Genomic DNA, 57,671 nt, shown 5'->3' with positions numbered 1-57,671 from the left:
GGAGCAGAAGCAGAAGAGGGGTTCCGAGGGTGGAGTATCTCATCGCTTTCCTCATTCCCGTTTGGTCGGGGTTGGCTTATATGTCCCTGGCCATGGGACAGGGATCCTTTCTCGTACAAGGGCAACTCGTTTATTTCGCCCGTTATCTGGACTGGGTCGTGACGACACCCTTATTGCTTACTGCTCTTGCGTTAACCGGCATGCATCAGGTAAAGAAGAAGGATCCCATCATCATTGCTAGTTTGGTGGTGGCAGACGTCATCATGATCACAACCGGATTTATTGCTGACCTGTCTTCCGGTGTCTCGGTGTATACCTGGTATCTAACAGGTGTCACTGCATTCCTCGTCATTCTTTGGGTCATTTGGGTACCGTTGAGAAAGATCGCTGAGAAACAGGACCAGAAACTTTATAAGGTGTACCTGATCATGTGCGGATATCTGACCTTCTTCTGGGTTAGCTATCCCATTGCCTGGCTCCTCGGACCTTCAGGGCTACAGATCACGGGACAGGCAGGGGCTACCTTATTATTCGTCATCCTGCCCATTTTTTCGAAAGTTGGATTCAGCTTATTGGATTTGTATCAATTGCGTCATTTGAAGCATGGATGAAAATGGGGAAACGTGGAAAGAGGTTGGGATCAGGAACCGTGATTATACGATTGAGCCTATTCCACATCAAACCCGGTCCCGCTCTGAAGTACACATTTGTTGACTCCTCCCAGCTTACAAAAGGTACATAAAGATAAACAGCAGCTAAGAGTAAGCACGCAAAGAACAAAGGTACCACTTCACCTCTTTATCCCAACGTAGGGCAGTAATGCCACAGTACAGTTATCGGCCTATGGATGAACTGAAAAAAGTAGAGCGGGGAACGGCCCCACTCTACCCCAAAATCATATCAATATGCGGAATCCCATCTTCCAGATAAGTCTCCGTTATCGCCCTGAATCCGAATGACCCGTAGAACTCCCGCAAATATTCCTGAGCCTGAATCTTCACCGTTTGTTCACCCCACTCAGCGTGGATAAAAGCCAATCCTCTTTTAACCAATTCGCCTGCGAATCCTTTCCTGCGATATTCTTCCTTCACAAGAACTCTCCCAATGGACGGTTCCTCGTATGAAACTCCTGCAGGTAAGAGCCTTGCATAGGCAGCCACTTCACCGTTTACTTCCTTATAAAGGTGATAGGAGTGCAGATCCTTCCCATCGACTTCCAGGTAGGCACATTCCTGCTCCACGACGAAAACCCGGGTCCTTACTTGCAGTATTTCGTATAGCTCGTGGGTTGATAGTTCATTAAAGCTCTTTATCTTCCAACTCATGATATAGGACACCTCTACTGTATTGTTCTTTTTTGAAAGAGCCATAGGGACTGGTCCGTTGGCACCTTTCTCATAGTGGCCAAGAAAGCCAATGTACCTGTCCCCATGGCTGCAATAGCACTATTATAGCAGTTCTTTGGTGAACAATAAGCAAGGAGACGGTTCTCATGCTTCCTTTTGATGAAAGCGGAGCAACAGAACCGTCCCCTTGTTTCTACATCAGACCCGAAAACCATAATCCCAATGTCGTTCCAATATAATTCCCAATGATATACCCAAGCGTCCCCACCACAAGGATCGGACCAATCAAATCCTTCCATCCCTTTGCAATGGCCATGGCTGCTGCAGTTGTCGGCCCTCCGACGTTTGCATTACTGGCCAGAAGGATTTCTTCAAGATCATAGTTCAATAGCTTTCCTGCCGTCAATGACACGGCCATGTTCACCAGGACAATAATGAACACAAACACAAGCAGCAGCGGAGCATTTTCAACGATCATCGGGATCGATGCCGGAATGCCGATCACCACAAAGAACAAGTAAATGAGGAACGTCCCGATTTCCTGGCTTCCATTGATCGATTCAAAGTACTTCGGAAACAGAGCAAGTGCCAGGAATGTCAATGTCGTCAACATTAAGTACTGGTCGCCGAACAAACCATTCAACAGATTGAGGAAGAAAGACGTCTCCTCACCGGAAGGAATCACCCCGTCCAGGAAGCCGGCGATTTTAAACGAAACCATCACGAGCAGGAAAGCCGTCCCGACTGACAGCGCAATATCCTTTAAAGAGATATCCTTTCTCTCCCAGAAGCTCTCCGCAAGGGTCTTCCCCTCTTCTTTCATTCTGCCGCTCTCCACTTTCTCCACATGAGGGGCGTGAAACCGTTTTCTGAAAAAACCGATTCCAGGTATCGTCATGAGTACAATGAAATAAATGGCCATCATTAAATTGTCCGCGACCACTGCAGAAGAAACCATTTCCCCGGGCGCTTCGAATTTCCCAGCCATGGCGGCAAAATTGACGCCTCCCCCAATATAGGACGCACTCAGCATCGCTCCTATCTTATCGAGGACCGGTATGTGATCCCTCAATAAGAAGAAACTGATGATCACCCCTGCAACGGTACCAATCGAGCTGATCAAGAAAAGCATGAGCAGCCTTCCACTTTCCTGCCAGACTCTCTTAACGTTCACATGGAACAGGAGCAGCGGGATGGCAAGGGGAATGATAAACGTCCAAACGGCATCATACACCGCCGACGCTGTAGGGATGATACCGGTATTTGATAGAATAATAGCCCCGACAAGGGCAATGATGGCACCTGAAATCTTCGCCGCCCAGTCGTAACGCTGTTCTAAATAGATGCTGGCAGAAGCCCATACGACAATGATTCCCCATAATGTGATGTAATCGTCTGCCTTAATGAGTGTCTCTTCCAAAATGAATCCTCCTTTTCATTAGTTTTCTCACTATTAAAATAGTACCTGTATTTGGTGGAAAATTCAAAATATTACTACTGAAGGAAAGCATGGGGACGGTTCTCGTGCTTCCTTTTAAGCCAAGGCAAAGCAGTTGAGTGTTGAGTTTCCCACTTTCACACTTCAAGATAATTCCTACAAAAAAGCCCACTCCCAAACATTGAATGAAGCTCATCTGTAAAATCATTCAAAGTGCAGGAAAATATATACGAAGATATCTGGAATAATGTTCCTTTCCCCTCTGCATGAGAGTTCACACACGATGATTCATTCCACTATAATTATGGGAAGGAGGTGAGAAAAACGGACAACCAAATCGTGAACATATTATCTGATATTCAACGGAACATTAAAGAATTAGACAGTAATATGAAGGAGTTCGATGGTAAACTGAAGGAATTCGGAAATGATTTGAAAGAGATAAAGAACACGGTCAATAGAATTGAAACATTACAAACAGAAGATGTCATTGCTTTGTTAAAAGTAGGCAACCAACGTTCTGAAACAGACTTTCATTATCTGAACACCAGAATCACTGATATTGATAAACGGGTGTTCACCCTTGAGAATCGAGCTGAAAGGTAATGGTCAAGACTCTAGACAACGTTATGACGATTATCTTATACCTACTCTTCGTTCCCTCTCACCATGATCCACACTTCATTTCTTCGATTTCTCTTTTATGAGATCATTCCATCGTAAATCCAAAAAGGGTGCCTGACCTATGTGGTCAGGCACCCTTCTCATTCAACCATCTCTCAAACCACTCCTGAAAAGCCATGGGAACAGACCTCGGTCTACCCTCAAAACTCTGGAAAAGTGGCCCTTCACACATCTATCTTCCGCCCCTTCCACTTCACAGAATGAAAAACATTCACCCGAACGAAAGAATAAGCGAATATCACGGCGAAGAATGCAAACCACAACGGATAAAAAGGGAAATACACCCATCTGAAGTCCCCGACCCTGCGGGCAAACCAGGCTGTTTGAGCCGCATAGAGGAGATACAATGCCCCACTGACAATTATAGCCGCGGCTCTTCCCTCCATAATCGAAGAGATCAAAGCAGACGCGGTGGTTAAACTGCCGGTGATCCAGAGGATGACCATCGACATGACGGCGGGATGAGTGGACTTGGACCCTACGGCAAAGCTTTTGCACCAGCCTTCCACAAGGCTTCCCAAGCCTTCCGGATACATGCGGAACGAAATGATCCCCCTGCCGCCCAGGCAGCGAACGGGAAGGTTCTGATCAAGAAAGGCCTCTCCCAGTGCGAGATCATCCATGATGGCCCCCTCGATTTTCTCATGTCCTCCGGTTAAGAAGTAATCGTCTCGATTACATAGGATACATGGACCGAACGAGCCGGCGGCTTTGAAACGTGATCCCCAGGCGGTGAACAGATTCATGCCCACCACAACGATGATGTTAAAGACAATGGAGAGATGCTCATACACTCGCTCCACTGTGTGATAGGGCTGCAGGGCGAGGATGCCCCTGGCTCCTTTTCCCTGGTAGTAATGAAGGAGATTACGTAATCCATCCACACTGGTGAATCGGGTATCGGCATCCAGGAATAGTAACCAGATCCCTTTTGCCTCCTTGGCACCTCGCCAGCAGGCAGACGATTTTCCCGCCCCATTATTCTGCAGGACCGTTGCACCGTAGCTTTCTGCCACAGCCACGGTCCGATCCGATGAATCGTCATCCACCAACAGAATTTCAAATGATTTGAATCGCTGCTCCTCTAAGGACTGCAATAGCGGGGTGATCCTGCCCTCTTCATTCCTGGCAGGGATAATGATGGACACAAACGGCAGCCCCGCTGTATGTTTGGAGGTGAATCTTGGGACCGGCAAGGACCAAAAGACGATGATGCCAACGATAATCCCCAGGGCACCCAGGATGAGATTGATCACTTCTGAAGCTGTCATGTAACCTGCCTCCTTCCTCTACGGGTGTCGTCATTAATGCGACAATCCCCGTTCAGACTTGATATTCGCTGAATAATCGTACAGATTTCCTGTATCATCCTGGATGAGTTCCTGTGCGGTGATCCTGGCTGATAACAGTACGATCGGAACACCGGCGCCGGGATGTGTACTGCTTCCGGTAAAGTACAGATTCTCACAATGGCTTGCCTTGCTTTGGGGACGTTTGTGGTTGCTTTGGTCCAGTGTTGGCTGCAAGCCGAATGTGGCCCCGCGATAGGCATTGAATTTCGATTCGAAATCCAGTGGTGTCGTATACGTTTCGGTGACAATCTCATCCTCGACATTTTCAAAGCCGCGAATTTTCTTTAATTCATTTAAAATGTAGTTTCGATAATAAGAAATGGTTTTCTCGTCCCACTTATAGTCGGCTGTTTCGATATTGGAAACGGGCATCAGAATGTACAGACCGTCCTTCCCCTCGGGTGCAAGGGATGGATCTTTCTTTGAAGCGATGTACACATAAAAGGAGGCATTCGTTAATCTCTTCCCGTCAAAAATATCCTCCAGGTTCTGATTGAGCTTTTCGTTAAAAATAAATGTATGTACATGATCGACTTCTTCATATTTCCTGTTCATCCCGAGATACATCAGGAAACATGAACAAGAGTAGTTCATGCTGTCGATCTTTTTATCGGTAAATTTCCCTTTAGAAGCCTTGTCCTTTACCAGGTGCTTCATGGCATAAGGGAAGTCTGCATTACAGACCACGTAATCCGCAGGGATTTTCTTGCCGTCTACGATAATTCCGTCCGCCTTGCGGTTTTGAATGGAAATTTCCTCTACAGCCGTGCCATAGTGAACGGTTCCTCCCAGTTCCTTGAAGAGCCTCTCCATGGCTAATGCCATCGTATACATACCGCCTTTGATGAACCATACTCCGTATAAAAATTGAATCATCGGGATCATCGTATAAAAAGATGGACTTTTAAGCGGGGAAATGCCTATGTACAATGTTTGAAAACTGATTAACTGCTTCAGCCTTTCATTCTTAATGAATTTCCCCATGAAAGAGTCCGCCGTGTCGTATGGCTTCAGTTTCAACACTTCTTTCAGCAGGCCGAAATTATAAAAATCGGATCTCTTCCGGAATGGTCTTTGAAGAATATGTTGTTTCGCGATGACAAAACGTTTGTAAATTTCATGCAGATAGAGGAAGAACCCTTCCGTATCCGATTCGCTGAGGGATTCAATCGTCTTTGTCATTTGGATCAGGTCTGTCGAGATATCAAAAGGCTTGTCGGGAATATCACTGAAATAAGCCCGGTAAATCGGATCCAGTTTTTCCATCGGAATATAATCATCCGGATCACGGCCGCATAATTCGAACAGTTCCCGATACAGTTCCGGCATCATGACGATACTCGGCCCCAAGTCAAACGTGTAGCCGTCCAGTTCAATTCGATTCATTTTGCCTCCGGGGGTGGGTCCTTTTTCATATAACTCCACCTGGTACCCCGCGTGCTGAAGTCTGATGGCACTGGCAAGTCCCGCAACACCTGCCCCAACGACAATCACCTTCTTACTCATGTACATACCCTCATTTCCTTACAATAGTCTGCTTGATTTCCTGCCAAGTCCTGACGTAATGGCCGATATGCGCCCCCGATTGTACCGTTGAACGACGATAATCGGAAGGTTGAAGACAGCGGCATAGGCAATCATCACCCATCCTGCCCATACTGGATTCCATATGAAGAACAGAGGAGCAGGGAGAATGGAGAGCCAATGGGTTAACTCCGCGCGTTTCGTTTCTGCCGCAAAGACCATCAGGTCCCTCGACTTCATGCCATGCAACCCTTTTTTGCTGTATCCCTTTTTGAAGAAGATCGTGCCATCCAGAATAAGTCCCTTCCACGTTTTCACCCGGAACAAACGCTGCCACAATTCTCCGGATCGTTCAAAAGAGAAAATCCGAAACCAGAAACGGTCTTCCAGAAACCAGGTCAAAGGCAATTTCAAGCAAATGGCTGAAATAGCGAGATGAAAGAACGTCCAGGCAAATATATCAATGATAATGATCCAATGGACAGGCAGTGATACGATCATGACATAACTCCTTATTTTAAAAGGTACAATGGTGTTCCGATAAGAATAGCCAATTCCTTAACGTGTTCATAGTCCGACCGGCATACGGCATGAGGGTCGTGATACGCTCTGTAATCGGGTTTCCCGGAACGGAAAATAAGAAAACCAGCCTCCCCGGTCATGCCTCCGGAAAGGCTCGATCATCTTCAGGCAGGGGATGAATCCCTCTCCACGATTTGTTCGCCTACAAGCTGGCCGCTTAAGGTAACCATCGGCATTCCGCCTCCAGGGTTCACTGTCCCCCCGACAAAATAGAGATTGTCATAGCGTTCACTCTGCTTCGGATGCTTAAACCCTTTATTCTTCTTTTTGTCCGAGACGGTCCCATAAATCGCACCACGGTCGGATCCATACGTGCGCCTGATATCTTCCGGTGTCCACATATCACGAGTGACAATGTTGTCACGCAAGCCGTCAAGGCCCATTTTCTCCAATTTGATCAGGACCCGCTCAGCGAATTGTTCATAATCGGCTTGTGTATACGGATTTTCATCCCGGATAAAAGGAATATGAGGAAGCACTTTGATATTTTCATGTCCTTCAGGGGCCTGTGTCGGATCGGTCTTATTGACGTTTACGAGATAAATGACCGGATCTTCAGGCAATTCACGGCGATGGAAGATCGATTCCATTTGTTGCTTCATATTTTCGGCGAAAAAGAAATTATGATGGCGCAGCTGCGGATAGCTCTTCTTCACGCCCAGATGCATGACGAGACCGGAACTTGCCGGTTCGAATTTCTTTTTTAATTTTTTAATATAATGGCTGTCTTCCTCAAGTAAGCGCTCGTAAACCGGTATCACTTCCATATTGGAAACAAAGTAATCTGCCGTAAGGCGTGTCCCGTCTGCCAAAACGGCTCCGGTAATTTCGCCATCCTTCTTTTCAAGCTTGACGATCGGCTTTCCAAGGTGGAAGGTAACCCCCACTTCTTCCGCCAGCTTCACGAGGCCGTCCGCCAGCTTGTGCAACCCGCCGGGAACATACCATACCCCCTGGTCATGCTGCATGTAGATCATCATATTCATTACGGCCGGCGCATCGTAAGGGGAAGAACCGACGTATTTGATAAAATAGGAGAGCATATCGCGAAACTGCTCATTGCTGATCCGCTTATCGAGGGATCTATGTACCGTAGATAACAGGTCAAAGTTCTTCAAGGCCGAGAACAGTCCCGTATGCTTCATCATCCCTCTCGTCGAATCGACACCATGTTTAAATAACGTTTTATCCGTCATATCATAGAGGGTTTTCGAATAATCCAGCAGCTTCTGATATTCACGAATGTCCTTCTCAGTGAGAGAGGCATTCTTCTCCCTCATGTCATTCACATCTTCATATAAGTCTATGATATTTCCATCAGGGAAAAAGGAACGCCATTGGTGATCCAGCTTCTCAATCGGGACATAATCCTTCATGGACTTTCCGCTGGCCGCAAACAATTTCTCGAAAATCTGCGGCATCGTCAAAATGGACGGGCCAAGATCAAAACCAAAGCCATCTTGATCCAGCCGGTTCAACTTTCCTCCAATGTGATCGTTTTTTTCATATAAGGAAACATCGTATCCCGCCTGTGCTAGTGAAATGGCAGCCGACACCCCGCCGAGTCCGCCTCCAATGATAAGTACCGTTTTATTTTTCAATGGTTACCGTTCCTCCTGTTCGAAATCTTGGTTTGAGCATGTAGGTTTTTAGTCACGTTCAACATCTGACTGCCCTCCATCTGATCTATTTCCGGATCAGTGAACGATCGTCGGTTTGTCTGACTTTTTTCAACATCAAGTCTGTACACTCCTTACTTATCTTATACCTCTCTCCCTCTAAAGGAAAACGTTGGATGTGTTTCGGCATTCCGAGAGTCTTCAGCCACAGCCTTGATGTTCCCTGCGATCAATTGCCAGGCCTCTTCCGCTCTTTCCTTTGGCCCCAGATGGGTAAACGCATGGGAACATCCCCTGAATAACGCCGCTTGAACGTTCACCCCTGCTGCTTTTAATTTCTCCGCGTAACATTCGGCTTCCGGCCTGAACGCATCGGACTCTGCTATGAGAATCAAGGCTGAAGCTAAGCGGCCGCTAACCTCGGCACGGACAGGGGAAGCGAGAAGATGCCCCGCTTGTCCTTTCTCCGGGACGTAACACAGGTGGATAAAATGGGCTGCTTTAGGAAAGAGGGAACGCCACATACCTGGTTCCGGCTTCTCCGCATGAGGGGTGACAAAATCCAGCATAGGGCACGAGAGCACTTGAAGCAGTGGCTGCTCCTCCCCTTTCTCTTCAATGTAGAGACAAAGGGCTGCGGCGATATTGGCACCTGAGCTTTGGCCGCCAACCAGGACCTTCCCTGCATCAATACCCAAGTCCTCCGCTTTTCCCTTCACCCACTGAAGGATGTCAAAACCCTGTTCAATGGCTTTCGGAAAAGGATACTCCGGTGCTTTGCCATATCCGACATTCAGAACCACACATTCAGCCTGATTCGAAAGATACCGGCAATAGGGATCGTCCAGCTCCTTATCATTCATGATGAACGCCCCGCCATGGAAGTTGATATAGACAGGGAGTTTTTTCTGTGTTGCTGCCAAAGGATAATAGAAGGAAATGGAAGTGGGCCCGACAGATGTTTCAACGAACACATCTTTCTTCATGTTGACCTCCTGACGGGGAATCATAGGTGGCTTCTTGGAGTGATCAGAATAGAGGCGCAGTAACTTTGCCATAACGACAGGAAACATACACGATACCTCCCTTGGTGATTAGAGTAGCTGACATTCTGGGACACGTGCTATCCGTCTTTCTACGATTTCTCACACTCTTTCATTATTCCCCGTTTTCCGACATGGTAAAACCAGGAAGTATCGGTTATTTCAGACAATATGTAGAGAGTTTTGATAGATTAGACTGGGGTAGTTAAGCATTCTATTATCTAGTATTCCACAATAAAGGGACATAACCCTTTTTTGTGTGTGAACGGGGGACCGTTCTGATCGTATTTTCTGATAGATTCGGTGAACACGAATAGGAAGGGCAGTGTGGGTCCCCCCTCTCCCCTATCCGCCCAGTTCCGGATACACGACCGTCCCATCTTCTTCAATGATCGGCAAGGCTCCCCATTGGCTGAGTTCGTGACTGATCACTTCAGCCTTTCCGTCAGAATCATCGATGATGTGAGAGACATCCCAGCCATTTGCTTTCAGCACATTGCTGATCAACAGGCGGTGACACCTGGCAGGATGGCGTTCCGAGCACATATACGCCAATTTGATCTCAGCAGCCGCCTCCTTCAACTCTTCCAGCCCATCCTTGAATTCATCCGTCAACGTGTAATCTGCATAATTGTGGAACGATCGGTTGTTCCAGCCCGCATTCAGGTCTTCACCAACCACTCCCGACAAACGCCTCCTGCCTCCTAGCTTCGGAAAATGACGGTATTCTACTCCTGCTTCACCCAGCCACTCTCTCATGTTCTCCCTCTTGAATTGAGGATGTTTTCGACTGGCTGGGAAAGCGCGGATATCCGCTATGTATTGGATCTCTACGGCATTAAGCATGTTCAGGAATTGTTCTTTCGAGTGAGTCGAGTGCCCGATTGAGTAAATGTTCATTCAAACTCCGCCTTTCTGCAGAATATACTCTCAGTTTAGATAACCGTGAGATACGTAACCGTTCTTTCGTTTCCTATACCCCTTCGCTTACTTCACTAGTCTTTGTTTGCATACCTTTTGTCCTGCAGTGAAAGAGTTCTGTATTTCCCTGCATGATTTGTTCCTTTGATCTTTCTCTCTTTGTCTATTATGTTCCTCCATTGCAATCCCATTTATATTTCGTTTACCTGAATGTCAATCCATTCATCTACCGTAATCCAAGCAGGATAGTCCACAGGGGCAGGTCCTTTGGCTTCAGAAAGAAATAAGCCTGACCTTTGGAGGTAAAACTCTACCACAATTAGGTTCAGGCTCATTTCATTCTTATTCAATTCGAATATCAGCTTTTTTTTTCCAGCGCAAAAAGCTTGGGTGAAATGAGAACATATACCCGAAATTCCTTTCGCGCTTACACTACTTTCATTCCCTCTTGATCATTACGCATAACCTCTTTAATCACTTCTTCAACAAAAATGGGAGTCTTTACAAAAGCACTTTCACTATATAATCGCTCGGTTCGTTTATGTGCATCTTTTCCAAACGGTCCAACATTTAAGACAGGGCCATCCAACTTATGCATTTCGTTGAATGGAATGGTATAGGTTGTGTTCCAAACCGGAGTGTTTTCTTCGAATACCTCCCATCCATTGTTATCATCTTTGTAGTTCACATAGCTAAGATCAGAAATCCCATTAAAGTAGTGCGCTTGTTCAACAGGCAGGTTGAATAGATCCTTGGCTACTTTCGACACTCTTTTTATACATCTTGATACTAAAGGATGTTCAGATGTATTCACCGGAGGATAATATGGGGGGGTAAACATTATGACAATGGCTGGGGTCAGCTCCTGACAGTTGATCAAGAGTGTGTCGGCAATCCGAAAAGATTTCTCCCTATCATCCCCCTGGTTATGTCCGATATCATGCTTCAGGGCTTCTATATACTCTTTCCCAAGTTTTCTTTCGGCATAATCCATTAACTCAGAGTAGCGAAGAACGCTTACTTCTCCTACAGAAGGAATGTCCTCCCTTTCACATAACTGACGATACCATTCGTTACATTCTTCCGCTGCTGAGACAGCCACTTTTTCAAATAATTCCATTACATCGGCAGCGGTTCGTTTCATGGTAAATACATTATAGAGGGCGACTGTTCCATAAGGAGTCTGAGCTGAATAATTCAGTCTTAAATCTTCTTGCTGCAGCGTAATTGAAAGAGGGCTTTTCTCACCATATTCGGTTTCTCTAAAAAGTGGATTCCACTCCATTTTCCGTGTCAAAAAAGAAGCAATGAAAGAGGAGGTCATACCACTCAACGGTTCCCCCACATGAGTTTCTCTTCCATAGAAAAGTGCAGAAGGCATAATTTTCCCTATGGTCCCAGAGTAAACGTAATATGCTGTATCAGTCGGTTTCTGAGAAAATACAGGTTCTCCATTTAAGAATAGTGTATAGCTAAGATCGTGTACCGATTTGAGTTCGTTTAACGCTGCAACAGCTGCCCTCATCCCAGATGAATTGACTTCTTCATCCGGCACAGTCAACAAAACAAGGTTAACCGGCCATTGTTCACAGGCTGCCTTTTCTATTATCGCCATATGAATGGCTAACCCTGCCTTCATATCCATAATCCCGCGTCCCCACAGGTAATCTCCTGAACGCAAGTCGTTTTGGGCTTCAGGATGTAATTCACTGATGTAGTGTTCCAACTCCTTGGTTAACACTTCCGGGTTAAAAGCCAGTGCCTCCAGTTCCCCGTACTCCTCAGTACTCACCGTATCAAAATGACTGATTAACACAATGGTTTTCGTTGCTTCTTTATTCTTATAGAGAGCCGTTAAGAATTGTCTTCCAAAATCAGCTTTCCCTAACTGAAGCATCTCAGGGTTTTCCTTAAAATAAGGGATATTCTTCATCTTCTCCGAAAGTTTCACAGGGAAATCGATCTCCCCCTCCGTTAAAGTTCTGCTATCCCAGCTCACCAACTCACATAACAATGCTCGTAAAGACTCAGGTGTCCCCCATTGACTCATGAAATAACCTCCTTTATCTGATACTGATTGATCCAATTCTCTATGCGACAAAGTCCTTTTTCTAATACTTCCATACTGTAGGCGAAAGAAATTCGAATATACCCTTCTCCTAAATGTGTAAATGCGCTACCTGGCACGACCGCTACTCCACCTTCTTCTAATAAGCGAGTAGCAAATTCCATAGAGGATAAGTTTAAATGTTTAATAGACGGAAATATATAAAACGCCCCCTTTGGAACAACCACATCAAACCCCATCTCCACTAACCGTTTGTAAATAAAATCCCTCCGCTTTTTATAAGCTATATTCATTTCTGAAGGAACATGTCGATTGTTGGACAATGCTTCAATTGCAGCGTATTGTCCGGGTACCGAGGCACAAACGACGTTATAAATATGAATCTTCACAACGTGTTCCATAATCGATTCAGGTCCTAATACAAATCCAATTCTCCATCCTGTCATTGAATGTGATTTGGATAAACCATGTATGAGAAATAAGCGATCCTTCAAATACTCATATGAGGCAAAGGAATGATGACTCTCTTCAAAAGCATTTTCACTATAAATTTCATCTGAAATAATAAAGACATCATGCCTTTTCATTACCATTGCCAGCTCATCCATCTCTTCCCTGCTTAAGGTTACGCCTGTGGGGTTAGAGGGGTAGTTAAACAAGACGGCTTTCGTTTTGTCCGTGATTAAGGCCTCAAGCCTTTCAGGAGAAGGTCTAAATTGTGTGATAGAAGTATCTAAGTAAATTACTTTCGCACCACACATGGTAATAATGGGTTCGTATCCTGAGTAAAGTGGTGCTGGTAAGATGACTTCATCCCCTTCTTCCAAGATGGTCCTGAACACACAATCAATTGCTTCGCTTGCGCCATTCGTTACAATGATTTCGGTTTCCGGATTATAATCCAGCCCATACTGATCCGCAAAGAAATCCCTAATGGCCCTGCGCAATTCCGGTAAACCTGCGTTGTGTGAATAACCTGTTTGATTAGAAACAATGGCCCTGATTCCCGCTTCCTTTACAGATTCTGGTGTTGGAAAGTCAGGCTGCCCCACTGTTAAATTGACGGCATTGGGATAGAAAGCCAACTGATTGGAAAACTGACGTATCCCCGGAATCACTAACCCTCGGGCTCTAGCATTTATAGTAGTTGACATATGCTTCTACACCTCTCTCTTTACCACTACTTCGTAAACCCTGGTAACCAGAGAGAAAGTGGTGGAAAAAATGTGATAACAAGTAGACAAATGAACATAGAAACAAGAAAAGGAATGATTGCCCAAGCGATCTTTTCAAACCGAACCCCACCTACGCTTGATGCAACAAATAGATTGACTCCAAGTGGCGGTGTAATAAATCCAATAGCCAGATTTGCTACAAGAATGACCCCGAAGTGGACAGGATCAACACCGACTGCTACAACGATTGGCAATAGAATTGGAGTCAAGACCACTAAAGCAGATATCGTATCGATGAACATCCCGACAATCAAAAGGAGGATGTTGATGGCAATCAGGATGATGATAGGATTTGTAGACAGCTCTGTCAGAAATGTAGCAATATCATTCGGAATCTGCTCCAATGTCATAAAGTAAGCAAATGAGACGGAGAGACCTATAATAATCATAGTTGTCGCGTTAATGACGACTGCTTCCCGAAAGCTCTCAAACACCGATTTCCACGTCAGTTCTTTATAAACAAATAAACCAACGATCAGTGAATACACGACGGCAACAACAGCCGCTTCCGTTGGAGAGAACACCCCTCCATAAATCCCTCCTAAAATAATAACGGGGATTAAGAGGGCCCACTTTGCATCATTTAAAGCCTTTAACACATCTTTAAAATGAAAAGACGCTTGTACTTCAGGTGAATATCCCCGTTTTTTCGCAATGATATAAGCCGTCAACATTAGAGCTAACCCAATCATAAGCCCAGGCAAAATACCGGCTAAGAACATATTCCCAACGGAAACCCCTCCAATTACTCCATATAATACAAATGGAATACTTGGGGGGATGATGACTCCGATAGACCCTGCAGAAGCGGCTACAGCCGAGGCATACCCACCACTATAATTACGTGCAATCATTGCAGGAATCATAAACCCACCAATGGCTGCAACAGTCGCTGGCCCTGATCCAGAGATAGCTGCGAAGAACATACATGAGACGATGGTTACCATGGATAGACCACCTACCATCCAGCCTACCAAAGCTGTTGCAAGATTTAATAGTCTCTGAGAAACGCCTCCTTTCCCCATTAAGATCCCGGCAAGCATAAAGAATGGTATCGCTAATAAAGGAAAAGAGTCCAAAGAGGTAAACGCTTTTTGGGTGATAATATCCAAAGGCAAAGTTGAGCCAAAATAAATGGCGACGAGAGCAGATACTCCCAGGGATATGGCAATGGGCACACCGATTAAAAGACAAACAGCCAGGGTCCCAAATAATAAAGGGATGATCATACTTCCACCTTCCCATTCTCAGAACGCCATATCAAAACGAATTGTTGTACCAGTCGCATAGCCATACCTGCTCCACCTAGGGGAATAGCTAAGAACGGAAGCCACATTGGTATTTGCATGGCCGGCGTGATTTGACCATTTTGGAAACTGGCAAGAACAAGCTGTGTCCCAAAGATGGCGAGAAACACAGCCAGTCCAAACCAAACAAGCAATGAGAGTGATTCAAGTATTTTCCTAAATGTCCCCTTGAAAAGCTCGATAAATGCTTCAATCCGAATATGTTGTCGCTTCTTCACCGCATAGCTAGCACCAATCCACACCTGGAAGATATGTATGTAACGAGCCATTTCCTCTGTCCAACTGGGGGCAGAAGAAAAGACGTATCGTCCAACTACTTGAGCAAATATAAGGGCAACCATCAAGGCTAACGTAAGTACGAGAATGAATTCTTCGAGATACTCCAGATTCTTCTTCATCTATGCTGCTCCTTTCAAAAACGAGGAATCAAGGGGATGAGCCCTGATTCCCGATTTTCATTATTCGTTATTGGCTTCTAATGCCTTGTTAACCAAATCTTCACCGATTTTCGGTACATATTGATCGTAAACGGATGACGCCGCTTCACGGAATGCATCTCTTTGTTCCTTCGTTAACTCATTCACCTGCATACCGTTTTCCTTCAATTTATTCAAAAACTCAACATCTTGTTTCTGAGCAAGACCACGCTGCTCATCCCGGTATTCTTCTGAAGCTTCGTTAACTATTTTTTTCAAATCTTCTGGTAATTCATTGTAGAAGTCATTATTCATGATAAGAGCAGTTGCTGCATACACATGTCCGGTTAAAGATAGATAATCCTGAACTTCATAGAACTTATTCGTATAGTAAAGGGAAACTGGACATTCCATGGCATCGTAAGTACCTTGTTGCAGTGCAGTGTATAATTCACCAAATGCAAACGGAGAAGCATTGGCACCGAAAGCTTTGAATGTATCGGTATGTAGAGGGTTTTCAAGCGTTCTAAACTTCAATCCCTTCACATCTTCAGGGCTTTCAATCGGCCCTTTATTATTAGACATATGGCGAAATCCATTTTCGCCGAACACTAATCCCTTAAGATCATTCTTTTCAAGGTCGGCCATTAATTCTTGTCCAAGTTCTCCATCAAGTGCTTTATAGGCCGCTTCATTGCTATTAAATAGGAAGGGTAAATCAAATACTAAGAACTTTTCATTAAAAGAGGCAAGAGGTGCTACGGCAGGAATTGTCATTTCGATGTTACCTAACTGTACAGCTTCGATCGCTTCACGGTCTGAACCATATAGCTGACCATTTGGGTAAAGCTCTACTTTAATTCGTCCATCTGATTCCTTCTCCAACTTTTCCTTGAAGGTAACGGCTGCAACATGGGAGGATTGTTCCTCCGGTACTAAGTGAGCAATTCGAATGGTATACGTTTCCTCGGAACCTTCACTTGAAGAAGTACTGGGACGCCCACATGCCGACATGATCAATATAGCAATGAACAATAATGGAAAGATTTTTTTCAATTTAATTCCCCCTCTTGATAATATCCTTGAATTCGCCGTTCAATGTTTTTCATATGGTTGGACATTTCCTTTTTCGCTGTTTCAACTTGCTTTGATTGTAGAGCTTTAAAGATCCGGTTGTGTTCTTCAAATGCTTCCTTTGCACTCAAGCGGAGTGTATTGGATAATACCAGAAACGCCCGATTAACCCCGGTGTTTGAAGTATGTATCATTGCTCGCAGCTTTGGATTCGGATTTTCTTCTGCTAATAAGAGATGAAACTCACGGTCGAGCTCAATGAACTCTTCGTAGCAATCCTCTTTAATCGCCTGCCATTGATCTTTCAGATTTCCCTCTACTTTTTCTAGTAAGCTTCCTTGTAATGAATCTACGATCATTTCAAGATTGTACACTTCTAGTAACTCACGAATTTCGAGAAACTGTAACGCGTCTTCTTCTGTAAATGAAGCGACAGTGGCCATTTTTGCATCTGAGATTACAACAAGACCTTCTGCCGCAAGTCTCTTCAATGCTTCACGTATGGGTGTTCGACTGATCCCCAACTCCTCTGCCAGCTTTTTCTCAGGAAGTTCTTCATGGGGTGCTAATTTACCAGAAATGATGTCGGTTTTAATTAAATTGAAGGCTTGCTCAGCTAATGTCTCTTTCTTAATAATTCTTTGCAAGTCACTCCCTCCTATCTCTTCATTATTTATCTTCAAATCATGATGTCTCTGTTGTCATGTGGTATACCTCATACCTTATAAGGTGGTATACCGTATACATATATAGTAAATCATGGTAGGCTAGATGTAAATATAAAATTTAGAATATTTAAATTATTGAGAAGGAGGATGTAAATTGACTAGGAATTGGTTACATGAATTAATGGACGTTCTAGGTGAAAATAAGGTGGGGATAAGTGATGGGGATCGATTCCGCCATAGTAAAGATGAATCCTCCCACTCGCCTGTAGAGCCTGAAGTGGTTGTATTCCCAGAAGAGAAAGAGGATATTTTATTGGCGTTAAAGCTAGCCAATACATTCGATATTCCCATCACCCCTTTTGGATCAGGATCTGGTTTAGATGGACAAGCCATCCCGATTCGCAAAGGGATATCGATGAATTTCGAACGTATGGATCGTGTCATTTCGTTTGAACCCGAAGACTTGACCGTTACGGTTCAGCCTGGAATCACAAGACTAGATTTGAATAAGGTGATAAATCCCCATGGTCTATTTTTCCCCATTGACCCTGGAGCAAATGCAAGTATTGGCGGGATGGTCGCGACTAATGCCAGTGGCACGACTGCGGTCAGGTATGGCTCTATGAAAGATCAAGTGTTAAATTTAGAGGTTATTTTAGCAGATGGGAAAACGATCAAAACGGGAAGCAACGCTAAAAAGTCGTCTAGTGGATATCACTTGAATAGTTTATTCACAGGTTCAGAAGGTACACTGGGGATCATTTCAGAAATCACATTAAAATTGCATGGAATTCCTGAACACACCATTGCAGCCAGCTGCACATTTGATTCACCTAAAGCCTGCGTTGAGGCAGCCCATTCTGTCTTAATGAGCGGAGTGCCTGTCTTGAGAATGGAACTAGTTGATGCCAACAGCATGAAACAAGTCAATGAATATGGAGAGTATCATTTCCCTGTACAACATACCCTTTTCTTTGAATTTTCCGGTACTCATGTTTCAGCGAAAGACGACGCGAATATAGTCGGAAAGTTAATGGAAGAATGGGGATGTGAAAATTGGAAGCATGCAAGCGGGTCAATAGAGAGAGCCACTATTTGGCGTGCACGGCACGAATTAGCTTATGCCTTCAGACATATAAAGGGAATGGCCGTATCTGGCTCTGATGTGTGCGTCCCTATATCCAAACTTGCAGACCTGGTTGAATTCGCACGAGAAAGAATTGAAGCAAGTGGATTATTGGGAGGTATATTCGGTCACGTCGGGGACGGTAACTTTCATACGATTGTCGTATATGATCCAGAAAACTCCATGGAAAGGAAGCAGTCCGAGGCGATTAATAACGAACTAGTATTGAAAGCATTAGAACTAAAAGGGACTTGTACTGGTGAACATGGTGTAGGCATAGGGAAGATGAAGTATCAGGAAGCAGAACATGGCCATGCCGTCGATGTGATGAAATCGATCAAAGCATTACTAGACCCACACTCTCGATTTAACCCAGGGAAAATATTTGCCGGCAAAGGGGACTGAAGTCCTCTTTGCCGGTCTTAACCAGAGTATTATCTAGAGTGAACTCATGAAGCACATGGACGGTCCCCCTGCTTCTTTTAAGTAACAACAAAAATACCATTCTCAATAGTCCATGAGAATGGCATTATACTCTTTGTACGTGTTGTTCAATGATGAAAGTCATCTCTTCAAACGTATATTTATGATTCACAACATCCACAGTAAAATCTTGTTCTTCTTCGATTCCCATCGTCCATTTATAATGATTGATCTTCAGGAAAACAATGAGTGAAGCAAGCGCTGTTCGTTTATTGGCATTATGAAATGCATGGTTTTTTGCAATAGATTCAAATAGAGCCGCTGCCTTATCATAGATTTCAGGATAAGCATCACGACCAAAAGCTGATTGTTTTGGACGGTTAATGGCTGAATCAAGAAGGTGCGCATCTTTAACCCCCACTGGTTCATTTGGCGAATACAGACGAATTTGAATCGTGTTGATCGCAATCACCTGATTCGTTGTCAAATAAATAATTTGATTCATTATTTATCCACTAACCCTTTAAATGCCTGATCATGTTCCTTTATCACATCATTTAAAATGTCCATGAATTCAGCATCGACGCCTTTTGGAAGTGTTAGCTGCTCTTTTTTCCTCAACACAATTTTCCCTTCTACGACCTCAACCTGCACATCATCTCCCTGTGCTAAACCGACTTGCTTAAGTAAGTCAGTTGGAATCGTAATGCCAAAGCTATTACCTATCTTTGTAACTCTCCGTTCATATTGTTCCAATTACCTCACCTCTCATCATAACGTTATAACCATTATAACATACTAACGTTAGAAAGCCACGGGGACCGGGACAGTGATTCACGATAATGTCGTCCTTGTAGGGGGCAGGCACTATTTTACAGTAATTCATTCTTAAATACAGATGATTTATAATGAAGATAAATAAAATAAAGTTGGTGATGTAAATGGAACCTATAAGAATTGATCAAGATGATGTTAAAAAGGCAATTCAATCTGGGCATTCATACATCCAAGTCGGCAAACGAAAGTACTTATTAATGGAAGTAGAAGAAGTCAGTAAAGATGATCGTTACCAAGTGACAGATCCTGATGAGGAAAGACAGTTATTGAAGGCATTGGAGGAAGATAATCCGATTCTTTCAAAAGAAGAAATAAAGGAGATGTTGGAGTGAAGCTCATCTCTACCTAATCCGTAAAACACAACATGGAAAAAGAGACGTATCCCACTTTTGTCAAAGTGAGATACGTCCCTTTTTAGCTATTAAACAAGAAACTGTCGCATTTCTTCGTCTGTTAAATCTTTTGGCTGAACACCGCGTTCTTTGCAGTATTTGTCCAATGCCCTTATTTTCACTTTGGTGGATTCGGCGGGTCCTGGGAATGCAAATACCCCGTCAGGAAAAGCATGATCAAATTTCTCGATATCTTTATGCATTCTATCACTCCTGGTTATAGTATGCCCTCTCGACAGATCGTTTTCGTTTAATTGTCATTCTATTATACCATAACTCGTATTATCCACATGTTTCATTCCGTAAATCCCTCTAACACCTCACCCAACTCCCCCCACTAACCCTCTCCCTCCCAATCAATCCCCAATCCTCCACCACACCCACCATATCCATCATCACCGCGAACCCCTCATCCATCCCACTCAACAGCCCAGCCTCCTTACACCCCTCCCACAACTCCCGATAACTCACCAACACAAATCCATCCTCACGCATTTCCCGCTCCTCACGCAACAACCCCATCAACACCCCATATACCTTCAAGCTCTCCATCCGAACCTCCGCCTCATTCCCCTTCGCATACTCCGTCACCAACATCCCAATCCCTCCCCATTTATCATCACCTACCCAAGAGCCAACGGACCTGTCCCCCGCCTCACTCAAACCGAAGCAACAGAACCGTCCCCCTGCTTCATCCACCCACCACGAAACCGCCCAAACTCCTTCACAAACTCCAGCTTCACCGTCCCCACCGGCCCATTCCGGTTCTTCGCAATCTTCACTTCCACTTCCTGCCCGTTCTTCGAGTCCGGATAGTAGTAATCATCCCGGTACAGAAACAACACCACATCCGCATCCTGCTCGATATTCCCCGAGTCACGTAGATCCGACAGCCTCGGCCGCTTATCATCCCTGGACTCCACTCCCCTCGATAGCTGCGACAACAGGATAATCGGAATCCCAAACTCCTTCGCCATTCCCTTAAGCTGTTTCGTAATATGGCCAATCGCCAGATCATGCCGGTCAAACCGCTCCTTCACCGTGATCAGCTGCAGGTAATCAATCACCACGAGAAACGGCTCCGTCGGGTACTCCCGCTTCAGATTCATGATCCGCTGTCTGATCTCGGGCAACGTGATCATCCCGTTCTGCGACAGTTCGAGCTTCGCTTTATACACGGCGTTCATCGCCCCGTGCATCCTCGGCATCTCGTCCCTCGTCAAATACTTATAGGGATTCTGCCATTTCATCATGTTGATATCCGTGATACTTGAAAGAAGTCGCTGCATAATCTGCCTCGAACTCATCTCCAGGGAAAACACCATGCTCACGCCTTTCTCCCTCGTGCACTCCCAAGCAAGCTGGATGGCAAAAGCCGTCTTCCCCATGGATGGTCTCGCCGCCAAGATGATGAGCTCCCCTTCCTTCCACCCTCCCGTCAGCGCATTCAGGCTCTCGAATCCCGTCGAGACACCAGGAAGTCCGTCCCTCTCCACGTAAAGAGATTCATAGAGATCCATGATGATGTCGTCCTTCGTTTCTTCATCGATCGTCGCATTCGTGTGCATGTCGATGAGTGCTTTGTAGAGGCCCTGTGCGGATTCCGGGGTGTAGGCGTTCAGGAAGTGATGGGCCGAATTCTTGATGAGGCTCAGTTCGTAATACTTCAGGACAATCTGTTCATACTGCTCGATGTTCACTGTCGTCGGGCAGTAGTTGGCAAGAGCCAGGAGAAACTGAACCCCTCCGACATTCTCAATGTCATCGCCGAGCTCCTCCACCACCATGACCAGATTGATCTCAAGCCTCTTCTTCTGCAGCCCCTTCATCGCTTTAAAAATCAACCGGTTCTTCACCAGACTGAAATGCTTCTCCTCCAAGGTCAGTTCATCCAAGACACCAGGCTCCATAAGAACCGCTCCAATGATCATGCTTTCCGCTTCATGCAACTCCCGAAGCAGCTGCTCCTCAGCCCCATGGTGGTGCAGGTCGTGTCCACTCGTTTCGTCGTTCATCCTCAATTCGTATCGCTCCTTCTTTTTCCCACGCTTCCATGGTTTGTAGTATCGTCGATTCCTCCACCGGCTGTTCATACAGCTCAGAAATCGTAGGCATGTACGGGCTCACCTTGATATGGGCTTCGATCCGCCTCTTCACCCCGTCATACTCACAGTCCTTCAGGTGCCGGAACCAGATGATCGCCGTCTCACGACTGAGAAGCCGGTGAGGATACGCTCCTTTGATCATCTTCACCAGCTCCCTGAACTCACCCGACGTCATGCCTCCGTCACAATCTCCTCAAGCCCGTCCAAAAAGTCATCCATGTCCTGCATCGATTCCCGAGGAGTGATATACGCCTCAAGGGCCTTCTCCAAATACTTCGGACTGTTTATCGTCAGCTTCGGATTGATGCTCTCCTGCTTGTCAAACTGCTCATCCATAAACTTAATCAACTCATCCGTCGACAACTCGCTCAAGCTGATCCGCTCCATCGCCACGTGATCTATCGGCGTCAGCAGAAAGCCTTGTCCCCTCCTGCCAACGAAATGCCCGATCAGCGCCTGCAGCCTATTTACATCCATAGTGTCTCTAGTGGCAGTGGTGTTGATGTTGTTGTTCTCTAAGATCTCTTCTTTCTCTAAGTTCTTAAGTCTGTTTGCAGGTTCTCTCCGCACCTGTTTCACATCCTTTTCGCCGCACGAAGACCCTCCTGAACCAGCCCCATCATCAGGCTGGTCACCACCGGATTCCTCACGTTCCTCTTCCTTCTTAGACATCCCCATCCAACTCAAATACTCCCCACAGGCGAAATCCTTCGTCGGTCTCAGCGTAAACACATACCCATGCTCATACTTCTCCGCCTTCAGCCATCCATCTCTCTCCAACCGCTTAATCGAACGCTGAATCCGCGAATGCGAATACTCATCAATCTTCTTCCCATTATAGAACCACAGATCCTCCCGCAGCTTCCGGAGCGACCGCACATACTGCCTCTCCCCAAGCACCACACCCCCAACCTGAACCCCGTCTTTATGTGTCGCATTCAACAGAATCAACACATACAACCGAAGATCCTCCGGGTGATGAAACGTCTCCTTATCCAACATACCTGTCTCAAGCTTTCTCCATCCATTCATTCCAATCACTCCTCATTCATTTTGGTTTCACCCTTTATATAGGGAGATGGAAGTGAAAGGGACACCCTATGGAAAAATTTTTTATAAAAAAAACATTCGGGTGGGGTCCGAATGTTTTCTGGGAGATTAATAATATTATAATAATGGTACCTAGAGCATATTTAGGTATTTAACTATCCTAAGCTTGGTCAATCTTTAATTTATACTTCATAAAAAGCCCCTACGGATTATTGAATTGATTATCTGTAGGAAAAATGCGTCAATAAAGTAATCTGGTAGTGTGATTGATGTGATGTTGGTTTTGAATAAGTTTAATCCAAAATGGAAAATCGCTCTTTATTTTATATAAAAAAAGAATCCATTTTGAAAAAAATTGATCAAAATGAATTCCTTTTCGGGGGACTAAAGTTTAGTTATTATAAAATATTTTGATTATTGTCTACCTGTATCATATAACAAGAGACTCTGGATTAGGAAAATTAAATTCATCATAACGATAATTGTGTTCAATCATAAAACTGAATTTTCACATGATCATTCGACACTTCTCCATATCCAATATCTGCAAATACCTCTACTTTTCCATCAGAACCTACAAATGGTGAGACATCCCAAGTAATATTAGCATTACCATATCCATATTTAGGAGAAGCAGGTACGTATTTAACATAACCACTGTCAGTTATCGCATATAAAAAAAGTCGGTAATATTGATTCGAAGCTTCGGTAACTCTAATTTGTACGTTACCCCCACCTGATGTTATTGTTTGAGTTCTTTCAAAGTTATCAGTTTGAATATATATTGATTCTTTATAGCCGACAGGATCCCATGTCCCAGCACCGTAGTTTATATTTTCTGATGCCAACGAAGAAGAAGGGAGCATTAGGAATATAAAACTTGCTAAAATAAGACCTTTCATTACTCTAATTTTGGAATTAAAGACTTTATTCATATTTACAACCTCCATAAAATTCCTTAATATGTTATTAATAGGTAAATAATAAACACTCATACATGAGGGAAGTGGGAAATATAATGAAAAAAATATTTTGTATCTTACTTGTTGCTTGTGGTTTAGCAATATCAGGATGTAACAAAAGTGATATTGATATTGATGACACAAATGTTGTGACTGAAAGTCATGAATTTACTGGGAATATAAAGTTATTTGAAAAATTTTATTCTAATGTCAAAAACAGAAAAGAAGCTCATGTTGAAATCATTCATATTGGAAAAGATGGGACAGATATCAAATCTCAAGTAACTTATTCAAATAACATGATTAACATTTCTAGATCCGTTGTCGGAGGAGATTTCATTGAGAAGTACTCATGTAAGAATATAGATAAACGTACTAATTATAATCAAACAAATTATTATGTCAGTGATTGTAAGGGTGAAGCTGTTGAAGGACTGGATGAAATAGAGTTATTAGACGCCCATACAAATTAATAGGTAATTATCTTAAATAGCTGTCTTTATTCACGGGCAGCTTTTTGAAATTTGCCGACTATTTCTTTGTCAATTTTTTTTTCTTTAAGTTCCTTTACCTTTGTGTTTCCAGTCTCGGGAGCTACTATTCTATAAATGTTTTCTCTGTCATCATATGTGAGAGAAAATATATAGGTATTTCCGACTTCTAAATATTGGTCATTTTCTGTTAATTTTATATGTTTCTTTTCTTTATTGTCGTACCCTATGCGTTGAGATATTTGAATTTCTTGTCCAGGTTGTAATTTGCCTTTTACAATAGAATCTATCTCTACAGTATAGGGAGTGTAAACGCCTAGCCCATCTTCTTTTACAGAATTTTTCTCCAATACCTTCGCAACTGCTACATCCTCGGCAAAATCAACCACTTCATTTTCGTCGTATATATCCATTGCGAACTTAGCATGTGTTACCAATTCATCATTAGGTTTATAGAGATAAACATAAGATAAACCAGAGACTAAAAAAGAGGTTAAAGCTATGCCTATGACTTTTTTGTTTATTTTTTTCATACTATTTCCTCCTACCATCTGCTATTATAATCAGATTTGTCATGTGATTGGGGTGTAGCTACTTCCATTTTCTTTGCTGACATCAGAATCCCATTATATTTTGAATCACCATGATCTTTAATACCTAAAGCATGTCCAGCTTCGTGTGCAGCAACATGATTTTTGACAAAAGAACTTGCATTTTGCAATAAACGGTCATTAAATATTAATTTGTCAGCACCTGCAAGAGGAGTCCACCTTCCATAAATTCCTTCAGTTGTATATACATCATCATATGTTAAATCCTGTATAGTCGTAGCTGTATCCTTGGCAAAATCAATCCTTCCTACATTTTCCCAGACTGTATGAGAAGTACTCACATAACTAGAATACTTGGTAGTTCCCCCCCACCTAATTTCGCCTCCATCAACAGAATCAAATATTGATTGATGATCAGAACCTGTAGAGGCATTTGCTACCCCTAAACCTATCCAATATGAAGATCCTACAACTATTGCAAGTCCATAACTCAACAATTTCGATTTCTTAACCATATTATTTCCTCCCTATATTTTACTATTAAAAAATACCCAAACTACTCCTTTCTCTTTATATACTTTAATCTAATATATTTATAGTTATGAGTTCCTTTTTTGCTAAAAATGTTATGATTGCTCGATAATACTAAAAATATATTCTTTTAAGCATTATATATTTGGTTTTATTTAAAAATATATATTTGAATAAAGTATAAACAAGAAATCACCCCATTATATGAGAACATAATACATATTCAAGCTGTGAACGCTATATTAAAGTTGACAGTCCTTGCTTGATAGGATTTCACACTTTTGCTCTTTCAACCTATTATTTTTGTAAAGTAGTTAGAGAAACTACGAGGTTAGACACCCTTAAATTATACAGAAAAAGACTATCTTTGGTGTTGATGATGGTCCTTTTTTCCATTTAAAGATTATGCGATAATATTGCATATGTTATAACACGGTTCAATTGATTCACTCCAAATGATGACGGTAATAATCAGTGATCATCTTATTGATGAGTGGTCACCTCTTGCTTTCTTACTTGCATCATCAATGGTTACTCGATTTTTGATATGGCTTCTTTCCGCTATCTTATGCTCTTACTTTACATCATTGAAATAGTCGTCCATTACCACTTTAAGACTCATCTCACCTCTACTACATATCATATGTGTGGAAACCAGATGATCGCCGTATCACGACTGAGCAGCCGGTGAGGATAAGCCCCCCTTGATCATCTTCACCAGCTCCCTGAACTCCACGGACGTCATGCCTCCGTCACAATCTCCTCAAGCCCCTCCAAGAAGTCATCCATGTCCTGCATCGATTGCCGAGGAGTGATATACGCCTCAAGTGCCTTCTCCAAATACTTCGGACTGTTGATCGTCAGCTTGGGATTAATGCTCTCCTGCTTGTCAAACTGCTCATCCATGAATATAATCAGCTCATCCGTCGACAACTCGCTCAAACTGATCCGCTCCATCGCCACGTGATCCATCGGCGTCAACAGAAAGCCTTGCCCCCTCCTTCCGACGAAATGTCCGATCAGCGCCTGCAGCCTATTTACATCCTTAGCGTCTCTAGTGGCAGTGGTGTTGATGTTGTTGTTCTCTAAGATCTCTTCTTTCTCTAAGTTCTTAAGTCTGTTTGCAGGTTCTCTCCGCACCTGTTTCACAACCTTTTCACCGCACGAAGACCCTCCGGAACCAGCCCCATCATCAGGCTGGTCACCACCGGATTCCTCACGTCCCTCTTCCTTCTTAGACATCCCCATCCAACTCAAATACTCCCCACAGGCGAAATCCTTCGTCGGCCTTAGCGTAAACACATACCCATGCTCATACTTCTCCGCCTTCAACCACCCACACTTCTCCAACCGCTTAATCGAACGCTGAATCCGCGAATGTGAATACTCATCAATCTTCTTCCCATTATAGAACCACAGATCCTCCCGCAGCTTCCGGAGCGAACGCACATACTGCCTCTCCCCAAGCACCACACCGCCAACCTGAACCCCGCCTTGATACGTCGCATTCAACAAAACCAACACATACAACCGAAGATCCTCCGGGTGATGAAACGTCTCCTTATCCAACATACCTGTCTCAAGCTTTCTCCATCCATTCATTACAATCACTCCTATTTCGTTTTGGTTTCACCCTTTATATAGGGGGATGGGAGTGAAAGGGACACCCTATGGATCATTTTTTATAAAAAAAACATTCGGGTGGGGTCCGAATGTTTTAAAAAGGTATATGATTATAGACCAATTGAAGATTGGTCCTTCCTTCGTACTTTCATATGAATCCAGTTGTACATGTACATTAATGCTTAGAATCTTTCTAGAGTATACCGTTCCCATTAAGATCCATACAGGTCCATTGGAACCTAAGTAAAATCCACCTTTATTACATCTATTCCGTAATTAAGATATCCAATAGATAAATTCAAAATATAACTCTAAGAATAATTCATCCATACGCACCACAAATTTGGTATAATTTTACTAATAAACATTTATTTATTGTAAATAAGAGGGGGAGAAATAAATGAAGTTTATACATATTCTTAAAAATTTCATTTTGTCTATCGTGGGGATTCTACTCATTGGAGGTTTACCGGTTCTTGTATCGGGTGTAACTCAAGGAAAACTATTCTTCACTGAGTATTTAAATGAAATATATTCTATTATTTATGCTATCTTTCATCCTTCCGAACTGACTTACAAAGTGATTGGCGGACAGAAGGAACGGGATCTATTTCCTTACCTTTGGGACCCCATTCAATATTCACTTACTGTCTTATTCTCTTCTTTTTTCTTGTCATTACTGGTAGCAATCTCCATAACGATCATAACGATGCTATTTTCGGAGAATATAAGAAGGAGAATTAAGTTTACATTTTATCTCCTAGAAACATTACCTGATATTCTTATCATTTTATTCATTCAGATTTTAATCGTTTTATACTACAAACAGTCTGGATTAATCCTAGTAGGGATTGCTTCTACTTACGATGACAAAGTGTATTTACTACCTATTATTATTCTTGCATTGCTCCCGACAATTCAACTTTTTAGATTATCGATTATGACTTTTGAACAAGAAGAGTCGAAAGATTATGTACTACTTGCCAAATCAATTGGATTAAGCAAATTTTTTATTATGATTGTTCATATTTTTAGGAATGCTATAATCAGTGTTTTTTTTCAATCTAAGAAAACGATATGGTTTATGTTATCCAATTTATTTGTGATTGAATTATTGTTTAATATTCCCGGTATTACACGATTCCTAATGTCAACTTTACAGCCTAAACTATTTACATTAGCTCTATTGAGTATCTTTATTCCACTATTTTTCTTTTATAATTTAGGTGAAATCATATTATCTAAACAGTCCAACAAAGGGGAGGCTTTGTAATGAGACGTAACGTATGGAAAGATCCCCTATTTTTATCCGGATTTGTTTTTATTGCTTGTATCGTTTTAGCCAGTTTTGTTTACACCATGATATGGGGCAATGAGGTACGGAAACTCTACTTTATTTCAGAGAATGCCATGCCAATTGAATCTGCCCCTATTTCTCCAAAGTGGGCATATCCATTCGGTACAGACCCCCTCGGTCTGGACTTATTAGGGAAAATAATCATAGGTGGTAAGTACACGATTCTAACCGCAATCTTGATTGCCTTATTAAGGGTGATGATAGCTTTACCAATTGGGTTCATCATAGGTATCTATTTACAAAAATACAAGAAATCCATAAATGGATTAATTGATTCATTTCATTATATTCCGTTGTCCATTTTAGCGTATTTCTTACTTTTTCCAGTTCTATGGGAACCGTTTAATGGTTTTACCACAACGATTTTCCAAAGATTCTTAATCGAAATTCTAGTCCTCACTTTACTTATTGTGCCCATTATTTCTGCACTTCTTGGAAATGAAATCTCTTTAATTTATAAAGAAGAGTTCATACTTAGTGCTCAAATATTAGGAGCAAGCAAGTACAGGATTATTACCAAACATATATTCCCAATGATTAAAGAAAAACTGTTTATATTATTCGGACAGCAAGTGATGCAAACACTCATTATTTTCATTCACCTAGGGTTGTTAAAATTATTTGTCGGGGGCACCAATGTGGATTACTCAATCATGCCAGATCCACCAAAATCCATTACATATGAATGGTCCGGACTAATTGGAGACTCATTTAGGTATTTACAAGGCGCCCCATGGGTTCCATTAACTCCAATCCTATTCTTTGCAAGTACAATGTTTGCAGTAGCGCTTATGATAGAGGGATATGTACGTTCGACCTCTGGTTATTCCTATTACTTTAAAAAGGACCGAAAACGTCACACCCCCAAAGTAAGTAAACCAATAGGTCCGTTACAGAAACAAGATTTTAAACGTATACATTTATAGAACAAGAAACAAAAAAAGACCTAATGGGTCTTTTTTTGTTTGCTTATTGTTTAGATTAATGATAACTCCCTATTTTCTTCTGATGCATGAAGGTTCCAAAATTCATTCTTGTTTCTTATTAATTCTTCATACGTTCCTTTCTCAACAATTGTGTTATCTTTTAACACAATGATATAGTCCGCATTTCGTATACTCTCCAGCCTATGTGCTACTGTAATACGAGTCATTTTCTCGGTGTATCTTTGCATAATATTATGATTAACCATTCTTTCAGTTTTGGGATCAAGAGCTGACGTGGCTTCATCTAATAATAATAAATCTGGTTCTGATAATAAAGCTCTTGCTAATGCAATTCTTTGTTTTTGACCTCCCGAAAGGCGAACTCCATCTTCCCCCATCATTGTGCTATATCCTTCTTGTAAATTCTGTACAAAACTATCAACCTGAGCAATTTTGCAAACATTAATCAGTTTTTCTTCACAAATATTCTCTAATCCAAATACAATGTTTTCATAAATTGTACCTGAGAAAAAGTGACTATCCTGAAATACAATTGCCTTTTGTTGATTTACTAATCCTATAACCTCACCCATATCAGCCGCATATAAACCAGCAAGTATTTTCATCAAAGAACTTTTTCCACTTCCGCTTTCTCCTACAATTGCTGTTGTTTTTCCTTTTTCAAAACTGTGCGTTATGTTTCTGAGTACATTTTCCTTACCGTCATAAGAGAAAGTAACATCTCTTAGTGTGATGTCTTTCTGGATACCAGTTTGGATTAGTGACTGTTCAGGCGATCTTTCTACTAATCCCTTTTCTTCAGATAATATGTTTTTCGCCTCATTTAATCCGCCTAATGCAGATTGAATGTCATTATAGATTAATGAAATTTGATTTAACGGCCCAAATAGACTAGTTAAATAAGAAACACACGCTATCATAGTACCCAATGAAATCGTTTCCTTTAGAACAAGTCCCCCGCCAATCCAATACAACATACCTAGAATTACCCAGTGCATGACCATATTTATGCTCAAGGAAGTAGTTCTATAATGAGTTGCAAAAAGTTGTAAAGGGATAATTTCATTGAAAACATTTTTTAATCTTCTAGTATCCCAGTCATCTCGTCTAAAAACCTTAATTTCTTTTGTAGCCTTCAAACTTTCTCCAAGAAGTTTTGTCTGATTTCCTAAAGAATGTTGTACCTGAGTTGATGTATCTTTTATTTTTTTTGTGAATAAATAATTAATGACGAATGGAATTGGAAAGGTAATAAGAGCGAGCAAAGTGATTTTCCAACTCAAGTTAAATAGAATCACGGATGTTACAATAACTTGCAAGACGACTTGCACAAAGCTCGGAAATGTCCAGTTAAGTAGGTGAGATAACCAATTGATATCATTTTGAAATATTGAGACATATTCACCTGTATCCTTTTTCTCATAATTGATGTATTTCAGATTTCTTATTTTTTTGATTAGGTCCTCTTTGAAATTGGCGACCATGTTTTCAGCCAAAAATACAATAATATATTTTTTTATATATTCTAAAATCCCGCTGCTTAAAGCTAATAGGACAGTAAAAATCAATATCTTAGATAATAAATCAAAATTTCCCTTCCCAAAAACATCATCAATGATTATTTTGGTTAAGTAAGGAAAAAATGATTGTACTAGAACATGAGATATAATGAGAATGAGGACGACTGGAATAAGGAATTTTTTATTTACTCGAAGGTGCGTTATTAATTGCATTAAGGTCATTTAGACTCCTCCATTAGTAAAGGCTCTGTTTAAATAAAACAGAGCCTTTGATATATTATAATTGGCAGGTATATTTCATTTAATCAAGATAGTACAAGAACAATTTGTATTTTTAACTATTAATTAAATTAATGGCCACATTTAGTGTGGTAGAAAAGGTCACAGTCTAAACATTCAGCCCAACCGCCAATACACTTGGCTTGAGTCAATTCAATTGCATTACCGATTTTAATTAATGTAGGAGCAGTATACGTTTTTTTCATTATTATCACCTCATAGTTTATTTACCTGCCAAATTATAAACGAAAATAATATTACAACATGTGAGTTTTATTGCTAAGCCAAATTTCTAATGCTAAAACCCGCATTAAGCTTGAATGGTGTTTAAAATCTGAAACAAATCCACCATAATACCTTTTAAATTCTTCCATTACTAGTTGCTCATCTATATAACCCATACCCTTTAGAATAGGGCAGTGATAATATTCTTTTATTTGGTTCCACTCTTTCTTAAATCCATTAAGCATCACGGATAAATGTGATCCTTTACTATTTCTGGTCCTTACTTCTTCTGGAAGAATTCCCTTTAGTGAATTTCTAAGGATTACCTTACTTGTTCCAGGGTTTATCTTCATATGTATAGGAATACCTGCAAGAAACTCCATGACTCTTGCATCTCTAAACGGCATCCTTACATCAATTCCCCTCGATGAAGTAATGTACTGATTTGTCCATTCATGGCCGGAACGAAAAATCAAGAAATTATAATATTCAGAAATATCCTCGCGATTCCATTCGAAGTGATTATATGTTGACGAAAGTCGCTTAGTTAGCATAGTAGAGTCAAAACAAGTTTTATTAATCCAAGGTGCTATGAACTCTTCAGATCTTGGTTTTGACTTGAACATAAAGTGGAAAATCAACTCCCAAAGAGGAAATTCTCCTCTCCACCTCATCATATCTTTAAATAATGGAATGATTCTCCCTTGCTTAAGTAATCCTGATAAATAGAAAAGATTGGCATATAATACTTCATCACCATACATTCCATTTAGAGAAACTTTAATATTATCTTCTACCATTTGATTTGGAATCTTGGTAGCAAAACTCTTATTAAAAAAGGGATATGGTTCATCATAGGAGGCTATCAAATTAATGTCACCTTTGAAATACCATTCTTCATCTGCATTCAAAAAAGAATGGGAGCTTGGGTATTTATCGATTACAGCCTCAATATATTCGCTTTCATCTTCGCTAGCGTTTTCCTTAAATAAATATGAATAGGTCTTCATATTTTCATTTCCGAGCATAGATGCTATCGAATAGATCGATGATGAGTCCAGTCCACCACTCAAAGATACACCAACGGGACCACTGCTTCGAAGATGGTTATGAATTGTGGTGGTTAATAACTCAAGAAATTGCTCATTCAGTTCCTTTTCATCAATCTGATGAAAAACCTTAGGAGTAAATTGATAATAATCGTGAATCTCGATTTGATCATTTTCGTAGAGAAGTAGACTACCTGCTTTTAATCTATTAATTTCATAATAAGCAGTTTCTTGTTCAGCATGGGGATTATCTAACAAAAAGCTCTGAATGTATTTTGAGTTTATTCTTTGAGGGACTTCCTTCAATCGAAATAATTGTTTTATTTCAGATGACCATACAATACTGTTTCCCCTAATATAGTAGAATAGATTCTTGTTTCCCATCCTGTCTCTTGCTAGAATGAGTTTTTTCTTATCCGAATCCCATATTGAAAAAGCAAAATCTCCTTGAATCTTTTCTACAAATCGGTTTCCAAATGCCATGTATGCCTTAACAAGTAAGAATGAATCAGAAACCTCAGGCTCATTTCTTAACCCAAGAACTTCACATATTTCATCTCTGTAGTCAATTCTTCCGTCTAAAGCAACGAAATAATCGGTTCCTTGAAGGCGATGATGGATGGATCTATATCTCGAATCAGGAGTGGTATCAGAATGACTTTGGCCAAAGGCGATTCCACCCGATTCTGTTTTACTATCTACAAAGTCATTGCCCCTATACGAGACTACTTTCAGCATATCTTGAATATGTGTTCTACTTTCTGGTTGATCGCGATTAATAAAACCAGCGACAGTTCCCATATGTTCCTCCTGATTAAATAGTGTATAAAATATTATGTGTATCCTTTACATCCTGTGTATCGTTTATGACCTTACCGTCTTTTTCTAACCACGCATGTGCCATAAAGTCTTTCTTAGCAACTCCTACGCATAGATAAATAGATGGTTCATTTTTGCAAAGCAATTGATACCCAACCAATGATTTATGTAAACAAAGAGCTCTCTTTTTAAGGAAATGCCGGCTACAAGTTCGATCAATTTGAGTACATTTTAAATATAGAGATTCAATATTTTCACTATTTTTTTGCGATTTAGAATTCAACTTCTTCTCTTTCATTAATTCACAGGTTTCTCTTAGTCCTCTTTTTTTCAACAAATGATCGATATAATAAAGTCGAAAAAAAACTTGAATTTTAAGTCCTAACATATGGATCGACCCTCACTAGCCCAGCATTACTTAAGGATTGTATAAATTCATCAATATCTTTATGTGCTTGGGGCTTTGTAACATCAAAATGTTTCAAAACAACATCGATCACTTGCTCTACAGTATAATTTTCACTAAAATGATCCCAGTAAATAGCAGCCGTTGTATCCAAACTAAAATACGTTTCACTGTTCATATCCAATATTATAAAATTGTTATCACCTTTAGATGCGTAGATATTCTCTTTAATAATAATTCTGGATTGCAGATCAATCATATACAACCTTCCTTTCATTTCGTATCGTAGCAATTTTTTTATATTCACCTATCAAGTCTTTTAAAACATCAATATCATGAATCATATTCCTTTTTTCAATAATCTTATCTTCATTGATAATTATTACTTGCGGAACTACACGAATGAGATATTTCTCATAGACCATTTTATTATTATACGTTTTCACATAATTAGGCATCTGACTTAATAGTTGATTTGTCTCTCTATTTTCATTTTCATTAAAGATAATAAAATCTAACTCATATTCCCCTGCAATTTTACTAAGTTGAGGGAGAATTCCTTTGCATATTGGACAATTAGAGTCAATAAAGAATAAACATGTATGATTTTCTTTATTTAATATTGAATACAATTCAAAGCCTTCATTTTTAACGTTGGGCAATTTGTCCTTCGTTCTTAGTTCAAAAAAATTGGGCATTCTTGAAATAATCCTGGTAATCAGCTTTGATTGCCAGATAATAAAAATAGATTGAACAGTAAGGATACAGATTACTAAGATTTCGAATTCACTTAAAACAAACGTATTCAATTTGTGCCCTCCTATATTTTGTACCACGAATGTACGATAGCAATTTTATCGTTAAGAATTCCTATCAGCAGCGCAATGTTTATTCCTAATACCAAAGAGAATACTATTTCATTCATTTTCATTGAGTAAGAAATGCTGTCTGCATGGATACTAAGAACACCAATAATGGTAATCAGTAAGACATTACGTGCAATTGTCAACCTGCTTATACCACCTTTTTCCACCAATCCACCACAGCCACATGAAATCTCAGTATTTTTCTTTAAAATGTTTATTCCTATTGCTGCACTATAGATAAGTAATAGCACCATAGCCAGCACCATCCCGACGGCTCGATCAATATTAAACATGAAAGATATGACAATCATTACTTCAGCTAAAAGCAGGAGCCAATATAATACAGGAGTTAACTTTCTGGGTAAAATTTTATATTGTGTAATTTGCACTTGAGATTTTTTATAATGAATTATTTTGCTAAACGATGTGGTTAGAAATATGATTCCAATTGAGTAAATTAAACTATTAAAAATAAAATCCAATCTATTCCCCCCTCGACAAACATGTAAAATCTACTACTGTTTTTACAATTTATTCTATATTTGTATGTTAACATACAAATGTCGACAGAAATTATTCTTTTAGGAATATTCTTACTTTTTTGTATTTTAATTCTATTCCATCCCTAGAAGAAACCATATGTATTGAGGAAGCGAAACGTCACTCATACTGATATAAGCATCACACCGTCTATTCCCCGTGATACTCACAGTTCTTCAGGTGATGGAAACAAAACTTTGCCCTATCATGAGTGAGCAGTCGCTGAGGATAAGCCCCCTTGATCACCTTCACCAGCTCCCTGAACTCACCCGACGTCATGCCTCCGTCACAATCTCCTCAAGCCCGCCCAAGAAGTCATCCATGTCCTGCATCGATTCCCTAGGAGTGATATACGCCTCAAGGGCCTTCTCCAAATACTTCGGACTGTTGATCGTCAGCTTCGGATTGATGCTCTCCTGCTTGTCAAACTGCTCATCCATAAACCGAATCAGCTCATCCGTCGACAACTCGCTCAAGCTGATTCGCTCCATCGCCACGTGATCCATCGGCGTCAACAGAAAGCCTTGTCCCCTCCTGCCAACAAAATGGCCGATCAACGCCTGCAGCCTATTTACATCCTTAGTGTCTCTAGTGGCAGTGGTGTTGATGTTGTTGTTCTCTAAGATCTCTTCTTTCTCTAAGTTCTTAAGTCTGTTTGCAGGTTCTCTCCGCACCTGTTTCACATCCTTTTCGCCGCACGAAGACCCTCCGGAACCAGCCCCATCATCAGGCTGGTCACCACCGGATTCCTCACGTCCCTCTTCCTTCTTAGACATCCCCATCCAACTCAAATACTCCCCACAAGCGAAATCCTTAGTCGGTCTCAGCGTAAACACATACCCATGCTCATACTTCTCCGCCTTCAGCCATCCATCCCTCTCCAACCGCTTAATCGAACGCTGAATCCGCGAATGAGAATACTCATCAATCTTCTTCCCATTATAGAACCACAGATCCTCCCGCAGCTTCCGGAGCGAACGCACATACTGCCTCTCCCCAAGCACCACACCGCCAACCTGAACCCCGCCTTGATACGTCGCATTCAACAGAACCAGCACATACAACCGAAGATCCTCCGGGTGATGAAACGTCTCCTTATCCAACATACCTGTCTCCAACTTTCTCCATCCATTCATTACAATCACTCCTCATTCATTTTGGTTTCACCCTTTATATAGGGAGATGGGAGTGAAAGGGACACCCTATGGATAAATTTTTTTATAAAAAAACATTCGGGTGGGAGCCGAATGTTTTATGGATTAACAATGGTTTTTAACGGTTCCGGCTACAGGTAAATTAAGGTTTCACCGTGCTGCAGAGTGGCCATATACACTCAGTCTGAAAATTATCCTTATTATGCAAAATTACCCTAAATCTGGTTTAATAGAATGGTGTTAAAAAATTTATTCCTAAGGAGTACTATATTATGGAAAAGATTCTTGAAATGAAATTTGACTTAAATACTATTGATCATTTGGGAGTTAAGTTATATAGCTCATTCCCTCCTGTAATTGCTGAATTAGTCTCAAATTCATACGATGCTGATGCAAGAAAGGTTAAAGTAATAATTAACAATGATAATAAGGAAGTTCAAGTCATAGACGACGGGAATGGAATGAGCTTCGAAGAAATTAATAATAACTTTTTAATTATAGGAAGAAATAGGAGAATTGATGAAAATAATGATCTCTCCCCTAGGTTTCGAAGACCTGTAACTGGTAAAAAAGGACTCGGAAAATTAGCTGTTTTTGGGATAGCTGAAGAAATTGAAATCACCTCAATAAAAGATTGCATAAAAAATAAATTCATTATGAACTACAATGATATTAAAGAAAGTCAATCTGATAATGGGAGTTATAGGCCACGAATTATAACATTTAATGAAGAAACTACTGAACCACCGGGTACTCAATTTATTATTAGAAATATTACTAAAAATAATATTACTGATATAGAAACATTAGCTGAAAGTCTTTCTGGAAAATTTAATTTTTTTGATGATAACTTTGTTACTACTCTAACAAGAATAGAAGACTCTACAGATGAGGATGAGAACTCAGAAGATGAACTTACCAATCAAACTATTACAGTTACGAACGAACTGTATCATAATAGATTGAATAAGGAATTTTCTTGGGAATTCCCAGAAGATTTTAGAGAATTAATTGAGAATAATATAAGATTGAAGTTTCTAAACGATATGGGAGTTACAGGTCATATTTTCACTAATAAAACACCACTTCCAAAAAAACATACCGGTTTTATACTGTATGCAAGAAGAAAGTTAGTACAAGACAAGAGTTTTTTTGATGAAAGATCCAATGATCGCTTCCATTCTTATGTATCTGGCTATTTCCATGTAGACTTTGTAGATAATGATAACTTACAAGATTTTGTTTCTACTGACCGAAGATCTTTGTTATGGGATCAAAATGAAAACCTTTCTATACTTAAAGACGGCTTAGATGAACTTGTACGAAAAATTAATTATAAGTGGAGAGAAAATAGAAAGATTGAGCAAGAAACAAAAATTAATGAGGTCATAGGTGATGGTTTTTATAATGAAGTTAGTCCTGCAGATAAATTAATCCTCCAAAGATTTCAAAAACAACTGACTTCAAATGTAGAATATGATGAGAGTGCAGTTGAAAAAGTTGCGGAATTAATGACTTCATTAAAAAAACAGCTTCATTTCGAGTATTTTAAGAATTATGTCTCTAAAATAGCTGATGATGAGATTACTCTAGAAGAAATCGAGGAAATTAGTCAGGATTGGGAGCAAATAGAAATATATGAAATGTCTAAGATTGCTATGGGTAGAATTGAAACTATTAATAGATTTGAACATTTTATAAATAATAATGCTTCGGAGACAAAGGAAATACAACCTTTTCTAGAAAGGTTTCCTTGGATTCTTGACCCAAGAATGACAAAATTCGACAGAGAAGTGACTTTTTCTAGAATACTAAAAGCAAAATTTCCTGATCAAGAATTAGAAGAAAGAAACAGAAGAATAGACTTTATTTGCTCTCATGTTAATGGAACAGTTCATATTATTGAATTAAAGAGACCTAACATTAAATTATCCAGTAAAGAAATAAACCAAGCAATTGATTACCAAAATTTCTCAACTAAAACAAGGACAGAAATTACGGACATCAAAACATTTTTAGTGTCTGACAATATTGAGATGAACTCAACTGATGAGATAATCTATAACGCTCTTAATTTACAGGGTAAACTTACAATTAGAACATATACTGATATGCTTCAAGAAGCAAGACATTATCATAAACAGTTCCTGGATGCTATCGAGCAAATTAGTGCTGCAAAAGAAGAATAAACAAAACAAAAATCAACCCTTAGTTCAAAAGGGTTGATTTTATTTTTTCAGCAATTTTCCGAGCCATCAACGGTGGAACAGCATTACCAATCTGTTTAAATGCCGATGTCCTGGACGTTTCGAAATAATAATCATCAGGGAATGACTGTATTCGTGCAGCCTCTCTAACTGAAATAGACCTATTTTGTTCAATATCAGGATGAATATAATAGTGACCATCTTTAGCTATATGAGCTACTACGGTATTTGATATACCCTCATATGGTATTACATTAAATCTATCCAAGAATGTATTAGTATTTTTATGCGTTATTAATCTCTCGGGCAGCTCATTATACCTAACTTTTCTTCTCTCTCTATTCCAGATATCAACACAATATCTGTATATTTCTAAATCCAATTCTCTATGAGGTCTTGCAATATGTTGAGTCAGAACATCCCAGTCCACTGGTTTTATTCGTGTTTTTCCCAGAAAGTCATTCGCCGACTCTTTATAACCATTCCCAGGTTTTTTTTCTTCTCCAGCTTTAATAGAAGGGAGATCCTGAAATAAATCACGTATAGTGTAGTTTGCTTCAGGCGCTGTAAATTCAGGATATGTAAACTCTATCCCCTTTTTCCAACCAATAATAATAATTCTTCTTCTTTGTTGAACTACCCCAAAATCATTAGAGTTTAGAATCCTATAGTCCATATCATACCCTGCAGAGTCCATCTCGTTTTGAATAGATTTAAATATTTCACCGTTACCTGCAGATAATAAGCCAATAACATTTTCAAAGACAAAATAAGAAGGTTGGTATCTTCTTAAAAAGTCTATGTATTGTCTATACAAATAATTTCTAGGGTCATCTTTCATTCCATGTGGATCTCGGGATCTTCCTGCAACTGAATAGGCTTGGCATGGTGGCCCCCCTATTATTAGATCTATATGTTGATCACCAACTATCTCATCAATTTGCTTAAAGATTTGCGGGTTTGTTTTATCTGAAACTTCTTTATTAATGACCCTATCGAGAATGTAGTCTGGAACATGGTTGTACAGTTCATCTCTATCTATTTCTTTCCTTAAATATTGTTTATATATATCGATTTTATTTGTTTCTTTCAGATAATAGTATGCCTCTCTGGTCTTTAATGTGGTAGACGCATGTATATCCATTTCAACATGAGCCAATACATTAAACCCTTCCTGACGGAAGCCCTCAGAGAGCCCCCCGGCACCTGCAAATAGGTCTATTACGTTCATTAACTTTCACCTCTATGAAATTATACCAGGTTAATAATATTTTTAATACCAAATAAATTAAACTAATCCGCATTGTATAATAAGTAAATATTCTATGCTCGCTCTTTTTCTGACGGAAATTTAATTCGTGTCAAATATAGTACCACCAACCATTTGCTAAAATGAATCGAAAAAAGATGACCCCTGTACAATACAGAGATCATCTTCCTTCGCTTTAACATTATTATTTCAGTTCTCTCTAGACCTAAATTAGGAAAACTTTCTAAATGTTATCAAAGGTAAGCTGCTTACCTTCACTTTTCAACTTACGTTTTTTCATATTCCCCTTTAACACTTCTTTAACTGTCCCTTGCCATTTAGGTTCAACAGAAGCATAAGGAACCCCTGCAAATGATTTTAAGACAGCTTCAACAATTACCTTCGCGCCTAATGGTGGGACGGCCATCCCAATTTGTTTGCGAACAGATTCCTTGCCGCCTATAAATTCAAATTCATCTGGAAATGTTTGCAGTCTGGCTCGTTCTCTATTTGTCAAAGCTCTGTTTTCTTCATAATGATACATATGAGTACCACCGCCGCCTGATCCTGTTACTGTATAAGCAGGATAATCTGGATGTAACCGTTTATAAATGTTACTTAATCTAGCGCCTTTTACATTTAACCTAAGATGTGGGGGGATTTTCTCATACCAAGCATTTTTACCTTTTGGTATGTGAGATAACATTTCAACCACTTTATCTTGGTGCTTTGTAAATTCATGATTTAGAGCAGTTTTGACATCTATTTTAGGATCTTCTAAAGCCTGTTTTGAAGTAATCCAACTAGAAGGGTTCTCATGGGTCGGCTTCGGTATATTATATTTAACATCCAAGTCCTTGCGTATACCAACTATAATTATTCTATGCCTTGCCTGCGGTACACCGTACTCTTCAAATTTATATAAATGTGGCGTTAATTCGTACCCATGTTCCCCTGCGTTTTCTAGATCTTCTAATATTTTCAAGAAAGCGCCTCCTTCGTTTGCGCTTTCTAGTCCACTTACATTTTCTGCAAGGAACCACTTCGGATTAAATCGGTTCAATACTTTTACACCATAAGTGTAGAGTGGACCGAACTCACCAAAGAAACCCTTCTTTTCCCCGACACTACTGTAATCATTACAAGGAAATCCGAATGAAAAAGCATCAATTTCTTCTAAGTCATTAATATTCAACTTCCTTACATCTTCATGAATAACTGAATCAGGATTACTTGGGCAGATGTTATGGCGAAAAGTCTTACATGTATCTTCATCGAAATCATTCGCCCATACATGTTTTACAGAAAACTCCTCACCTGCACTGTTATAAATTTCAGGAATACTGGCTCCATATGAAAGCCCGCCCGGCCCACAGAACAATTCTCCTTTTTTAAACTGCATTTTATAAAACTCCCTACAGGATAATAATTTTGAATCAATAATACTTTATTATACCATTTTAATTTGGTTAATGTAATTAGAACAATAACTTCTAAATCTTTCTCTCGTCATTTTCTAATTTAATATACAGTAATAATTTGTTAATATCTTACTATAGGAATTATTGGGAGGGTAAGTATGTACTTAACTACAAATCTAATTAATGAAATATTTGAAAAACCTTATGTTGAGAGACTAAGCAGAAAGCTAAATATATTAACAGGCTATGCTTCTTCATCATTTTTACATCATATTCTAGAACGATATCCCGAAATAGAAATTAACTTAATTATAGGAATGGCTAAAAAGGATGGGATCAATCTCTGGGATCATCAAGAATATCAAATACTTACTAAAGAGAGAGAAAATGTTAATGTTTTTTATTATAATGCATATCCGTCTATTCATTCAAAGGTATACCACTGGCTTTCTGAAGATTCCCTTTTTAATGAAGGGTCGGATACTTTTGTAGGATCTGCAAATTTTTCATGGAATGGGTTCAGAGATCAAATAGAATTATTAGTTCCTGCTCATTATGACAGTATAATTGATGTCTTTAAAATAGATCATCTACTAAAATGTACTGATTCTTTAGTTGAGAGTGAAATAAAGCTTCATAGCATCTTTCTCCCCAATAGAGATCATCTATCTCAAAACGAATTTGTTAAAGAATCAGTCATTGTAGGTAAAGACTTCATTGATTTACCTCTGTTTATAGAAAAAGAAAAGAAAATACACCAAAAATCCGGTTTAAATTGGGGACAAAGGACAGGAAGAGAACCTAATCAGGCATATATCCCTGTACCTACTTCATTCAACAAAAGACACCCTAGATTTTTCCCTCCTTTAAAAGAGGAATTTACTATGTTAACAGATGATAGGCAAAGTTTCATTTGTGTGATGGCACAGGAGAATCGAAAAGCAATTGAATCTTCCAGAAATAACAGTTTAATAGGCAAATACTTTAGAGAGCGATTGGGATTATATTTGGGAGCCAAAGTCGAGCTAGGTGACCTAGAAAAATACGGGAGAAAATATGTAAGAGTACATAAATTAGACAACGAGACTTTTTATATGGATTTTTCTAAAAAAATGCCTTCTTACTCCTAATAAACTTCAAAAAAGACACCAATGCTTGGTAGCTAGTGGTGTCTTTTTTAGTTATCAACAGTAAATTTTTAAAACTCTATTTCAATTTCTTCATTTTCTAAACCAGATAAATCCACCTTATAAGTCACTTGTAAAATTCTATCTTTATTAGCTATCCCATCAAGATTATTCATATCTATAAGTGGAAAATCATCTTTAACAGGATACTCAATTACTTTCAGGACTCTAAATTGTTTCTTTCTATCTAATGAATTCTCCTTAATTCCTAACTTAGAAACTTTGGCATTCAAGACTGATTGTTCTACTCCCAGCCCTTTAAGGTTCTTTATCAGACTCTCTATGCTGACAATATCACTGCCTAATGTTTCTACTCCAGGATCCTCTAGCTTCACTACCATTAAAGAAAGATGATTGTCGTAGTTTAATTGATATTGGCCAGAAATAGTTACGATATTATTGTATTTTATTAAAGAAGATTTCACTTCATAGTTCTTTGATTCTGTTCTGATATCAATTGATTTTCCTTCTGGCCCAGTCCAGTTTTCAGCATTAATATTTTTCATTACACATTTCTTTAAGTAATAAAGGATTACCAGTTCACCGATAACCCCATGAACATTTTTTTCAACACTCTTATTCCCAATGAGGTTTTTCCAATCTTTCCACCATCTTATGGGATTCTTCATTAACTCTTCTCTTTTGGATCCATTTAGTGGTGTTTCCAGGAATAGAGCACATATTCCAGCAAATTCATTTCTTAAAGATTCATCACTGCTTGATAACACTAATAAATGTTTATTTGTATCATTTACTCTAAACCAGTCAGTGTAAAATGACACATTTGCAAAAGATTCATTAATTTTTATTTTTTCGTCAATCATTATACCAACAGCATAGTTATTTTTATATTTTATTACCCACGAGGAAAAATCTTCTTCGTAACCTTCGATTTTTGATGCACTGTTATCAGATAAGTTTGCAAACTTTTTTCTTATTTCCTCGGCTAAATTCATTTTTCTGCTCCCTTACTGATGCTGATTAATGTTCTTTTTTATTGCTTTAGCAATCCCTTTTGCCAAGAACGGAGGTACTGCGTTTCCAATTTGTTTAAATGCACTTCCCATAGGAACCTTAAAAATAAAATCGTCCGGAAAAGATTGCAGTCTTGCGGCCTCTCGTACAGAAACACCTCTTGGTTCTATTGGGTGGATATGACTGTAGGTATCAGTACCTAAGTGAGCTACCAGGGTATGTGATGGTTTATCAAGCCGGAGTCGCCGCCACTTGCCATGAAATTTAGTGTCGTCATACGGAGGAATATATTGTTTTTTCAGTTTAAGATATTCTTCTTCTTGGTTTTTAGTTATATCCTGAAAAACACATGCTTCCTCAAATAACTTATTTGCAATTTTCAATGCATCTCTGTAGTCATCACCCGGTAGCATCTTTTCAAAAATACGAAAGTCTCTCGGTGTGTTTCTAAAACAATTTCCATCAACCTTGTTCATGAAAGTATTTTCTGAAACTCTCCGCATTTCCTTTTGAAATTCATTTGTAGGCGGTGACTGGTAATCCAGTTTAGTTCCCATTCTATTCAAACGATATTTAGTGTCTGAACTCGGAAATAATGCAGGCAGATCGCCTAATGCTTCCTGTGCTGTAACCCAGCTTGGTGAGCCTTTTTCTGCAGTCTTTGGGATCCTGAAATTAGGAGTATCTTCATACTTTTGAAACCTGTTTTTTACTCTGCTTTCGTAACCTTCATTAGGGTTGCAGTGGGTAGGTTCCGGCAGGAAACTGATATCTCCTATTTCTTTTTTTATTGCCAAAACAAATACTCTTTCTCTTGTTTGAGGCACCCCAAAATCAGCTGAGTTTAGTATCGTCCAAACGGCATTATACCCATTATCTTCTAACATCTCGCAGACAATTTGAGGTATATTCATTCCAAAGAAGCTAACGGATTCGGGCACATTTTCCATTACAATGCCTTCAGAATTCAGTTCAAAAGCAATCCGTAAAAACTCTTTATATAAGAAGGCTCTATTATCATTCAATCCAAATCTATGTTCACCAAGAGATCTTATTTTCGACTTCCCAATTCTGGAATAAGCCTGACATGGCGGTCCCCCTATAGTAATTAGAGGGGATTCTTTTTCTTTAATTAGATCTGTACCTTTAACTTCTTTAATGTCTTCACAAAGATGATCTTTATTCTTTCCGTGTTTCCAATGAAGGTTAAATGAGGCCGTTTTACATGCCTTTTCATCGATTTCCAAACCGGATTGAACTTCCATGCCTGCGAGGTGAAACCCATATGACAAGCCCCCGCAGCCAGAAAATAAATCAACTAATTTGGGTGTACTTACTGCTGTTTTTACCGTCGTTCCCTTTTCCAAAATCTTCAAAGTATCCTATTAACTCCTCAACAAATTTTTTTGTTCCTCCATTAGTCAAAGATGGTTCAACTATTTTTATTCTTGCGGTATTTAATTTCATTATTCGCCTAAAGAGATTTCTGTGGATTTTGGTTTGATCTAGTCTACTAAACTGGGTCATTATTTCACGAGTTAAATCAATCCTGTAACCACTGGGACCTGAACGCTCGACGAGCTGTACGATTTCATCAGTAGTAAACCCTCTTAACGTATTATAAGTTCGATCCGTATCCCCGCACCACGATAAGTGAATATACCACCATATAGTCTTTAACCATATTCTTCTGCTCTGCTTATAGAACCTTGACTCAGACAGTCTCCATCTTTTAAAGACTATATCAGGTATTACCCTCATTGAAAGGTAAATCCAAATTTCATCGGATGAAGCTTGACGTTCCTTAAAATCATAGTCTAAACGAAAAAGGTCATACAGTTCAATACCAAACCTCAAGTCATAGAGATAATCTTTTTTATTTGTTCCACTTTCCTCTGTATTAATGTACTCGACTACTTTTCTATCAATTTCCAGTAGTTTTTCCCTTAATTTAAGCTGTTCACCTGTACAGTTAAACGAGGGTATAGTTTCTTCAGACCAACTATTAAATTCTTTTTTTGCATCTGTCTTTGATAATTTTTTCCACATGTTTACTCACCTCACTTAAGTCTCTTATCAAAGTCTTCTCTTATTGATTTCGCCAGTTTTTCAGGAGAAGTAGTATCCCAGCCAAATGTATTTACAAAATAAAATATAGCCTCTCCGATACTTCCCTGTTCTGATTCTCCATTTAATAATTGTTCCCACTCACCCATGCCTTTTACTTTATCAATTATTATTTGCAGACCGCTAGCAATTATTTCCACTAGTAAAGGTGAGGATGAAATTCCTTTTTCAATTTTTAGGTTTCTTGAGAGTTTATGACCGGTATTAAGTACAATAGAAACATTTTCTTCACTGAATTGATCATATAAAGGATCATCAAAATCACAGGTTACCCACCACAACGGTTTGGAAGGATCCTTAACTTCAACTATTGGAAACAGAGAGGACTCTCCGTCAAATAACAGCTGAGTACTTTCAAGTGTTCCAAGAACTGTCCCTGGCACCACATGACTATATTCTCCAGCTTCTAATAGGTAAAAAATAACTTCAAAAGTTACTCTTCCTCTAAATATACCTTTAGGTATATTAACATTAATTTCTAATTCTAAATGTGAATACTTGTCATAAGTGATTACTCCAATAGGGGTGACTCTTCTTTGTGCAGAATCTTTGGAGAACCATCTAAATGCAACCCCCAGCTTTGCATCTGTTTCCACAATTCCATCCTCCTCAAATAAAAAGGAGGGATTTTGTATTTCGATATCTTGGTGTAAATTTAAATCGTGCTTTTCTGGATCCCAATGTACCTTAGGATCTACAATCTCATATGTGTTTTCCTGCCCCTCTATAAGTTCGACAGTCATTTGGACTTCCTCAAATTCTTCATTTAGGTATGAGGCATAAAACGGCTGAGAGGAAAAACCAATTTTATTAAAAATGTTTTCATTTAAAACGTTATGGAACAATATAGATGTAGTCACTGTAACCCCTCTTTTTAATCTAGTTTTTCTTGAATGGATGCTTGAACCATAGGGTCATGATTAATTAAATATATTTGACCTTTTGTTTTGCCGCTGAACTCTTTCAAGGGAATTTGTGCGGAACTGTTAATTCCAAATCTACTTGTTTTTTGTAAATTTGCTTTTAAAGAGTCATTTAAGACAACCTTTGAAATCTCAATTGGAAATGGGGTTCCAATCTCGTTCTCATCTTCCCACTCATTACCCTTGATTTTTTTACTACCCTCGGAATCTACTAAAAACTCAAAAAAAAGTGTTTCAGTTTTTTGAGGAACCGTAATCTCAAAATCTAAGATAGTATTTCCGTTTTCACCGATTCGGTTGCCTGTAATCATTAGTTTACCAGCTCTCGTCCTAGGTGGGTTACCGCCGCCCCCAGGGTTTCTAGAGCCGGAACCAGGTGATTTACCGAACCCTGCAGGAGGCAATAGAGCTGAAGCTAATGACTTGCTCAAAGCACCGCTCCTAGAAGAGCTACTTTCTTTCTCTTCTTTGTTGTAGGCGTCTCTGATTGAGGCTGCAACTCTCTTCTGTATTCTGTCTACAATAGTTAATTTTTTCTCATCTAACATTATATCTGACCAGGAAGAGTGGTCTGCCTTTTCTCCCTGTCTAAGATACTCATCAAGACTAATGTTTCCTTCATCTGCCTTAACAGTATTATCAGAATTAGGAACAAACATTGCTAAAATGTATTCATCTGCTGTTTTTTCAACTCCAATTGTCCACTTGCCTTCAGTTTCAAAGCTGACAACCATCCCAGGTTTTCTAAGATAAGCCAAGACCGGTGTATTGTATTCATCTTTACTATTATCAAGATCTAAATACTCGTGAGGTGACTTTTTATTATTTGGAACATTCATTTTTAGTTTTTCTTTATTAACTTTCACAAATGCGACTCTTCCTGCTACATTACTCTTAAGTGTTCTATAAATTTCAATCTCCGTTACGTTAATATCGTTGTTATTAACAAATTCTGTTGTTATTTTTTTGCCCACTGAACCGGCCAGGTAGAGCGATCTAAGAATAGAAAAAACCGGTTCCATATTCGATTTATTAATCTCCACCCTGTTTACTGAGGGTTTCAAATAATTACCGTATGGATATAGCTCATTGTCAATCCGTGCCGAATACCATCTTTGAACAGCTATATTTAAATAGAGTTCCAGGCTTTTGTGCCACCATAAGTTACTCTCGTTTTCCCTTTTGGTGATTAGCTTTTTAGAATCAATAAACGGAATAATAATTGTAGTTCCCGTCTCTCTCTCTCCATAGGGTTCTACATTAAAATCAGTTAGTATTTCATTAATTTCGTTTTCGTTTATTAACGGTCTCGTAGAATCTTCCGAATGAGATTCGCCCCACCAGGCAATTCCCCTTTTCAATCCCCCATCATTGTTGGGGATCAGGGCATCGGCTCTTGATTCATCTTCAACCAAACACGCGGCCATTCTTGACTGGTATTCACCATTTTCAAGTTTAACCTTTGAGTAATAGAGTACAAGACCAATACCCACTCGGAAGTAAACTGTTTTACCAAGTCCCCAGGATCCTCCTGCTTCTTTCTTTTCCTGTGGCATACTAATTTCATAAATAAGTTTTAACAAATTACCAAAGCGATTGTCTTTTATATATTCCTGGTGTAATGGTCCTGTTAAACCAGTAGTATTGGAATCTCTAATAACAATACTTTTTTGAGCAGAGTCTTGAAACTTTCTATTTAACCCATCTTCTATACCTTCAAAATGTTTGGACACATTTTGTTTTATAAATTGTTTAACAGAAATATCAAAATTAACCGGTGTTTTTGAATCACTTCCAGCATCGAGACTATTTTGAATGGATTCTCTAATTAACAGATCGATGAGAGGTGTATGACTGTTTTGAATTAATCTAAGAAGAGAGCTCCCTCTCTCAGACATTCTTTCCATTTTCGCAATTTCTATTTTCATTATTTATACCTCCGTGCTTTACTCAGAATCTATATCCGAATTTTCCAACACAACGCTTAATCCTTTGGCGTGGGGTGAGCCTGTAGAGTCTCCTGGAACACTGATATATACGCCGATAATATCTCTTGAAAAATTCAAATCTACCCTTGAGTGATTTTCGTTTGTTACACGCGCCTTTGAATCTTTATCAATTCTATATATTATCATCTGAGGAGTATTTCCTAATCCATACATACTCCTTACTTCTTTTATATCTTTGTTCGATACATTCACGCTGTTTTTATTCTCGTGAAACTCTTTGTCATTAATATCTGCAAAGACATCATGAGGCCCTCTAAGTACACCAATATTAATTATGTCTTTAGAATAGTTCATAGAAGAATACTTGGCCGAACGTTTCACCTTACCTACAGAGTATCTACCCAAGGACCATCTAGAAGATTCATTAGAAGGATTAGTAACTACATCACCTGATCCTGCAACAATGACATTCCAGTCATTTAAGTTTATTTCATCCTTAACTTTTTCAAACCATGAGCAAAATAAATCGATTTGATTAAATGTCCTTGACCTTTTATTAAAATCCATTTTGAGTAAAAATTCCTTTTTCAGACTCTCAAAATTAACTCCCTCATAAACAATCGCATTTTTAGATAAGGATCTTTCAGGCTCGCCGCAAAAGTTCATAAGGAATTTTTCTGTAAGATCTATATTCCGTTGCAGCATCTCCTGATCATTTTCAAAATGAATTGTCTGAATAGAGGCTCCTGTAAAGTCCATATCGATTTCCTGGGCATTTTGCATTTTATTCTTTGCAGTCACCCTCAGCCATGAAACTTTAGGTGTATTCTTGATTCTTGGACCTACATCTAAAGGGTTTTTATTACCTATCGAAAATTCTTCTAATTCGCTTCTGAGTTCCTCTTCCAAGGTGGTTAGAAAGCAAAATTTATCGTAAGTATCTTTAGTCATCCAAATTCGTGGAAATAACTCATACCCTTTCCTGTAACCAAACCACCTGGCCATTTGCATCAGAGAATCGGCGGCTGTGGTAGCCCTAAGAAAGTATGTGCTTACTAATCCTTCTATTGTAAGGCCTCTCGACAAGGTACTTCCTCCGACTATGATAAATGCGGGTGCAGTATTCAATTCTCTTAATTTTTCCTTATTAGGATATGCAAGACGAATATGTAAATTATCTTCAGTAACCCCCGTCTTCGCACTATTATCGATACACAAATGAACGCCTTTATGATATTCAAGGTCCCCTTCTTGATCCATTTGAATATGTGATATTTCTTTCTTAAGTTCATTAATAAAAGGAATTAACCTTGAAAAGTCAGGGTATCCATTTAACCCCTTTTCAGGTATTGGATAATCCTTATAGCCATTAATGAATTTTTCCAAATTGAACATACTGTTTTCTTTCAAAAACAGTTCTCTGCACATCCTAATCAGTTCATTATCACTAATATTTGAAATCCAGTTTGAAATTTCTATAGCCACTTGGCTGTGATGAGCTTGTTTTTGACTTGTATGTACTAACATACTGACAGGTTTTTTATATCTAAAGTATCTTAAGGCCGCAGTACTGCAAAAAAACCAGCAAATACTGTCAATCATGCTCTCAGGCATTTTATTAGAAATATTATCTTGTAGATTTTGCACTTCTTTTAAATCACAATCCGATATTTCTCTAACTATATCCAAACCGTTATAATCATCAGATCCTTCAAGTCCAAATATCTGTTTTGCCCCAAAATATTCATCTGAAACTGGTAATACAGCAATAAAGTCCTTGGGATAGAGAGAGTGAGTTGTTGATTCATTTAATAGATTCGAGTAAGGTGTCGCTGTGTAACTTATATAGTTCATAGATTTCGGACGAACAATATTTACCAGATCAATTATTAGTTGGTTAATTTTTGCTCTTTCTTCTTCATCTATTTTCTTTGTGTTAACACTTGCCTGATCCGCCTCATCATCAATAACTAAAATTTTCATCTGAGAAAGCTTTTTGGAATCACCTTTTAACCACCCAATTAAATTCTCAAGCCTAGTCTTATTTTTCAAGCATACATTAAGGTATCTATGAGGTTCACCTTCTTGAAAATGAAGGTCCTGGGTTCGTTCACCAACAGGAGAACTCTTAGCTAATTTTTGAAGGGAGCGCCATATATTATTACCCGGGTCATTTAGATCCTCAATCAAACGCTTTTGTGTCTGATCTCTTAGATTTTCTATCATCCCTGATAAAACTATAAAAGTATTCCAGCCCCAATCTGCAGCCATAGCCATCAAACCTGCCATACTTGAAGTTTTTCCTGATTGCACCTGACCAATTACTAACCCTTTAACCGGACCAGTTTCAACGGTATTGTTATTCAATTTCTTTAAGATTCCAATGGTACTTTTCTCTAGATTCTCTACAGCGTCTTCTCTCCATCCGCCGTCCAATAATTTCTTTTTGTATAGCTGCCAAGAAGACCTTTCATCAGTTGGTATAAATGACTCATTGTCTTCTCCCTGTGACACGATTCTAGTATCAATATCAATTTTCTCAATATTTTCAGACTTGTGATATTCTGTTTTAAGTTCACGGATAATATTTGCCCAGTCCTCTTTATCAATCTCTTGAGTAATTACTTTAAAGCTTTTTAACCCATCATATTTTTCCTCAATAGTCTCCCAAGTGTCGCCTTCTTCTTTCATATTCTTTATCATAGACCTGGTTGCATCATATTTAGGTGAACGTATATCAATCACAAAACCCACTCCTATGTATTTACTCCTAAAAATCAAAATTACTATTCAATGTATATTTTACTAGAAAATTACTATTTAGTGTTGTTTTCATTACAATAATTAGATTAATATGATAGGTATTTTATTCCCTATCCTTTTTATTTTATGTTTGTATATATATTTTAAAAGGAATACTTAAGTAAAACATGATTTCAAGGTGTGAACTTACTAATGTCTGATAATATGACAAGTGCACAAAGAAAAAAGAATATGCAAGCGATAAAATCAGTATCAAAATTAGAAAAAGTAGTCACTTCAGCACTGTGGAAGAAGGGCTACCGTTTCCGCAGAAATACACGAAATCTATTTGGTAAACCTGACATTTCAATAAAAAAATACAAAGTAGTAATTTTTATTGACTCTTGCTTTTGGCACTCTTGTCCAATTCATGGCAATATTCCTAAAACAAACCCTGAATTTTGGAAAGAGAAATTGACAGGAAATAGAACAAGGGACGATGAGGTCACTAATCATTACATCCATTTAGGGTGGAATATATTAAGAATTTGGGAGCACGAAATAAAAGATGATCTTGATAAGGTAATAAGTAAAATATCACAGTTTATTGAAGAAGCTAAAATAAATTCATGATGTCCAGCAGAATCAATACTCGAAAGTTGACATTTGCTTATACTGAGGGCCTTTAAAAACTTCCCTAACATGCCAATGCAAAAAAGACTGATCTGGGAAATAATATGACTGAATAGGATTACGAATCACCTGCCCATTAAACCTCATCAACCACACATCAAACCCATGAGTCCCATGTGCGTCCTGAGACACAACCATCTTACGCTCAGGTGTTAAAGTAAACACTCCCCTATCAAATAGCTTATGATGCAAAGAACACAAAGCTATTCCGTTTTCTTCAGTATCCGGACCACCGGCTTGGTGCCACTTGATATGGGCCGCTTCGACTCCTACGAGTGTGTGGGCAAGTCTTACATTAAAGCCGCAAACCGCACAACTGTACCCGTAAGCCCTTAAAATCTTTTCCCTGAATTTCGGATCCCTCTTCCTTTTCGTATAAACTGTGAAATCCAGTCCAACCGCATCTAAGATATCTTGGTGGATCGTTTCTGGAAAATGACTGTCTAATATAATATGAGCAATCTCCTGAACCAGCCTGGAGTCATTTTTTAGAAGCTGATATACTTCCGGGGTGAATCCCCCAGCAACTTCATCCGCCAGTAATTGACGATTACTCGGACTTTTTGCATTCGCCTCTTTATCCAGAAGCCATATTCCATCCCTTTTTAAACGTACAAAGGGTTCTTCGGGATGATAGGATTTCCTAAGCGGCCCGAATTCCCTCAGCAGTTCTGTCAACTTCTCCCTTGTAACCTCATAACTTATGAATCTCGGTTTATCTGCTTGTAGCTGCCCCAAAGCAAACAAAATCAACAATGGTTTATGGGGAGCTCTCTGGTCCCCTTTCTTCCATATGGACAGGTTATTAATTCTTTCCTTTAACTCAAAGCTGTTCATCATTTCCCACCACTCATAGAGATTTATTTCTTCCTATATAATAGGTAAGTTGGAACTTCCAATAAATCAATCCTTTACCTCAATCAGGAACACCTTCTCCTGGAATCCCCCACGTTTCTCAGCCTTATCTTTCCGTACTGCTTCTATTTCTTCAATAGTAGATCCATGCTGTTTAGACAAAGCCCTGACAACCTCCAAGAGATCAGCAAGCTCTTCTACAGCTTCTCCATCCATTTCAGCCGCACGGTACTCATCAAGTTCCTCATAAGCTTTTTCTTTTAAATACTTTATGTAGTCTTCATCGTTGAGGATCCTTGTTGAAAACTCCTTACCTTTACTTTCAATGATTTGTGGAATTTTATCCCGTACTAACTTGTTGTAGGCCGGCATGTTGGTGACCTCCTATGGATTGTATTATCTATATTTTAACATTTTATTTATGTCGATTATCAAATCAAACAAGAAAAGCCACTTGTTTAAGTGGCTCTTCAACTCGTTTAATTCCCCTAATTAGAGTGCCTCTTTGATGATTTCATTTATTTCTTTCAGTCGGCTAACCTCTCTTAGTACGTTTTTCAGTTCCCTGTTATTCTTGAAAAATCCTTCTATTAACTTAGCCGTCCCGTAACAGCCCTCCACATCCAAACGTTCATCATCTGTATGTTCATTAAAGTAACCTGCAGATAGATTCACGCTTTCAATACCATGCATTGCCCAAACTCGTGTATCGCTACTGCCCCCTAGAGTTGTCTCCCAGCCGTTTAAGCCTTCACTCTTTGCTACATTTTCAAAGAAACTCCCATATGGAGGGTGACAAAATGGGATATACCCACCACAAGAAGTAACGATATCTCCTGTTCCACGGCGATCAACCACAATGGCTGCATCCGTATTCCAAAGGAAGTAATCATCAACATTATTTGCTCCCACCAGCCCGCATTCCTCTTCCACTGTGAAGATGAATTTCACCTTCCCATTAAAGGTTGAAGATAGGTGAAGAATTTCAGCAATATGGAGTAGTATGGCCACTCCTGCACGGTCATCAGCCCCTAATATCCCCTTACTGCTGGACCAGATCTTCCCTTCTTTAAGAATCTCACGGTCTTCCTCAATTTCATATACCGTATCTAAATGTGCACTCAATAGGATGACAGGTCCATGCCCGGTTTTATAAGTCTTCTCAGCCAGAATATTACCTGTTCGGTCGATGGTGAGATAATCGACGAGAGGCACTAATTTCTCTACTACATAGTCCCTGACCTTCCCTTCATTACCGCTTGCACCTGGAATCATCAGAAGTTCCTCCAATTGATGTTGAAACATCTTTTCTCTGATGAATGTTTCTCCCTTACTTACCCACTCTGCTTCTATCAGACTGAGCTTTTCTGCCAGGTCCAGGAGGTGGTTACGCTTTAAATGAAATGCTATATGATTACTATTCTTCTGTTCTCTGTAATAAATCTTTTTGATTCCTAGTGCCAATAACACCCCCACTAGCTCATCAAGATTCCTTTCCTTTGTAACCATGACATGGGCCGTTCTTCTTTCATGCCCATCACAGGAGCCCATCGTGTGAAAGCCAAGTCGATTCAGCTGACGTACGATACCGCTGATATACGTATCAAGCTCAGCAACCTTCGGCTGTTCTATACCAGGGCGGAACCAAAGGCCTTCACCATGTCCACGTCCTTTATAATCAACAGCCTTCAGCCACTCCTCTTCAAGTACCACTTCACTAAACAGTATCAATCTTCCATTATTGATGGTATGGTCCACACCAGCAGCATCCAAACTTTTGATAAGAAAGTCAACATTTGCTTCCGTTTCTTGGTTACAATCAAAGATATTTCCTTCCACTTCATCCAATAACCATCCCTGTCGCACAAATAACTGATTCCACGTTTTTTTCATCTCATCATCTCCCCTTGGTTTGTAAACCAATTATCTCAAAAGGGTGATGACAGACCTGTCATCAAATTAGAACAGTTCATCGGTACGATTTAAAACCATAAATGGATATTTTTCATTATAGTAATATCCCGTTTCATTTTTGGATTTTTTATTTATTAGCACCTCAGCTTCTATCCCTACTTCTTTCAAGTGTGCCCTCAACCTTTGCACATTTTTTACGTAGGTATTTGTAGGAATGTCTCCATTTACATTCGCATTCAAAAACGAATCATAAAAGGTATGTTTAGTTAAGGGATTGCCCTCATTACTATTCAACAAAAAGGTGCGTAACATATCCGCGTGTTTTTTAGAGAGGCTCTTTTCTCTCTCGTTAAAGATAACAGAGTCCTTCCTACCGCTCGAATCAATAATAATTGTATTCTCTGTGTAAAATGCCTCTTCACAATCTTCTATGCTGCAATATGTTGACCCTTTATTAGTTATCTTCACATATGAATGATTTTCAAGATATTTCTCGTTTTTTCTAATCAACTCATAAAAAGGGGATATTTCATATTTTGTAGGAATTGATATTTCTCCAAATTCATTAAAACCTTCTATTCCTTTTTGAGCTTTCTCTGCAATAAAAAGTGCACAATTCGCCAAAAACAAATGACAATTATAAACCTGTTGCTTATTTAATTTGTATTGGACATCTTGGACATCTTGAACCTCTTCCTGATAAGTGAGTGCATCTTCAAAGTGGTTAAGAGCATTTACATAGTTATTTTTATAAGCCAAAAAACCTAATCTATAATGTACAATTGGTAACCTTTTATCAATTTTAATGGCATCTTCTAAACTATCTTTTGCCGTTTTTTCATTTTTATATTCGCTTGTCTTCAAGAATGTACCATACTCAATTAAATGGAAAATAAGATTACTTCTAATTTTTTCCAGACTCGGTATATACTCTCCTGTCTTATCTACGCGGATTTGCTTATACAAATTCTTATATAACGCGATTATTTCATAGTATGATGGGTCATCGGCTGAAGCTATTTCTAATCTTAGAATTTCTTCCCTATCTAGGAGTTCATCAATAGATAACTTTTTATGCCTCATCTCATCCATATCCCCTTAATTTTTTGTGATTGCTTTATGGAAGTACTGAATGCTTTTCCCTACTAACCACTGTTCATCCACTTTCCTGTGCTCCAATCCCTCTAAATATTCTATCTCGGCTCTCTGTAAACCTGTTTGCCAGCAAACCACTATGCCACCGTTTTCAACAGATATAATTCCTCTTTCATATAAAGTATCACACCCAAACAAGCACACAGGCATCACAATGTTAGGGTCCTTTCTTTCTTCATCTGTACAATGACTTCTCTTTTTCTTATGAGCAGCTACCAATGAACCGGTCGAAAATAACCTTCCACAAATAGCACAGCATGTAGCATTTTCTCCTTTAAATAGCCAATCTCTTAAGATAGCTTGTTCATTCCTCAGTTTAACCTCTCTAGGAGTATCCGTGCTTCCCATCAATTGACTTAATCTGTCACGATACTTTTCATACCGGACTCCTTCTTGAGTAATCTCATATTCACGAGTAAAGTTTGAAATAAGAATAAATTTATAATTCCTTCTGCCCCCGCTCTTATCTACATAAAGAAAGGAACAATGATAAACCTTTTGAGTGATACTTGCATCACTGAATCCCTTCTTTGTTAGATGAGCGTTTATTTCTGAAAAAGTGGCTGATATCTTTTTTTTCGCAGAAAAATAATTTAAAATTTCTTTCTCGATATCTTGGAGTTCTCTTTTATCAACATTTAAAACAGCATATTCCCCATCTGACGCAACAAATTTTGATTGAATAAGATAACTTTTTATCATTTCAACACTAGGTATAGCCTTTTGAAATGTCCTTTTATTTATTTCTGAATGGATGGTTCGGGCAAGAATGTCTATTTTCACTTGATTTGTTATATTCCTTATTTTACCTAACGTATTAATCAGGACATTGGCACGATCCTCAAATAGGTACCACATATCCCCCTCGCTGTCGTTGATTGTACACACATTTTGGGAAGATGTTATCACCTTTTTATAAAACTCTGCCTTTTCATCTCGAAGCCATTCATTTCTTGCTACGACCTCTGAATACCTAACCAAACCATGAAGACCTGGAAAAGTCTTGATGCTGCCTATTTTGGTTGTTAACTCTGTCTCATGTCCCTCTTTAACAAGAAGCAGCTCCTGCCTACTGACAAAATCACTTTCAGACGCTCTTTCTATGTTTAGATTAAAGAGGTTATATTCAATACAGAGGTTGAACCTGTGGAGTAGAGTCAAAAGCCCTTTGGGATTCATTTGATTATCTAGAAAGTTTTTATTTATGAGGGTTTGGAGTAATTCTTTAATAAATATTGCTTCTTCTTGTTTAATGATATTCTCTATATCCTGTAGAATTTCCAAGTTACCACTTGCAACCTTGTCAACAAATCTTGTGGAGATAATTTGTCCTACTCTTTGTCTTCTCACGCCATACTCTTCTGCGATAGATTGATAGGTTGGGTTTGGTTCTTTACCAAATCCAAAATAAGTGAGAACGATGTTTATGTCCCTCTCTAATGAATCAATATTTCTTGTGTTTCCTTTTTTCATTACTTCTTTAATAATTGTCTTTAACATACAGCGCCATCCCCTTATAGATTAATAATATTAGTATAAACAACTCTCAATGACACTATTGTCACTGGTTTGTTTGAATACTTGAGGAAGGGTCGTATTTGTTCTCTTACGCCAAGATTTAAAGTAGTGTGTGAATAACTATAGGGACGAGGTTCAACAACTTATTATTTTTCTAGCCTAGTACCTATATTCCGCTTTCCCCTCAGCAACCATACTTCCACCTCTAAAAAACTCATTCTCATTA

Annotated in this window: 56 protein-coding genes (2 of these 56 only partly in view); 10 read left to right on the top strand and 46 right to left on the bottom strand. The window is 39.4% G+C overall.

All coding sequences use genetic code 11. The features are described 5' to 3' along the window. Window positions 1-611 carry the 3' portion of a bacteriorhodopsin gene (locus JI667_RS14880; RefSeq protein WP_206856455.1) on the top strand. The gene continues 97 nt to the left of window position 1, outside the view, so the window shows 611 of its 708 coding nt (coding positions 98-708); the start codon falls outside the window, past its left edge; the stop codon is at window positions 609-611. A 273-nt stretch (window positions 612-884) separates the two neighbouring features. Here the strand turns inward: JI667_RS14880 and JI667_RS14875 are convergent, their stop codons facing one another. Together JI667_RS14875 and JI667_RS14870 are read right to left on the bottom strand one after the other, a co-directional pair. Beyond that, complete coding sequence (locus tag JI667_RS14875; RefSeq protein ID WP_206856433.1) at window positions 885-1,325, bottom strand: GNAT family N-acetyltransferase; 441 nt, start codon at window positions 1,323-1,325, stop codon at window positions 885-887. Window positions 1,326-1,539: 214 nt separating this feature from the next. Further along, window positions 1,540-2,766 carry a DUF819 domain-containing protein gene (locus JI667_RS14870; RefSeq protein WP_206856429.1) on the bottom strand — a complete coding sequence of 409 codons (1,227 nt, stop codon included), beginning with the start codon at window positions 2,764-2,766 and terminating at the stop codon, window positions 1,540-1,542. 333 nt (window positions 2,767-3,099) lie between these two features. Between JI667_RS14870 and JI667_RS14865 the strand changes: the two genes are divergently transcribed. Further along, a complete protein-coding gene (locus tag JI667_RS14865) occupies window positions 3,100-3,390 on the top strand; it encodes a hypothetical protein (RefSeq protein ID WP_206856426.1) in 291 nt (96 codons plus the stop codon). A 242-nt stretch (window positions 3,391-3,632) separates the two neighbouring features. Here JI667_RS14865 and JI667_RS14860 read toward each other — a convergent pair whose 3' ends face one another. From JI667_RS14860 to JI667_RS14805, 12 genes are all read right to left on the bottom strand, one after another. After that, on the bottom strand, window positions 3,633-4,739 hold the full coding sequence (locus JI667_RS14860; RefSeq protein ID WP_206856425.1) for a glycosyltransferase: 1,107 nt from the start codon (window positions 4,737-4,739) through the stop codon (window positions 3,633-3,635). 33 nt (window positions 4,740-4,772) lie between these two features. Beyond that, window positions 4,773-6,326, bottom strand: coding sequence for a phytoene desaturase family protein (locus JI667_RS14855; protein ID WP_206856424.1), 1,554 nt, complete (start codon window positions 6,324-6,326; stop codon window positions 4,773-4,775). A gap of 18 nt (window positions 6,327-6,344) precedes the next feature. Further along, a complete protein-coding gene (locus JI667_RS14850; protein ID WP_206856421.1) occupies window positions 6,345-6,845 on the bottom strand; it encodes a glycosyl-4,4'-diaponeurosporenoate acyltransferase in 501 nt (166 codons plus the stop codon). Window positions 6,846-7,030: 185 nt separating this feature from the next. Then, window positions 7,031-8,527: a phytoene desaturase family protein gene (locus JI667_RS14845; protein WP_206856418.1), complete on the bottom strand. Its 1,497-nt coding sequence runs from the start codon at window positions 8,525-8,527 to the stop codon at window positions 7,031-7,033. A 161-nt stretch (window positions 8,528-8,688) separates the two neighbouring features. Beyond that, window positions 8,689-9,531 carry an alpha/beta hydrolase gene (locus JI667_RS14840; RefSeq protein ID WP_244668337.1) on the bottom strand — a complete coding sequence of 281 codons (843 nt, stop codon included), beginning with the start codon at window positions 9,529-9,531 and terminating at the stop codon, window positions 8,689-8,691. Window positions 9,532-9,933: 402 nt separating this feature from the next. After that, a complete protein-coding gene (locus JI667_RS14835) occupies window positions 9,934-10,488 on the bottom strand; it encodes a DUF488 family protein (RefSeq protein ID WP_206856411.1) in 555 nt (184 codons plus the stop codon). A 448-nt stretch (window positions 10,489-10,936) separates the two neighbouring features. After that, window positions 10,937-12,559 (bottom strand): M20/M25/M40 family metallo-hydrolase, encoded by a 1,623-nt coding sequence (locus tag JI667_RS14830; RefSeq protein WP_206856408.1) that lies wholly within the window; start codon window positions 12,557-12,559, stop codon window positions 10,937-10,939. Next, the gene (locus tag JI667_RS14825; protein WP_206856393.1) at window positions 12,556-13,731 is read right to left on the bottom strand and encodes an aminotransferase class I/II-fold pyridoxal phosphate-dependent enzyme; all 1,176 of its coding nucleotides are present in this window, start codon (window positions 13,729-13,731) and stop codon (window positions 12,556-12,558) included. Before JI667_RS14825 ends, JI667_RS14830 begins: the two co-directional genes overlap by 4 nt. A 26-nt stretch (window positions 13,732-13,757) precedes the next feature. Beyond that, window positions 13,758-15,041: a TRAP transporter large permease gene (locus tag JI667_RS14820; protein WP_206856374.1), complete on the bottom strand. Its 1,284-nt coding sequence runs from the start codon at window positions 15,039-15,041 to the stop codon at window positions 13,758-13,760. After that, window positions 15,038-15,517, bottom strand: a complete 480-nt coding sequence (locus tag JI667_RS14815; protein WP_206856356.1) for a TRAP transporter small permease — start codon at window positions 15,515-15,517, stop codon at window positions 15,038-15,040. The genes JI667_RS14820 and JI667_RS14815 overlap by 4 nt, the downstream gene beginning before the upstream one ends. A 60-nt stretch (window positions 15,518-15,577) precedes the next feature. Continuing rightward, the gene (locus tag JI667_RS14810) at window positions 15,578-16,591 is read right to left on the bottom strand and encodes a DctP family TRAP transporter solute-binding subunit (RefSeq protein ID WP_206856342.1); all 1,014 of its coding nucleotides are present in this window, start codon (window positions 16,589-16,591) and stop codon (window positions 15,578-15,580) included. Continuing rightward, window positions 16,588-17,256 (bottom strand): GntR family transcriptional regulator, encoded by a 669-nt coding sequence (locus tag JI667_RS14805; protein ID WP_206856340.1) that lies wholly within the window; start codon window positions 17,254-17,256, stop codon window positions 16,588-16,590. The genes JI667_RS14810 and JI667_RS14805 overlap by 4 nt, the downstream gene beginning before the upstream one ends. Window positions 17,257-17,431: 175 nt before the next feature. Between JI667_RS14805 and JI667_RS14800 the strand changes: the two genes are divergently transcribed. Next, window positions 17,432-18,808: an FAD-binding oxidoreductase gene (locus JI667_RS14800; RefSeq protein WP_244668336.1), complete on the top strand. Its 1,377-nt coding sequence runs from the start codon at window positions 17,432-17,434 to the stop codon at window positions 18,806-18,808. A 124-nt stretch (window positions 18,809-18,932) separates the two neighbouring features. Here the strand turns inward: JI667_RS14800 and JI667_RS14795 are convergent, their stop codons facing one another. Both JI667_RS14795 and JI667_RS14790 read right to left on the bottom strand, forming a co-directional pair. Continuing rightward, on the bottom strand, window positions 18,933-19,331 hold the full coding sequence (locus tag JI667_RS14795) for a type II toxin-antitoxin system death-on-curing family toxin (RefSeq protein WP_206856337.1): 399 nt from the start codon (window positions 19,329-19,331) through the stop codon (window positions 18,933-18,935). Then, complete coding sequence (locus JI667_RS14790; protein WP_206856334.1) at window positions 19,331-19,582, bottom strand: AbrB/MazE/SpoVT family DNA-binding domain-containing protein; 252 nt, start codon at window positions 19,580-19,582, stop codon at window positions 19,331-19,333. The genes JI667_RS14795 and JI667_RS14790 overlap by 1 nt, the downstream gene beginning before the upstream one ends. A 185-nt stretch (window positions 19,583-19,767) precedes the next feature. Here JI667_RS14790 and JI667_RS14785 point away from each other — a divergent pair, with 185 nt between their 5' ends. Further along, window positions 19,768-19,995 carry a hypothetical protein gene (locus JI667_RS14785; protein WP_206856309.1) on the top strand — a complete coding sequence of 76 codons (228 nt, stop codon included), beginning with the start codon at window positions 19,768-19,770 and terminating at the stop codon, window positions 19,993-19,995. Between the two features lie 89 nt (window positions 19,996-20,084). On the opposite strand, the gene JI667_RS14780 is transcribed toward JI667_RS14785, so the two are convergent. The 6 genes from JI667_RS14780 to JI667_RS14755 all read right to left on the bottom strand — a co-directional run bounded on the left by JI667_RS14780 (window position 20,085) and on the right by JI667_RS14755 (window position 24,145). Further along, a complete protein-coding gene (locus JI667_RS14780) occupies window positions 20,085-20,258 on the bottom strand; it encodes a hypothetical protein (RefSeq protein WP_244668335.1) in 174 nt (57 codons plus the stop codon). A gap of 109 nt (window positions 20,259-20,367) precedes the next feature. After that, window positions 20,368-20,652: a hypothetical protein gene (locus JI667_RS14775; protein WP_206856307.1), complete on the bottom strand. Its 285-nt coding sequence runs from the start codon at window positions 20,650-20,652 to the stop codon at window positions 20,368-20,370. A 62-nt stretch (window positions 20,653-20,714) separates the two neighbouring features. Continuing rightward, the gene (locus JI667_RS14770) at window positions 20,715-22,070 is read right to left on the bottom strand and encodes a replicative DNA helicase (RefSeq protein ID WP_244668346.1); all 1,356 of its coding nucleotides are present in this window, start codon (window positions 22,068-22,070) and stop codon (window positions 20,715-20,717) included. Further along, window positions 22,024-22,335 (bottom strand): hypothetical protein, encoded by a 312-nt coding sequence (locus JI667_RS14765; protein WP_206856304.1) that lies wholly within the window; start codon window positions 22,333-22,335, stop codon window positions 22,024-22,026. Before JI667_RS14765 ends, JI667_RS14770 begins: the two co-directional genes overlap by 47 nt. Continuing rightward, complete coding sequence (locus JI667_RS14760; RefSeq protein WP_206856303.1) at window positions 22,332-23,192, bottom strand: hypothetical protein; 861 nt, start codon at window positions 23,190-23,192, stop codon at window positions 22,332-22,334. Before JI667_RS14760 ends, JI667_RS14765 begins: the two co-directional genes overlap by 4 nt. Before the next feature lie 506 nt (window positions 23,193-23,698). Beyond that, the gene (locus tag JI667_RS14755; protein WP_206856289.1) at window positions 23,699-24,145 is read right to left on the bottom strand and encodes a hypothetical protein; all 447 of its coding nucleotides are present in this window, start codon (window positions 24,143-24,145) and stop codon (window positions 23,699-23,701) included. Window positions 24,146-24,228: 83 nt separating this feature from the next. Here JI667_RS14755 and JI667_RS14750 point away from each other — a divergent pair, with 83 nt between their 5' ends. Beyond that, entirely contained in the window at window positions 24,229-24,645 is a 417-nt protein-coding gene (locus tag JI667_RS14750; protein ID WP_206856286.1) for a DUF4362 domain-containing protein, read from the top strand. 26 nt (window positions 24,646-24,671) lie between these two features. Here JI667_RS14750 and JI667_RS14745 read toward each other — a convergent pair whose 3' ends face one another. The 3 genes from JI667_RS14745 to JI667_RS14735 form a co-directional block, all read right to left on the bottom strand. After that, window positions 24,672-25,196 (bottom strand): hypothetical protein, encoded by a 525-nt coding sequence (locus tag JI667_RS14745; RefSeq protein ID WP_206856283.1) that lies wholly within the window; start codon window positions 25,194-25,196, stop codon window positions 24,672-24,674. Window positions 25,197-25,207: 11 nt separating this feature from the next. After that, window positions 25,208-25,729, bottom strand: a complete 522-nt coding sequence (locus JI667_RS14740) for a hypothetical protein (RefSeq protein ID WP_206856278.1) — start codon at window positions 25,727-25,729, stop codon at window positions 25,208-25,210. 757 nt (window positions 25,730-26,486) lie between these two features. Beyond that, a complete protein-coding gene (locus JI667_RS14735; RefSeq protein WP_206856276.1) occupies window positions 26,487-27,347 on the bottom strand; it encodes a hypothetical protein in 861 nt (286 codons plus the stop codon). A gap of 421 nt (window positions 27,348-27,768) precedes the next feature. Between JI667_RS14735 and JI667_RS14730 the strand changes: the two genes are divergently transcribed. Both JI667_RS14730 and JI667_RS14725 read left to right on the top strand, forming a co-directional pair. After that, window positions 27,769-28,641, top strand: coding sequence for an ABC transporter permease subunit (locus JI667_RS14730; RefSeq protein ID WP_206856273.1), 873 nt, complete (start codon window positions 27,769-27,771; stop codon window positions 28,639-28,641). Further along, entirely contained in the window at window positions 28,641-29,651 is a 1,011-nt protein-coding gene (locus tag JI667_RS14725) for an ABC transporter permease (RefSeq protein WP_206856270.1), read from the top strand. The genes JI667_RS14730 and JI667_RS14725 overlap by 1 nt, the downstream gene beginning before the upstream one ends. A gap of 50 nt (window positions 29,652-29,701) precedes the next feature. On the opposite strand, the gene JI667_RS14720 is transcribed toward JI667_RS14725, so the two are convergent. From JI667_RS14720 to JI667_RS14690, 7 genes are all read right to left on the bottom strand, one after another. Beyond that, the gene (locus JI667_RS14720; RefSeq protein ID WP_206856266.1) at window positions 29,702-31,414 is read right to left on the bottom strand and encodes an ABC transporter ATP-binding protein; all 1,713 of its coding nucleotides are present in this window, start codon (window positions 31,412-31,414) and stop codon (window positions 29,702-29,704) included. 314 nt (window positions 31,415-31,728) lie between these two features. Next, window positions 31,729-33,546 carry an asparagine synthetase B family protein gene (locus JI667_RS14715; RefSeq protein ID WP_206856252.1) on the bottom strand — a complete coding sequence of 606 codons (1,818 nt, stop codon included), beginning with the start codon at window positions 33,544-33,546 and terminating at the stop codon, window positions 31,729-31,731. Between the two features lie 13 nt (window positions 33,547-33,559). After that, complete coding sequence (locus JI667_RS14710) at window positions 33,560-33,952, bottom strand: lasso peptide biosynthesis B2 protein (protein ID WP_206856250.1); 393 nt, start codon at window positions 33,950-33,952, stop codon at window positions 33,560-33,562. Then, entirely contained in the window at window positions 33,939-34,229 is a 291-nt protein-coding gene (locus JI667_RS14705) for a PqqD family protein (RefSeq protein ID WP_206856238.1), read from the bottom strand. Before JI667_RS14705 ends, JI667_RS14710 begins: the two co-directional genes overlap by 14 nt. After that, window positions 34,222-34,779, bottom strand: coding sequence for a hypothetical protein (locus JI667_RS14700; protein ID WP_206856234.1), 558 nt, complete (start codon window positions 34,777-34,779; stop codon window positions 34,222-34,224). The genes JI667_RS14705 and JI667_RS14700 overlap by 8 nt, the downstream gene beginning before the upstream one ends. A gap of 11 nt (window positions 34,780-34,790) precedes the next feature. Continuing rightward, window positions 34,791-35,318 carry a MauE/DoxX family redox-associated membrane protein gene (locus tag JI667_RS14695; RefSeq protein WP_206856231.1) on the bottom strand — a complete coding sequence of 176 codons (528 nt, stop codon included), beginning with the start codon at window positions 35,316-35,318 and terminating at the stop codon, window positions 34,791-34,793. 333 nt (window positions 35,319-35,651) lie between these two features. Then, complete coding sequence (locus JI667_RS14690) at window positions 35,652-36,512, bottom strand: hypothetical protein (RefSeq protein WP_206856227.1); 861 nt, start codon at window positions 36,510-36,512, stop codon at window positions 35,652-35,654. A gap of 290 nt (window positions 36,513-36,802) precedes the next feature. On the opposite strand from JI667_RS14690, the gene JI667_RS14685 reads away from it, so the two are divergent. Continuing rightward, on the top strand, window positions 36,803-38,719 hold the full coding sequence (locus JI667_RS14685) for an ATP-binding protein (RefSeq protein WP_206856224.1): 1,917 nt from the start codon (window positions 36,803-36,805) through the stop codon (window positions 38,717-38,719). A 19-nt stretch (window positions 38,720-38,738) separates the two neighbouring features. Here the strand turns inward: JI667_RS14685 and JI667_RS14680 are convergent, their stop codons facing one another. Continuing rightward, complete coding sequence (locus JI667_RS14680) at window positions 38,739-39,968, bottom strand: DNA cytosine methyltransferase (protein ID WP_206856209.1); 1,230 nt, start codon at window positions 39,966-39,968, stop codon at window positions 38,739-38,741. A 262-nt stretch (window positions 39,969-40,230) separates the two neighbouring features. Then, window positions 40,231-41,388, bottom strand: a complete 1,158-nt coding sequence (locus tag JI667_RS14675; RefSeq protein ID WP_206856206.1) for a DNA cytosine methyltransferase — start codon at window positions 41,386-41,388, stop codon at window positions 40,231-40,233. Window positions 41,389-41,565: 177 nt separating this feature from the next. On the opposite strand from JI667_RS14675, the gene JI667_RS14670 reads away from it, so the two are divergent. After that, window positions 41,566-42,537, top strand: a complete 972-nt coding sequence (locus JI667_RS14670; protein WP_206856204.1) for a restriction endonuclease PLD domain-containing protein — start codon at window positions 41,566-41,568, stop codon at window positions 42,535-42,537. A gap of 68 nt (window positions 42,538-42,605) precedes the next feature. Here JI667_RS14670 and JI667_RS14665 read toward each other — a convergent pair whose 3' ends face one another. The 6 genes from JI667_RS14665 to JI667_RS23180 are packed head-to-tail and all read right to left on the bottom strand — an operon-like array spanning window position 42,606 to window position 51,313. Beyond that, window positions 42,606-43,550 (bottom strand): PD-(D/E)XK motif protein, encoded by a 945-nt coding sequence (locus JI667_RS14665; RefSeq protein WP_206856201.1) that lies wholly within the window; start codon window positions 43,548-43,550, stop codon window positions 42,606-42,608. A gap of 12 nt (window positions 43,551-43,562) precedes the next feature. Further along, a complete protein-coding gene (locus JI667_RS14660; RefSeq protein WP_244668334.1) occupies window positions 43,563-44,945 on the bottom strand; it encodes a DNA cytosine methyltransferase in 1,383 nt (460 codons plus the stop codon). After that, window positions 44,884-45,618 (bottom strand): hypothetical protein, encoded by a 735-nt coding sequence (locus JI667_RS14655; protein ID WP_206856187.1) that lies wholly within the window; start codon window positions 45,616-45,618, stop codon window positions 44,884-44,886. Before JI667_RS14655 ends, JI667_RS14660 begins: the two co-directional genes overlap by 62 nt. Before the next feature lie 11 nt (window positions 45,619-45,629). After that, complete coding sequence (locus JI667_RS14650) at window positions 45,630-46,556, bottom strand: hypothetical protein (protein WP_206856185.1); 927 nt, start codon at window positions 46,554-46,556, stop codon at window positions 45,630-45,632. Window positions 46,557-46,570: 14 nt separating this feature from the next. After that, window positions 46,571-48,547, bottom strand: coding sequence for a hypothetical protein (locus JI667_RS14645; RefSeq protein ID WP_206856182.1), 1,977 nt, complete (start codon window positions 48,545-48,547; stop codon window positions 46,571-46,573). A gap of 18 nt (window positions 48,548-48,565) precedes the next feature. Then, complete coding sequence (locus JI667_RS23180) at window positions 48,566-51,313, bottom strand: Z1 domain-containing protein (protein WP_206856179.1); 2,748 nt, start codon at window positions 51,311-51,313, stop codon at window positions 48,566-48,568. A gap of 210 nt (window positions 51,314-51,523) precedes the next feature. Between JI667_RS23180 and JI667_RS14635 the strand changes: the two genes are divergently transcribed. Continuing rightward, complete coding sequence (locus JI667_RS14635) at window positions 51,524-51,943, top strand: very short patch repair endonuclease (RefSeq protein ID WP_206856173.1); 420 nt, start codon at window positions 51,524-51,526, stop codon at window positions 51,941-51,943. A gap of 12 nt (window positions 51,944-51,955) precedes the next feature. Here JI667_RS14635 and JI667_RS14630 read toward each other — a convergent pair whose 3' ends face one another. The 6 genes from JI667_RS14630 to JI667_RS14605 form a co-directional block, all read right to left on the bottom strand. Next, window positions 51,956-52,840 carry a phosphorothioated DNA-binding restriction endonuclease gene (locus tag JI667_RS14630; protein WP_206856639.1) on the bottom strand — a complete coding sequence of 295 codons (885 nt, stop codon included), beginning with the start codon at window positions 52,838-52,840 and terminating at the stop codon, window positions 51,956-51,958. A gap of 66 nt (window positions 52,841-52,906) precedes the next feature. Continuing rightward, entirely contained in the window at window positions 52,907-53,230 is a 324-nt protein-coding gene (locus tag JI667_RS14625) for a nucleoside triphosphate pyrophosphohydrolase (RefSeq protein WP_206856145.1), read from the bottom strand. A 120-nt stretch (window positions 53,231-53,350) separates the two neighbouring features. Further along, complete coding sequence (locus tag JI667_RS14620; RefSeq protein WP_206856144.1) at window positions 53,351-54,751, bottom strand: M20/M25/M40 family metallo-hydrolase; 1,401 nt, start codon at window positions 54,749-54,751, stop codon at window positions 53,351-53,353. 66 nt (window positions 54,752-54,817) lie between these two features. After that, on the bottom strand, window positions 54,818-55,855 hold the full coding sequence (locus tag JI667_RS14615; protein ID WP_206856141.1) for a hypothetical protein: 1,038 nt from the start codon (window positions 55,853-55,855) through the stop codon (window positions 54,818-54,820). A gap of 15 nt (window positions 55,856-55,870) precedes the next feature. Further along, window positions 55,871-57,427, bottom strand: coding sequence for a hypothetical protein (locus JI667_RS14610; RefSeq protein ID WP_206856138.1), 1,557 nt, complete (start codon window positions 57,425-57,427; stop codon window positions 55,871-55,873). Between the two features lie 177 nt (window positions 57,428-57,604). After that, a protein-coding gene (locus JI667_RS14605) for a DNA/RNA helicase domain-containing protein (protein WP_206856135.1) crosses the window boundary here: on the bottom strand, window positions 57,605-57,671 show its 3' portion. Its footprint extends 1,880 nt past the window's final position; only the last 67 of its 1,947 coding nucleotides appear in the window; its start codon lies off the right edge, out of view; its stop codon occupies window positions 57,605-57,607.

The sequence above is a fragment of the Bacillus sp. NTK074B genome (assembly GCF_017303375.1).
Taxonomy (GTDB): domain Bacteria; phylum Bacillota; class Bacilli; order Bacillales; family Bacillaceae_B; genus Rossellomorea.
This window is presented reverse-complemented; position numbering and strand designations above follow the sequence as displayed.

Bases quoted from the DNA above. Each gene is read 5' to 3' on its own strand.
- JI667_RS14825 (WP_206856393.1), bottom strand. From the start codon at position 13,731: ATGTCAACTACTATAAATGCTAGAGCCCGAGGGTTAGTGATTCCGGGG.
- JI667_RS14860 (WP_206856425.1), bottom strand. From the start codon at position 4,739: ATGACAGCTTCAGAAGTGATCAATCTCATCCTGGGTGCCCTGGGGATT.
- JI667_RS14760 (WP_206856303.1), bottom strand. From the start codon at position 23,192: ATGAATGGATGGAGAAAGCTTGAGACAGGTATGTTGGATAAGGAGACG.
- JI667_RS14690 (WP_206856227.1), bottom strand. From the start codon at position 36,512: ATGAATGGATGGAGAAAGTTGGAGACAGGTATGTTGGATAAGGAGACG.
- JI667_RS14670 (WP_206856204.1), top strand. From the start codon at position 41,566: ATGTACTTAACTACAAATCTAATTAATGAAATATTTGAAAAACCTTAT.
- JI667_RS14815 (WP_206856356.1), bottom strand. From the start codon at position 15,517: ATGAAGAAGAATCTGGAGTATCTCGAAGAATTCATTCTCGTACTTACG.
- JI667_RS14705 (WP_206856238.1), bottom strand. From the start codon at position 34,229: ATGATTGATCTGCAATCCAGAATTATTATTAAAGAGAATATCTACGCA.
- JI667_RS14830 (WP_206856408.1), bottom strand. From the start codon at position 12,559: ATGAGTCAATGGGGGACACCTGAGTCTTTACGAGCATTGTTATGTGAG.
- JI667_RS14875 (WP_206856433.1), bottom strand. From the start codon at position 1,325: ATGAGTTGGAAGATAAAGAGCTTTAATGAACTATCAACCCACGAGCTA.
- JI667_RS14630 (WP_206856639.1), bottom strand. From the start codon at position 52,840: ATGAACAGCTTTGAGTTAAAGGAAAGAATTAATAACCTGTCCATATGG.
- JI667_RS14635 (WP_206856173.1), top strand. From the start codon at position 51,524: ATGTCTGATAATATGACAAGTGCACAAAGAAAAAAGAATATGCAAGCG.
- JI667_RS14620 (WP_206856144.1), bottom strand. From the start codon at position 54,751: ATGAAAAAAACGTGGAATCAGTTATTTGTGCGACAGGGATGGTTATTG.
- JI667_RS14855 (WP_206856424.1), bottom strand. From the start codon at position 6,326: ATGAGTAAGAAGGTGATTGTCGTTGGGGCAGGTGTTGCGGGACTTGCC.
- JI667_RS14685 (WP_206856224.1), top strand. From the start codon at position 36,803: ATGGAAAAGATTCTTGAAATGAAATTTGACTTAAATACTATTGATCAT.
- JI667_RS14745 (WP_206856283.1), bottom strand. From the start codon at position 25,196: ATGAAAAAAATAAACAAAAAAGTCATAGGCATAGCTTTAACCTCTTTT.
- JI667_RS14730 (WP_206856273.1), top strand. From the start codon at position 27,769: ATGAAGTTTATACATATTCTTAAAAATTTCATTTTGTCTATCGTGGGG.
- JI667_RS14835 (WP_206856411.1), bottom strand. From the start codon at position 10,488: ATGAACATTTACTCAATCGGGCACTCGACTCACTCGAAAGAACAATTC.
- JI667_RS14850 (WP_206856421.1), bottom strand. From the start codon at position 6,845: ATGATCGTATCACTGCCTGTCCATTGGATCATTATCATTGATATATTT.
- JI667_RS14625 (WP_206856145.1), bottom strand. From the start codon at position 53,230: ATGCCGGCCTACAACAAGTTAGTACGGGATAAAATTCCACAAATCATT.
- JI667_RS14840 (WP_244668337.1), bottom strand. From the start codon at position 9,531: ATGAAGAAAGATGTGTTCGTTGAAACATCTGTCGGGCCCACTTCCATT.
- JI667_RS14715 (WP_206856252.1), bottom strand. From the start codon at position 33,546: ATGGGAACTGTCGCTGGTTTTATTAATCGCGATCAACCAGAAAGTAGA.
- JI667_RS14770 (WP_244668346.1), bottom strand. From the start codon at position 22,070: ATGAACGACGAAACGAGTGGACACGACCTGCACCACCATGGGGCTGAG.
- JI667_RS14615 (WP_206856141.1), bottom strand. From the start codon at position 55,855: ATGAGGCATAAAAAGTTATCTATTGATGAACTCCTAGATAGGGAAGAA.
- JI667_RS14610 (WP_206856138.1), bottom strand. From the start codon at position 57,427: ATGTTAAAGACAATTATTAAAGAAGTAATGAAAAAAGGAAACACAAGA.
- JI667_RS14725 (WP_206856270.1), top strand. From the start codon at position 28,641: ATGAGACGTAACGTATGGAAAGATCCCCTATTTTTATCCGGATTTGTT.
- JI667_RS14720 (WP_206856266.1), bottom strand. From the start codon at position 31,414: ATGACCTTAATGCAATTAATAACGCACCTTCGAGTAAATAAAAAATTC.
- JI667_RS14735 (WP_206856276.1), bottom strand. From the start codon at position 27,347: ATGAATGGATGGAGAAAGCTTGAGACAGGTATGTTGGATAAGGAGACG.
- JI667_RS14740 (WP_206856278.1), bottom strand. From the start codon at position 25,729: ATGGTTAAGAAATCGAAATTGTTGAGTTATGGACTTGCAATAGTTGTA.
- JI667_RS14785 (WP_206856309.1), top strand. From the start codon at position 19,768: ATGGAACCTATAAGAATTGATCAAGATGATGTTAAAAAGGCAATTCAA.
- JI667_RS14655 (WP_206856187.1), bottom strand. From the start codon at position 45,618: ATGTGGAAAAAATTATCAAAGACAGATGCAAAAAAAGAATTTAATAGT.
- JI667_RS14765 (WP_206856304.1), bottom strand. From the start codon at position 22,335: ATGACGTCGGGTGAGTTCAGGGAGCTGGTGAAGATGATCAAAGGAGCG.
- JI667_RS14750 (WP_206856286.1), top strand. From the start codon at position 24,229: ATGAAAAAAATATTTTGTATCTTACTTGTTGCTTGTGGTTTAGCAATA.
- JI667_RS14795 (WP_206856337.1), bottom strand. From the start codon at position 19,331: ATGAATCAAATTATTTATTTGACAACGAATCAGGTGATTGCGATCAAC.
- JI667_RS14675 (WP_206856206.1), bottom strand. From the start codon at position 41,388: ATGCAGTTTAAAAAAGGAGAATTGTTCTGTGGGCCGGGCGGGCTTTCA.
- JI667_RS14680 (WP_206856209.1), bottom strand. From the start codon at position 39,968: ATGAACGTAATAGACCTATTTGCAGGTGCCGGGGGGCTCTCTGAGGGC.
- JI667_RS14780 (WP_244668335.1), bottom strand. From the start codon at position 20,258: ATGCATAAAGATATCGAGAAATTTGATCATGCTTTTCCTGACGGGGTA.
- JI667_RS14820 (WP_206856374.1), bottom strand. From the start codon at position 15,041: ATGATCATCCCTTTATTATTTGGGACCCTGGCTGTTTGTCTTTTAATC.
- JI667_RS14710 (WP_206856250.1), bottom strand. From the start codon at position 33,952: ATGTTAGGACTTAAAATTCAAGTTTTTTTTCGACTTTATTATATCGAT.
- JI667_RS14645 (WP_206856182.1), bottom strand. From the start codon at position 48,547: ATGAAAATAGAAATTGCGAAAATGGAAAGAATGTCTGAGAGAGGGAGC.
- JI667_RS14665 (WP_206856201.1), bottom strand. From the start codon at position 43,550: ATGAATTTAGCCGAGGAAATAAGAAAAAAGTTTGCAAACTTATCTGAT.
- JI667_RS14775 (WP_206856307.1), bottom strand. From the start codon at position 20,652: ATGTTGGTGACGGAGTATGCGAAGGGGAATGAGGCGGAGGTTCGGATG.
- JI667_RS14755 (WP_206856289.1), bottom strand. From the start codon at position 24,145: ATGAATAAAGTCTTTAATTCCAAAATTAGAGTAATGAAAGGTCTTATT.